45 protein-coding genes and 1 riboswitch (2 of these 46 running past the window's edge) are annotated in these 57,671 nt (G+C 44.9%); of the genes, 24 read left to right on the forward strand and 21 right to left on the reverse strand.

Annotation, left to right across the window (positions count from 1 at the left end; genetic code table 11):
- From tcdA to R7E00_RS08250, 3 genes are all read right to left on the reverse strand, one after another.
- Positions 1–116 carry the beginning of a tRNA cyclic N6-threonylcarbamoyladenosine(37) synthase TcdA gene (gene tcdA, locus R7E00_RS08240; protein WP_005391724.1) on the reverse strand. Its footprint begins 694 nt before the window's first position, so only the first 116 of its 810 coding nucleotides appear in the window; its start codon is at positions 114–116; its stop codon lies off the left edge, out of view.
- Between the two features lie 99 nt (positions 117–215).
- Complete coding sequence (gene mltA, locus R7E00_RS08245; RefSeq protein WP_012841480.1) at positions 216–1,319, reverse strand: murein transglycosylase A; 1,104 nt, start codon at positions 1,317–1,319, stop codon at positions 216–218.
- A 273-nt stretch (positions 1,320–1,592) separates the two neighbouring features.
- On the reverse strand, positions 1,593–2,048 hold the full coding sequence (locus R7E00_RS08250; RefSeq protein WP_005380234.1) for a DUF2850 domain-containing protein: 456 nt from the start codon (positions 2,046–2,048) through the stop codon (positions 1,593–1,595).
- Positions 2,049–2,210: 162 nt separating this feature from the next.
- On the opposite strand from R7E00_RS08250, the gene argA reads away from it, so the two are divergent.
- Entirely contained in the window at positions 2,211–3,548 is a 1,338-nt protein-coding gene (gene argA, locus R7E00_RS08255; protein WP_012841478.1) for an amino-acid N-acetyltransferase, read from the forward strand.
- Positions 3,549–3,965: 417 nt separating this feature from the next.
- Positions 3,966–4,154, forward strand: coding sequence for a hypothetical protein (locus R7E00_RS08260; protein WP_005380230.1), 189 nt, complete (start codon positions 3,966–3,968; stop codon positions 4,152–4,154).
- A gap of 34 nt (positions 4,155–4,188) precedes the next feature.
- Here R7E00_RS08260 and recD read toward each other — a convergent pair whose 3' ends face one another.
- The 3 genes from recD to recC all read right to left on the reverse strand — a co-directional run bounded on the left by recD (position 4,189) and on the right by recC (position 13,829).
- On the reverse strand, positions 4,189–6,336 hold the full coding sequence (gene recD, locus R7E00_RS08265) for an exodeoxyribonuclease V subunit alpha (protein ID WP_262606237.1): 2,148 nt from the start codon (positions 6,334–6,336) through the stop codon (positions 4,189–4,191).
- On the reverse strand, positions 6,336–10,010 hold the full coding sequence (gene recB, locus R7E00_RS08270) for an exodeoxyribonuclease V subunit beta (RefSeq protein WP_262606249.1): 3,675 nt from the start codon (positions 10,008–10,010) through the stop codon (positions 6,336–6,338). Before recB ends, recD begins: the two co-directional genes overlap by 1 nt.
- A gap of 327 nt (positions 10,011–10,337) precedes the next feature.
- Positions 10,338–13,829 carry an exodeoxyribonuclease V subunit gamma gene (gene recC, locus R7E00_RS08275; protein ID WP_262606238.1) on the reverse strand — a complete coding sequence of 1,164 codons (3,492 nt, stop codon included), beginning with the start codon at positions 13,827–13,829 and terminating at the stop codon, positions 10,338–10,340.
- A 252-nt stretch (positions 13,830–14,081) separates the two neighbouring features.
- Here recC and R7E00_RS08280 point away from each other — a divergent pair, with 252 nt between their 5' ends.
- Entirely contained in the window at positions 14,082–15,905 is a 1,824-nt protein-coding gene (locus tag R7E00_RS08280) for a DUF3413 domain-containing protein (protein WP_262606239.1), read from the forward strand.
- 75 nt (positions 15,906–15,980) lie between these two features.
- On the opposite strand, the gene R7E00_RS08285 is transcribed toward R7E00_RS08280, so the two are convergent.
- Positions 15,981–16,955 (reverse strand): TDT family transporter, encoded by a 975-nt coding sequence (locus R7E00_RS08285; RefSeq protein WP_005391714.1) that lies wholly within the window; start codon positions 16,953–16,955, stop codon positions 15,981–15,983.
- 109 nt (positions 16,956–17,064) lie between these two features.
- Here R7E00_RS08285 and R7E00_RS08290 point away from each other — a divergent pair, with 109 nt between their 5' ends.
- The 5 genes from R7E00_RS08290 (at position 17,065) to dapD (ending at position 21,839) form a co-directional block, all read left to right on the forward strand.
- Positions 17,065–17,991: a LysR substrate-binding domain-containing protein gene (locus R7E00_RS08290; RefSeq protein WP_017636009.1), complete on the forward strand. Its 927-nt coding sequence runs from the start codon at positions 17,065–17,067 to the stop codon at positions 17,989–17,991.
- 128 nt (positions 17,992–18,119) lie between these two features.
- The gene (locus R7E00_RS08295; RefSeq protein WP_005380208.1) at positions 18,120–18,419 is read left to right on the forward strand and encodes a YebG family protein; all 300 of its coding nucleotides are present in this window, start codon (positions 18,120–18,122) and stop codon (positions 18,417–18,419) included.
- Between the two features lie 156 nt (positions 18,420–18,575).
- Positions 18,576–18,651, forward strand: a riboswitch (Fluoride riboswitch).
- 132 nt (positions 18,652–18,783) lie between these two features.
- Positions 18,784–19,476 (forward strand): iron-sulfur cluster assembly scaffold protein, encoded by a 693-nt coding sequence (locus R7E00_RS08300; protein WP_005386501.1) that lies wholly within the window; start codon positions 18,784–18,786, stop codon positions 19,474–19,476.
- A 23-nt stretch (positions 19,477–19,499) separates the two neighbouring features.
- Positions 19,500–20,483, forward strand: a complete 984-nt coding sequence (locus R7E00_RS08305) for a GGGtGRT protein (RefSeq protein WP_005391709.1) — start codon at positions 19,500–19,502, stop codon at positions 20,481–20,483.
- Positions 20,484–20,807: 324 nt separating this feature from the next.
- On the forward strand, positions 20,808–21,839 hold the full coding sequence (gene dapD, locus R7E00_RS08310) for a 2,3,4,5-tetrahydropyridine-2,6-dicarboxylate N-succinyltransferase (RefSeq protein WP_005391708.1): 1,032 nt from the start codon (positions 20,808–20,810) through the stop codon (positions 21,837–21,839).
- An 81-nt stretch (positions 21,840–21,920) separates the two neighbouring features.
- Here dapD and glpQ read toward each other — a convergent pair whose 3' ends face one another.
- Together glpQ and glpT are read right to left on the reverse strand one after the other, a co-directional pair.
- Entirely contained in the window at positions 21,921–22,976 is a 1,056-nt protein-coding gene (glpQ, locus tag R7E00_RS08315; protein ID WP_025768218.1) for a glycerophosphodiester phosphodiesterase, read from the reverse strand.
- A gap of 56 nt (positions 22,977–23,032) precedes the next feature.
- Positions 23,033–24,397 carry a glycerol-3-phosphate transporter gene (glpT, locus tag R7E00_RS08320; protein ID WP_005380199.1) on the reverse strand — a complete coding sequence of 455 codons (1,365 nt, stop codon included), beginning with the start codon at positions 24,395–24,397 and terminating at the stop codon, positions 23,033–23,035.
- A gap of 896 nt (positions 24,398–25,293) precedes the next feature.
- Between glpT and R7E00_RS08325 the strand changes: the two genes are divergently transcribed.
- The 5 genes from R7E00_RS08325 (at position 25,294) to R7E00_RS08345 (ending at position 31,643) form a co-directional block, all read left to right on the forward strand.
- Positions 25,294–26,148 carry an MIP/aquaporin family protein gene (locus tag R7E00_RS08325; RefSeq protein WP_005380195.1) on the forward strand — a complete coding sequence of 285 codons (855 nt, stop codon included), beginning with the start codon at positions 25,294–25,296 and terminating at the stop codon, positions 26,146–26,148.
- A 59-nt stretch (positions 26,149–26,207) separates the two neighbouring features.
- Positions 26,208–27,725: a glycerol kinase GlpK gene (glpK, locus tag R7E00_RS08330; RefSeq protein ID WP_005380193.1), complete on the forward strand. Its 1,518-nt coding sequence runs from the start codon at positions 26,208–26,210 to the stop codon at positions 27,723–27,725.
- Positions 27,726–27,884: 159 nt separating this feature from the next.
- A complete protein-coding gene (locus R7E00_RS08335; RefSeq protein ID WP_005380192.1) occupies positions 27,885–28,676 on the forward strand; it encodes a DeoR/GlpR family transcriptional regulator in 792 nt (263 codons plus the stop codon).
- A 177-nt stretch (positions 28,677–28,853) separates the two neighbouring features.
- Complete coding sequence (gene glpD, locus R7E00_RS08340; RefSeq protein ID WP_033905559.1) at positions 28,854–30,413, forward strand: glycerol-3-phosphate dehydrogenase; 1,560 nt, start codon at positions 28,854–28,856, stop codon at positions 30,411–30,413.
- Between the two features lie 276 nt (positions 30,414–30,689).
- Positions 30,690–31,643, forward strand: a complete 954-nt coding sequence (locus R7E00_RS08345; protein ID WP_005391702.1) for a CorA family divalent cation transporter — start codon at positions 30,690–30,692, stop codon at positions 31,641–31,643.
- Between the two features lie 73 nt (positions 31,644–31,716).
- Here R7E00_RS08345 and R7E00_RS08350 read toward each other — a convergent pair whose 3' ends face one another.
- The gene (locus tag R7E00_RS08350; protein ID WP_033905560.1) at positions 31,717–32,901 is read right to left on the reverse strand and encodes an NnrS family protein; all 1,185 of its coding nucleotides are present in this window, start codon (positions 32,899–32,901) and stop codon (positions 31,717–31,719) included.
- 182 nt (positions 32,902–33,083) lie between these two features.
- Here R7E00_RS08350 and R7E00_RS08355 point away from each other — a divergent pair, with 182 nt between their 5' ends.
- A complete protein-coding gene (locus tag R7E00_RS08355) occupies positions 33,084–33,635 on the forward strand; it encodes a gamma-glutamylcyclotransferase family protein (protein ID WP_025768214.1) in 552 nt (183 codons plus the stop codon).
- A 38-nt stretch (positions 33,636–33,673) separates the two neighbouring features.
- On the opposite strand, the gene R7E00_RS08360 is transcribed toward R7E00_RS08355, so the two are convergent.
- Positions 33,674–34,261: an outer membrane beta-barrel protein gene (locus tag R7E00_RS08360; protein WP_017820436.1), complete on the reverse strand. Its 588-nt coding sequence runs from the start codon at positions 34,259–34,261 to the stop codon at positions 33,674–33,676.
- 420 nt (positions 34,262–34,681) lie between these two features.
- Between R7E00_RS08360 and ebgR the strand changes: the two genes are divergently transcribed.
- Positions 34,682–35,668, forward strand: a complete 987-nt coding sequence (gene ebgR / locus R7E00_RS08365; protein ID WP_025768213.1) for a transcriptional regulator EbgR — start codon at positions 34,682–34,684, stop codon at positions 35,666–35,668.
- A gap of 170 nt (positions 35,669–35,838) precedes the next feature.
- Here ebgR and R7E00_RS08370 read toward each other — a convergent pair whose 3' ends face one another.
- Positions 35,839–36,756 (reverse strand): LysR family transcriptional regulator, encoded by a 918-nt coding sequence (locus tag R7E00_RS08370; RefSeq protein ID WP_152560881.1) that lies wholly within the window; start codon positions 36,754–36,756, stop codon positions 35,839–35,841.
- A gap of 112 nt (positions 36,757–36,868) precedes the next feature.
- Between R7E00_RS08370 and chrA the strand changes: the two genes are divergently transcribed.
- A complete protein-coding gene (chrA, locus tag R7E00_RS08375; RefSeq protein WP_017820434.1) occupies positions 36,869–38,008 on the forward strand; it encodes a chromate efflux transporter in 1,140 nt (379 codons plus the stop codon).
- A gap of 123 nt (positions 38,009–38,131) precedes the next feature.
- Here the strand turns inward: chrA and R7E00_RS08380 are convergent, their stop codons facing one another.
- Positions 38,132–38,776, reverse strand: coding sequence for a helix-turn-helix transcriptional regulator (locus R7E00_RS08380; protein ID WP_005380169.1), 645 nt, complete (start codon positions 38,774–38,776; stop codon positions 38,132–38,134).
- A gap of 568 nt (positions 38,777–39,344) precedes the next feature.
- Here R7E00_RS08380 and R7E00_RS08385 point away from each other — a divergent pair.
- The 4 genes from R7E00_RS08385 to R7E00_RS08400 are packed head-to-tail and all read left to right on the forward strand — an operon-like array spanning position 39,345 to position 41,922.
- Complete coding sequence (locus R7E00_RS08385; RefSeq protein WP_005391691.1) at positions 39,345–40,274, forward strand: hypothetical protein; 930 nt, start codon at positions 39,345–39,347, stop codon at positions 40,272–40,274.
- Between the two features lie 20 nt (positions 40,275–40,294).
- A complete protein-coding gene (locus tag R7E00_RS08390) occupies positions 40,295–40,618 on the forward strand; it encodes a hypothetical protein (protein WP_005380167.1) in 324 nt (107 codons plus the stop codon).
- 5 nt (positions 40,619–40,623) lie between these two features.
- The gene (locus R7E00_RS08395) at positions 40,624–41,301 is read left to right on the forward strand and encodes a C39 family peptidase (protein ID WP_033905563.1); all 678 of its coding nucleotides are present in this window, start codon (positions 40,624–40,626) and stop codon (positions 41,299–41,301) included.
- A 54-nt stretch (positions 41,302–41,355) separates the two neighbouring features.
- Positions 41,356–41,922 (forward strand): hypothetical protein, encoded by a 567-nt coding sequence (locus tag R7E00_RS08400; RefSeq protein WP_005380163.1) that lies wholly within the window; start codon positions 41,356–41,358, stop codon positions 41,920–41,922.
- A gap of 224 nt (positions 41,923–42,146) precedes the next feature.
- Here the strand turns inward: R7E00_RS08400 and R7E00_RS08405 are convergent, their stop codons facing one another.
- Positions 42,147–43,142 (reverse strand): transporter, encoded by a 996-nt coding sequence (locus tag R7E00_RS08405; protein WP_005380160.1) that lies wholly within the window; start codon positions 43,140–43,142, stop codon positions 42,147–42,149.
- 477 nt (positions 43,143–43,619) lie between these two features.
- Between R7E00_RS08405 and R7E00_RS08410 the strand changes: the two genes are divergently transcribed.
- The gene (locus R7E00_RS08410) at positions 43,620–45,311 is read left to right on the forward strand and encodes an AMP-binding protein (RefSeq protein ID WP_025768211.1); all 1,692 of its coding nucleotides are present in this window, start codon (positions 43,620–43,622) and stop codon (positions 45,309–45,311) included.
- Between the two features lie 68 nt (positions 45,312–45,379).
- Here the strand turns inward: R7E00_RS08410 and R7E00_RS08415 are convergent, their stop codons facing one another.
- Positions 45,380–45,589: a DUF1127 domain-containing protein gene (locus R7E00_RS08415; RefSeq protein ID WP_005380156.1), complete on the reverse strand. Its 210-nt coding sequence runs from the start codon at positions 45,587–45,589 to the stop codon at positions 45,380–45,382.
- A gap of 97 nt (positions 45,590–45,686) precedes the next feature.
- Here R7E00_RS08415 and R7E00_RS08420 point away from each other — a divergent pair, with 97 nt between their 5' ends.
- Positions 45,687–46,634: a LysR substrate-binding domain-containing protein gene (locus R7E00_RS08420; RefSeq protein ID WP_033905566.1), complete on the forward strand. Its 948-nt coding sequence runs from the start codon at positions 45,687–45,689 to the stop codon at positions 46,632–46,634.
- 118 nt (positions 46,635–46,752) lie between these two features.
- Here the strand turns inward: R7E00_RS08420 and fusA are convergent, their stop codons facing one another.
- Complete coding sequence (gene fusA, locus R7E00_RS08425; protein ID WP_005386444.1) at positions 46,753–48,843, reverse strand: elongation factor G; 2,091 nt, start codon at positions 48,841–48,843, stop codon at positions 46,753–46,755.
- A 215-nt stretch (positions 48,844–49,058) separates the two neighbouring features.
- Complete coding sequence (gene radA / locus R7E00_RS08430; RefSeq protein WP_005386443.1) at positions 49,059–50,438, reverse strand: DNA repair protein RadA; 1,380 nt, start codon at positions 50,436–50,438, stop codon at positions 49,059–49,061.
- Positions 50,439–50,574: 136 nt separating this feature from the next.
- On the opposite strand from radA, the gene R7E00_RS08435 reads away from it, so the two are divergent.
- Positions 50,575–52,923, forward strand: a complete 2,349-nt coding sequence (locus R7E00_RS08435; protein WP_005380143.1) for a PilZ domain-containing protein — start codon at positions 50,575–50,577, stop codon at positions 52,921–52,923.
- Positions 52,924–52,986: 63 nt separating this feature from the next.
- On the opposite strand, the gene serB is transcribed toward R7E00_RS08435, so the two are convergent.
- Positions 52,987–53,967: a phosphoserine phosphatase gene (gene serB / locus R7E00_RS08440; protein WP_005386439.1), complete on the reverse strand. Its 981-nt coding sequence runs from the start codon at positions 53,965–53,967 to the stop codon at positions 52,987–52,989.
- Between the two features lie 91 nt (positions 53,968–54,058).
- On the opposite strand from serB, the gene R7E00_RS08445 reads away from it, so the two are divergent.
- Positions 54,059–54,664, forward strand: a complete 606-nt coding sequence (locus R7E00_RS08445; RefSeq protein WP_005391677.1) for a YtjB family periplasmic protein — start codon at positions 54,059–54,061, stop codon at positions 54,662–54,664.
- A gap of 95 nt (positions 54,665–54,759) precedes the next feature.
- On the opposite strand, the gene deoD is transcribed toward R7E00_RS08445, so the two are convergent.
- From deoD to deoA, 3 genes are all read right to left on the reverse strand, one after another.
- The gene (gene deoD / locus R7E00_RS08450) at positions 54,760–55,479 is read right to left on the reverse strand and encodes a purine-nucleoside phosphorylase (RefSeq protein ID WP_005380140.1); all 720 of its coding nucleotides are present in this window, start codon (positions 55,477–55,479) and stop codon (positions 54,760–54,762) included.
- Positions 55,480–55,622: 143 nt separating this feature from the next.
- On the reverse strand, positions 55,623–56,843 hold the full coding sequence (locus R7E00_RS08455; RefSeq protein ID WP_085569826.1) for a phosphopentomutase: 1,221 nt from the start codon (positions 56,841–56,843) through the stop codon (positions 55,623–55,625).
- 68 nt (positions 56,844–56,911) lie between these two features.
- On the reverse strand, positions 56,912–57,671 hold the 3' portion of the coding sequence (gene deoA / locus R7E00_RS08460; protein ID WP_213907997.1) for a thymidine phosphorylase. 569 nt of this gene lie beyond the right edge of the window; 760 of the gene's 1,329 nt are visible here — the last part of the coding sequence; the start codon falls outside the window, past its right edge; it ends in the stop codon at positions 56,912–56,914.

A 57,671-nucleotide genomic window follows, 5' to 3' on the forward strand; every position in this document is an offset into this window, starting at 1 on the left:
ATAACACAAACGTGTGCAGCGCGAAGAATGTCCACTTCACTGTTGCCATAAAGACGACGAGTGCCGCCAAAGCGTTGATTGTAGCTGTCAGATGCTGGGGTATCGAGTTCACGCATATTGAAGTCCAGATGATCGATAGAAAAACAAAGAGTGCGATTTATACGCACTCTTTGATGAAATGTCTAGATAAGAGGCGGTTCCTCTTTCTTGGATGGCTATTGTAGCTTTTCTGGCGGCAAAGCCCAAGGCGCTTGAGTTGGTGAGTTTTCCAGCCCAAGTTTCCAAACTCGACCAAAATGCTTGTAGTGCCCTGCTTCCGTTCCTGCTCTCGCACCAATGCCATGATACAGATCCAAATGGTTCTGTTTTACAGCACCACCAGTGTCTAAAACGATCAGCATTCGCAGTTGATGCGCACCACTCCACGTACCATCGGCATTCAGCAGTGGCACTTCCGCCAAGATTGGAGTCCCCATTGGTAAGATAGAACGGTCACCCGCGACCGCGGCCATTGGCAACAAAGGAATACCAGCCGATCCCGTTACTGGCGCTTCCGCTTTTGGCGCAAAGAAGACGTAAGAAGGGTTTTGCTCCAACAACTCGCGTACTGTTGCGTCGTCGTTGTCCATTACCCATTCTTTAATCGCTTTGAGAGACATTTTTTCACGCGGCACTTCACCACGTTCAATCAAAATGCGGCCAATACTAACGTAAGCTTTATTATTTTTCCCTGCGTACGCGAAGTACTCCAACGTATCATCATCTTCAAAATGCACATAGCCACTGCCCTGCACTTCCATCATAAACGGGTCAATACGGTTAGGTGCATAACCTAGCACTAAACCTTGGCCATCTAATGCCCCGTTGTAGATCTCCGCGCGAGTCGGACAATCTGATGAGCAGTTTGGCTTGCCATAAACTGGGTACTTAAAAATGTCGTTTGGTGTATGACGCAGTTCCATCACGGGAGAAAAGTATCCGGTAAACAGCACATTACCTTTTTTATCACCACCACCCAATTGCGCGGCTTGAATGCCAAACGCACTCAACGCACTGGTATCTCCGCTCTGTTGCGCCCACTCACTTAATCGTTGATATAGCGGTTGGTACATCTTCGCCATGGATGGTGACTTTATCACCACTTGCTCAGCTTGCTTGTTAAATTCAGTAAAATCGCGTGGTTTGTTAGACTCAACCACATCCACTTGATTGAGGATCTGAGGAAACTCACCATCAAGATATTGCTGAGCACGATCATTTTGTTGAGCACAGCCAAAGAGTAGGCTCAAAGAGATAATAGGAAGGAGTTTTTTTAACACGTGTCTTTTCCGTAAAAGAGAATAGCAAAAGGATGGCAAACAAATGCATACGGTGCAATTGAAAAGCAACGACAAAATGTTTCAACGCTAAGCCAATCCGTTTACTCGTTGTAAATTCATTCAGTTAATGCAACATGATAACAGCGGAAGAATTACGGAATTGTCCGGATTATGTTTGGAAGTAAAATTTACTGATTGAGAGATGAAATTGTGATCATCCATATGGCTCACAGACGCAAGAGAGCTCTGCTTAAAAGACAATAATAAAAACGACTATCTTACCGCTATCCTTGCACGTCCCTCTAAACGGAATACAGGTAGATAATGAGCATTGGCATCCAGCTTCATTTCTGCATGCTGCTTACCCACAAAATTGAAGTGCCGCTCATTTGAACCCACTCGATACGAAAACGAATCCCCATCGAATTCAAAACTGGTCGCCACTGTAGAACCATTTACGGTAACACCGCGCTCACTCAACACAAATTCTTCACGAGCATAAGGCGCAACATCTTGCTCAACCCAGCGACCATAAATTGTCGATTTGGGAATGGGCGGATTAATGGTTCGAGTAATCAAATCACTATACAGCATGCACACGACAACGGTTCCAACTATCGCTATAAGCATGAGAGAACGCTCTAGCCACTTACGAAGCATTGATTTAGATGACGTTTTTGACAGATTTGAAGCAGTGATCGCAGCATTCTTATTAACAGCAGAAGACATGAGGTTCACGTATTGAGGAAAGACGCCACCATTGTAACCTTCCCTCTTAACGGGACCAAGAACCTACCTCAATATGTTTGTGCTTTATTCCAAAATTTCGCCTTGCCACTCAATGAATAAAAAGGCATTATTTTAACATAATTAAACAAAGGAATGGCTGTAGTGAAAATTCGTAGTACTGCTCTCGTAAAAGGATTCCGTCAATCAACACCTTATGTCAATGCTCACCGCGGAAAAACCATGGTGATCATGCTGGGCGGAGAAGCCGTCGCACACAAAAATTTTGGCAATATTATTAATGATATCGCACTCATGCACAGCCTCGGAATCAAAGTCGTGGTGGTGTATGGTGCACGTCCTCAAATTAATCAGCTGCTAGAAAAACAAGACCTCACTACGCCTTACCACAAAAATATCCGCATTACGGATGAATCGGCTTTATCTGTTGTTATGCAAGCTGCCGGACAACTTCAGCTTGCGATTACTGCGCGCCTATCAATGAGCCTCAACAATACTCCGATGGCAGGTACCCAGCTCAATGTCGTTAGCGGAAACTACATCATTGCCCAACCACTCGGCGTTGATGATGGTGTGGACTATTGCCATAGTGGACGTATTCGCCGCATTGACACCGACGCGATTAATCGCACGCTCGACCAAGGCTCTATTGTGCTACTTGGCCCCATTGCGAGCTCTGTGACTGGCGAGTGCTTCAATTTATTATCGGAAGAAGTCGCCACCCAACTAGCGATAAAGCTGGGTGCGGATAAGCTGATTGGTTTTTGCTCCGAACAAGGTGTCATTGATGACAACGGCAATGCTGTCGCCGAGTTACTGCCAATTGAAGCGGAGCATGTCATCAAAACGCTCTCTGAAAATACGTCTCCTGACCTAGATTACAACACTGGAACACTGCGCTTTCTTAAAGGATCTATTGCCGCTTGTCGTGCCGGAGTGCCTCGTAGCCACTTGATCAGCTATAAAGTGGATGGAGCCCTAATTCAGGAGTTGTTCTCTTTCGACGGTATCGGAACCCAAGTCGTTATGGCGAGCGCTGAACAAGTGAGGCAAGCTAATATTGACGATATTGGCGGTATCTTAGACCTCATTCGCCCGTTAGAAGAACAAGGTGTACTGGTTAGGCGCTCTCGAGAACAGCTAGAGCAAGAGATTGGAAAATTTACCATCATCGAAAAAGACGGCTTGATTATTGGCTGTGCTGCCCTTTATCCATACCCAGAAGAGCGCAAAGCTGAGATGGCTTGCGTAGCGATTCACCCTGACTATCGTGATGGGAACCGAGGTTTGTTACTGCTCAACTACATGAAACATCGTTCTAAATCCGAAACCATTGATCAGATTTTTGTCCTCACGACACACAGTCTGCATTGGTTCAGAGAGCAAGGTTTTTACGAAGTCAGTGTCGACTATTTGCCCGGAGCCAAACAAGGGCTATATAACTTCCAGCGTAAGTCAAAAATCTTAGCGCTAGATTTGTAGCTTAACCTTAAATCACGAAGCAAAATTTAACGCTCCGCTATACCAAAACCTCAAGGTGCGGGATTCAGCTCATTAACGCTCAATCCTGCACATCGAGCTTGTTTAGGAACGAGTTTGTTTAGGAGTAAGGCCACACATAAACCCCTACTCCGGACTAGCGAGTCATCATATAAACACCAACTTAGAAATACGCAAACCATTGCTTGATTTTCGTTCCAATTTTACCTTTTAAATATACATTTGGTTGGCTATACTCTGCTCGCTAGTGATTGGTTTTTAACCAATACGAATGGATCTAGGTGATGTAATGTAGCCTTCACCCTAAAATACTGGGCAATTGAAAAACTAGTTAGCTCCGTATTGCACACCAAGGACAGTTGTTAATCTGACTTTAAATAAGCCGAGACGAGCACTGTTATGAGAACAATCATTTGTAATTCGCTTCAAAGCTTCTGGGATATGGCTGACAATCAGTTTTTAGAAGGCCTAGACGTCCACTGTGTTTTCCCCGTAAATGACGCTATCCGAGATTTTATTCTTGCTTATCAACAGCAATACAAAATACGCAGCGTGTCTTTTACCAATGCGTTTGCAAAACATGCATAAAAGAAGACCGAGCCATAAGCTCGGTCTTCTTGTTTTAGTTGGTAAGCCGCTTTACTAACCCACTCGCGCGAGTGGTTTTCACCTTAATGCCTCGCTTCAGAACATTGAGTTCGGCGTAAAGAGCTAAACGCTTTTTCGCGCGGGTAATGCCTGTGTAAATCAACTCACGGGTTAATATCGGGCTAAAGTCTGGTGGCAAAATCATAAGGGTGTAATCAAATTCACTGCCTTGCGATTTATGGATGGTCATGGCGTAAGCCGTTTCATGTTCAGGTACTCGGCTTGGCAAGACCGATTTCACACTGCCGTCAGGTAACTCGAAAAAGACTTTCAAACGCGGTTCTTCTTCAGTGTCATCTCGCATGCAAATACCAATATCACCGTTATACAAACCTAAACCGTGATCATTACGCGTAACCATGACGGGTCTGCCGTGATACCAAATTTCATCCTGAACTTGAATGAACTTGCGCGCCGCGAGCGCTTTCTCGATGCGTTGGTTTAGCCCAGCCACACCGAAGTCACCCTCACGGATCGCGCACAGCAATCGGCATTGGTTGAAGGTATCTAACACCGCTTTGGCTTTGTGCGTTAGCGACTCTGGCTCTCCGGTTTTAGGATCAGTTTCCTGTTGTCCAATGCGTTTGAGGTAACGACCGTATTCCTGCACCAACGTCTGCATCATTTGGTTGTAATGTTGACTACTTAGCGCGAAATGTTCGATATCGGAAAAGTCACGCGCCCAGACGTTATCTACGCTCGCAGCAGAACCTGAGTTAACCGCTTTTGCCAACTGACCAATGCCTGAGCGAGCGTCAAATCGGTAGCTCTTTTGCAGCATACATAAACTATCAGCAATGCTAGATGCACTGGTACCTGTATGGGCTAAAGTATCGAAACCCGTCAGTTTTGCAATGGCTGACGCCTGCTCTTTTCCATAACCCAATGCGTGGAACGAACAGATATCACCCAACACGGCCCCTGCTTCAACTGAAGCAAGTTGGTCTTTATCACCTAGCAAAATCAGCCGCGCATGTTTCGGTAAGGCATCGACCACTTTATACATCATTGGTAAATCAACCATCGACGCTTCGTCGATAACTAAAATATCCAAATGCAGTGGATTTTGCTTGTTGTGACGAAATTCTGCGCTATTAGGAATCGCGCCCAGCAACCTATGTAAGGTACTCGACTCAGTCGGAATTTTGGCTTTAAGCTCCGGAGAAGCTGGCAGTTCTTGCACTGCTTTACCAATGGACTCGGTTAATCGCGCCGCCGCTTTCCCCGTCGGGGCCACCAGCTTGATGGTTAGATTTTTCTCTTGCGTCGCCTGTTCAATCAAAGCAGCAAGCAATTTGGTTACTGTCGTCGTTTTACCCGTACCTGGGCCACCAGAAATCACAGCAAATCGACGGGTTAACGCAACTGCCGCCGCGACTTTTTGCCAGTTCACGCAAGCCGAGAGTGGCACGAGTTCATCCAGTATTTGCAAATCTTGAACCTTGCGCGCATTGCTAAGCACGGAATCAATGGCGTGCCAATCCAACGATTCGCTTGCGACCACATCAAGGTGGTCACACACCAATTGCTGACGCAACACTTGGTTGCTGCTTCCCGCTTCTACTGCTTTGCCTAACGCGTTAAACAGAAAATGGTATTGACGTGCAAACAAATGGTTGAGTAACTCGGATAATCGCGCAAACTCTTGTGGTTGCAAGTTAACTGCGGCGCCCAACTGATTGAGCTTTTCCGCCAGTGTCACTTCATAATGCCAATAGCGATGCAGATACAGACGCTCACCATCGAACATTAAAGGCAAGGCTTCTCCTTGCGCGCCGACCACGCTGGAATTTTGTAATACTTGAATCCAGTCTATGCCTTGCAACTGTGTATTAAGCGCCAATGCCGACTCACCAAACAGCCCTAGCTTACTGGCTAAATCCGTAGATTGCCCTTGTGCATCGAACAGAGACAGACAGATATGTCCTTTGCCAAGCTCACTACTGACAACACCCGCGATAAACGCCAATGCTTGACTGTCCGACTGTTCATCATGCGTTTGAGAATCAATAAAACAGGCGAATTGGTAGTCGAGCTGACGAATAGCACCTTTGTGCGCCAAGCGTTCCAGCACTACCAATAAACTATCTTGGCCAGAATGAAGATTGTGATTTGTCGTCATTAAAGTAGCTCCATCTGCCCGGCTTGAGTTGAGCGCGTTTCAAGTACTTGACCATCAATCAAACGATCCATCTCTTGTAAGAAGTCTAAGGTTGGTTTCGCAGCAAAAATGCCGTGGTCACTCTGCCCATCCATGCCGCGCAAGAACAAGTAATACACGCCACCGAAGTGCTGCTCATATTGATAATTCGCCAATCGGCTGCGTAGGAAACGATGCAGTGCTAACGCATAAATCTGGTACTGCAAATCGTAGCGGTGATCCGCCATCGCCGATTTCAGAGCCTCACCATGGTAGCTCGTCACATCGTCGCCAAGATGATTCGATTTCCAGTCAAGCACGTAGTATTTACCTTGATGTTCAAACACCAAGTCGATAAAACCTTTGAGCATGCCTTGCACGGTTTGGAAACCTAAATCCCCCGCTTTCGCCGACAACGGATCGTGACGTTGAATGACTCGGTTTAACGCCGGTGCAGACAAAACTTCAATCGGCAGCAAAAACTCCATCTCCACCAAACGTTGCGACGGTGCTTTTTGATTCAGCAGCAAAGACTTACCATCCAACGGCGTTGCGAGTACGGTATCAATCAATTGCTGTAAAATGGGCAACCACTCTTCATCGAGCTGTTCGCTTTCCATCAAGCCAAGGATGATTTGTGTATTCTCTTCCGTCGTGGCTGGCTGAGTAAATTCAACTTCCTCAAACAGGCTGTGCAGGAACGTACCCGGACGCGCACCACGAGGGAAGGTAAAAATCGAACGCTCTGGCTCCACCAAATCCGCTTCGTCTTGTTCTTCAGATGAGTCGATATCGAAACCTGTAATCTCAATCGTGGCATCATGCTCGGCGTGATGAGAGCCTTGCTTGACCAAGCCAGAATAACTGGTGATGCGCCAGTTTCTGTCGATAGAGTTTTGCAGCTCTTTCGCGCTAAGATCGTGTATTTCTTCTTGTGGCGCTACGTACTTGTCTTCGAGTTGCTGCGGCGGATCGGCCACAACGACACAATCAAGCTCGTCTTGTTGCTTTGTTAAACCTTGGTGCAAATCGTTGATGCCACCTTCTTGACCATTCTGAATCAAATAGCCAATCGCACTGCGGTGTACGCCAGTTGGCTCTTTGGTCGAACGACCATTGCGCAAAGGCGAGGCTCCAATAAAACACGCATACACAGCACGCGTTAGTGCCACGTATATCAAGCGTAAGTCTTCCGCCAAACGCTCTTTGTCCGCTTGCTTCATGGACGCATCGTTGCCAGTGATATCCAGTACCGTGCGGTCATTGGCTGCATCGTAATATTTGGCTTCACTGGCTTCTCGATAGCTGAACACAAACGGCAGAAATACGAGGTCATACTCCAAGCCTTTTGATTTGTGAATAGTTACGATCTGCACTAAGTTACGTTCCGATTCTAAACGTTGGATTTGGTCATCACTGCCACCCAAACCGTTTTCCGCATCACTGATAGACTGAGCGAGCCAACGCAGCAGACCGTGGTCGCTATCCAGTTCATTACTGGCGTGTTGAAGCAGTTCACCAATGTGCATTAAATCGGTAAGTACTCGCTCACCATTTTCACCCTGTGAACTCGCACCTTCTTCTAGTAATCGCTCGGCAATATGGCGTTTGCTGATCACCGCGCGCAACATCGGCAGCACACCACGTTGAATCCAAAGTTTGCGATATTCTTTGAATTCGTTTACGGCGTTTTCCCACACCACTTCATCGTTATTAAGTGCATCCAAACTTGCTGCGTCGAGGGCAAACAGCTCAGAAGCAAGACTTGCACGCAGCGCACGGTCATTTTCTGGAGTCAGCACCGCTTGCAGCAAACGCTGTAGATCCTGCGCCACTGAACTGGTAAACACACTGTCTCGGTTAGACAGGTACACGCTGGCAATGCCTTGTTCAGCCAGCGCTTGTTTGATCATTCGACCTTCACTACCTGTTCGAACCAACACCGCGATATCGCCCGCTTGAACCGCTTTCTGTTTTTCGCCATTCACCAGACACGCTTGCCCCTGTTGAGCCTGCGTCAAAATGGTTTGGATTTGGCTTGCGGTCGCCTCCGCCATCCGAGTCAAATACTCGCCTTTTGGTAGCGGTTTATCGTCCGCTTCTTGCAACCAATACGTCAGCGCGGGTTGCTTTTGGCCACCGATAGTCCAAATGCGTTTTTCGGCATTGGGACTGTACTTAACGGGTAAGAACGGGATGTCCGAATCATAGATAAATGGACTGTCTGGCAAAGCAAATACTTGGTTTACCGCCTGCACCATATCTGCGCTAGAACGCCAGTTGGTTCCTAACGTGTAGTGGGCACTTACTTGGTTACGCGCTTTGATGTAAGTGAAAATGTCTGCGCCACGAAAGCCATAAATCGCCTGCTTGGGGTCACCGATCATAAACAAACCACATTCTGGGTTGTTCAGATAAATACGGCTGAAAATACTGTATTGAAGCGGGTCGGTATCTTGGAACTCGTCAATCATTGCGACAGGATACAAAGTACGAATACGCGCCGCTAAAAGCTCGCTTTCGTCCGTATCGATAGAAGCAGAAAGTTGCGTCAGCAAATCATCAAAAGAGAGCCACTGTTTTTGATTTTTCGCGTTAGCCAGCATCACACGACAATGTTCAATTGCATGAGCAAGCAGTGGCGCTTTTAAGCTGATTGGGTTAGCAAGAAATGTTTCAATGGCTTCAAATACCGCGTGCTGCGGCGCACTGCCTTTCGGTGTTTTTTCCAACAAGACGTTTTGCGCGAATTTCTCCAGCTTGTCTGGATAATCGTAACCTGTGGTTTCAGTTGCTGCCCAAGCGTTTACCGCCTCCAACCACGTCGGCAGAGACTTTTTGGTATAGCTACGTTTGTTAATATCTGAATCTGAAATTAGCGTTAAGAAGTCATCTTGGCTTTCTCGCCACTGTGCTTTTAATTCATCAATTTTTTTCAGATTTTCAGTATGAAGATCAGCCAAACTGCCTTTCATTGCCGGAACAGAAAGGCTTAACGGCGCACCAGTTAAGTAATTGCTGATGTCAGACAACAACGCAGATGGAGAGCCCCATAGCTGGCGAATTTCTCCAGCCAAGGTAAATGGCAACGGGTAGAAATTGCGGCGCCAGTAATCGGCTACAACTTGCGCTTTTAGGTGACTTTCATCGGTCACAAACTCGTTATTAAATCGGCTGCCAGATTCAAACGCATTTTGCGTTAGCATACGTTGGCAAAAACCGTGAATGGTGTAGACCGCCGCCTCGTCCATCTGACGCTCTGCCTGCAATAAAATTTCTGCGGCTTGCTTGTGATCGTCAAACTCATTAAGCAAAGGTTGGATCACCGGGTCGGAACTCTGTCCACGCGCAAACGCGATTCGCGCGTCATGGATCCTTGCCCTGATACGATCGCGTAATTCCGCAGTTGCCGCTTCGGTAAAGGTTACGACCAGAATTTGGTCGACTGTAAGCGGTACGCGATGTCGAGTTTCCTCGCAGCCGTGACCAAGCAAAAGGCGCAGATATAAACCTGCAATAGTGAAGGTTTTACCTGTACCTGCTGATGCCTCGATTAACCTCGCGCCATGCAGAGGAAACGTCATCGGTTCTAGTGGCGTTGGTTGAGGTTGCTCTGTGCGGTCTAACGTATGTAGAGGACACTCTGCACCTGACATTTGATCCATAACGCTGAATCTCTCCGGATTATTTACTAGGACGTATCACCTAATAAATGTGATCTATAGTTAAAAATTCTATTAATATGTTTAACAAGTTGGATAATTTAGAGCTTTGTGAGATCTTTCTCACGGTTATCCATAAGACGTACCGTTAGTATGCGCCCCACGAGATAAGCCAAACCTTTTTGGCGGCACAACTCAAATGAATTAAACAAAAGTATCATGGTCCCTCTGACCTTGTGGCCGTACAGCGAACGCCCTACAAAAAATAATGATTTTCTGGCGGCCACCCTACTCTTCCTTCTCTTTATCCAACTTTCTTTATCACGCTTTTACATCATCAGCGTCTTGAACCGCTAAGCGCGCACCTTGCAGTACTAATGCTGTCAGCACACGAACTTCTGAGGCCAACTCATCATTCCAAGCAGGCCAAATTCGAGAGATGTACGCATTATTGCCTTCGCCCGGGCTCATGAAGCCATCATTGAATGCGTCAGCCATTTTCTTCAAAGATTTCTCTTCGTCATCGACCCACTGACCACGGCTAAAGCCCGCTTCAACACAAGCCAACGCCGTTTTCGGGAAATAAGGCAAAGGCTTAGTCATGCCTTCGAAAAATAAGCGAACTAATTCAGTCAGTAGCTGTTTGGCATACCGCGCATCGGCAATTTCTGGGTAGATCAAATGCAGCGCGCCTTCTTTACGATCGTAACCAATGATGTGAGTTTTCTTAGCATGACCCGACGCCGACATGGCAAGGTGATCGATCCACGCTGCAAGGTAATCCTGCGATCGAATCTTACCGCTTCGATAGCGAATCAAACCGGATTGGTAGCATTGAGTTAGCCAACCTGTTAGGCGAACGTTTTTCTCTTCGCCTTCATTTCGCTCAAACAAGGAATCAAACGTCAGGTCGATTTCCAAATCGTCTTGAGGCGCACCAGATAAAAACGCCAGTTTATACACCAGCTCTTCCGCCTGAACTCGGTTGGTTTCAAATTCGATATCACCAAACGCCCCCACCGGCAGTTTGCCTTGCGCGCGCTGTTGACTCATAAAGTGTTTAAGCACCTCTGTTTTTTTCTCTGGCTGCATCAATGTCGCTTCAAGCAAGGTTTCTAACAGCTCATCACGCATTTGATAGCTTTCCAAACCACCTAAAACAAAGGGTTCGTCGTCTTCCATCACCGGTAGTGGCGGTTCAAAGATTACTTTTAAACGACGATTGAAAAAATACTGCACTGGTAAACGCCAGAAACGTTGCAACTCGACTAAGTCGAGCTCAAGCGGGAACGTCGCTCCCAACAGATAGTCGTCTAATGCCCGATTAAAATCACGACGGACATAGCCTTGCGATTGACTGCTTTGAGTCAATGCCGCTGGAATCCACTCTTTCGCGTAGCTAGCATGCATGCCTTGGAACGCACTTGGGCTAAACGGCACCATGGCGTGGGTATTCACCAACGCATTTAATAAGTTGTCGCCAGACTCATCAACGGGCAACGCTTCATCACCACTTAAACAATAGTTTTGGTGACAGTATTCCATCAGCTCAGAAACCAGAACCGAAGGCACTCGCTCGGTGTTGTCTTGGATTGAACGGCCAACATAACTGATGTAGAGCGTTTGCTGTGCAGACAACATCGCTTCGAGGAATAGGTAACGGTCATCATCTCGGCGCGAACGGTCGCCCGGTTTGGTTCTTCCTGTCATCAAGTCAAAGCCTTCTGGCGGCATGGAGCGCGGATACACGCCGTCATTCATCCCCAACAGACAAACAATTCTAAACGGAATAGAGCGCATCGGCATCAGGGTACAAAAGTTCACTTGACCAGCAAGGAAGCGCTGGCTGACTCGTGTGCCAGATAATTTGTTTTGAAGGTATTGGCTGATGATCGACGGCGATAACGCATCATCAAATGCGGCATCAGCTAATTGCTCTTTGAGTTGGCTGAGCGTATCGCGAATGGATTTGAGCGCCATTTCGCCTTCTAACTCAACTGAGAAGAAGTCATCCAGCAGTAAAACTAAAGTCTCTCGCCAACCATCAATAGTCTGAACATGAGAAAGTTTGCTTCGATAAGTGCTAATTTGTTGGATAAAGTGTGCCAACTTGCCCGCCAGCTCTGCGCCCATGCCTTGCACTTCGTTGTACGGAGACAAACTGCCTTGCTCGGTTTCAAACAAACCAGCGGATTCTGGCATCGCGTAGCCAAGCAACATGCGTTGAATACCAAATTGCCATGTGTTTTGACGAGTTTCCGGCAGTTCAAATTCGCGTCCGGTATTGGCATCCAACCCCCAGCGAATTCCCGATTCCTCAACCCATTGTTTGGCTTGTAAGAAATCATCTTCGCTGAGTTCAAAACGCTTTAATATCGCTGGAGTTTCCAGAAGTTCGAGTAGTTCTGATGCCAAACAGCGCGTATTGGGTAAGTTCACCAACTGCATAAATGCAGCCAGAATTGGGCTCTCTTGATCGGCGGTTCGGTCAGAAATCGAATATGGAATAAAACGCTCACCCGGCGCGTTACCAAAGACCGCCTGAATCGCAGGGCTGTAAGCGTTGATGTCCGCGACCATCACGATAATATCGCGCGGTTTTAACGTTGGGTCAGCATCGAACATCGCCAACAGTTGATCATGCAGCACTTCAACTTCGCGCATCGGGCTGTGACAAGCGTGTAGGCTCAGTGATTTATCACCCAAGCTAACCACTTGTTTGTGATGACTGTTTTCAATCTGTTGATCATCTTGATGTTCTTCAAGATTGAGAATATCCGCTTGCAATTGATGGAGCAGACTGTCGCGCTCAACATCAACAAAGGCTTCGATTTCATGAGATTCCAGCTGAGACAACAGATACATATTGTCGCGCCCGAGTTTACCCATGGATGCCAACAGACTGTTTCCGACCACATCGGTGTGCAGCTCATCGATCACATTATCTTCCAGTGATCCTTTCAGTTGCTCAGTTTCACCTTGCACTTCCGAGTGATCGTCCTGCCACACAACGTGCTGACGATGTTTCGCCGCCAAACGAGCCAGATATTTGCGATCTCGAACTTCACCCCAGTAATAACGACACGGGTTGGTGAACATCAGATGCACGTCGATGTGTTCACCAATTGCTTTTAGCGCATCCATATAGCGAGGCGGCAACGAAGAAATGCCAAAAACAAACAAACGCTTGGGTAAATGGTCAAAATTGCCGTTAAAACTCTCTAACGTGTCGATAAAGTGCTCATAAAGGTTGGCACGGTGATATGGAGACTGTCCTAATGACACAGTGTGATCATACAACGCTTGCCATAAGATCGGCTGCCACGGATGCTCATCTTCCAGCTCTGGCACACTCTGCCCTGCTTCCCAACTTGCGATCCACTCCGGACGATACACCAAGTAACCATCGAAAATATCGGCAATTTTCTCAGCCAGTTGATACAGCTTAGAGTGATCACTGTCATCTTTGAGGTACTGCGCTAACGGCGAAAACACGTCTTGGTTGAGAAGCCCCGGCAGCAGATGCATCAACTTCCAAGTCATCGCTTCTTTGTTAAACGCACTGCGTTTTGGCACGTCTGGCAACACCTGCGTAAACATTTCCCAAATGAAGGTAGCAGGAAGCGGAAAATCAATGTTCGCGGCAACACCAAACTCTTTGGCCAATTCCATTTTTAGCCACTGGGACATGCCCGGACTTTGAACCAGAATTTGTTCTTTTTCGAACGGGTTTTCCAGCGGACTGATTCGAATCAGTTCGACAAGGAGTGATTTAAGAACGTCAACTTGGTTGGAGTGATAAACAGTAAACAAATTGGGAATACCGAGCGCCGATTGAAACTGTTAGCTAGCTTAGCACAGCCCCATTTAAACCCGCAGTGATCTCGCGTTCGGAAAAAACAAAAGGTTATATATCACTCAAATAGAGTATGAATCTTCTGAATTTTCACATGTCAATCAAGTCTGACACTTCCATACAAAATGTGACATTCGTCGCAACTATTCCATAATAAAAAACACTGTTTTATACTCCCTCTACCCATAATTTATAAACAAACAAAAAGTATGTTTCGCAAACTGTCTTCCAACAGCGCTTGGCTGATTGCTTTTTTTGCTTGCTTTGCAGTGTACCTGTCGATCGCTTGTTATCCTTTTGTGTTGTCTAACAATCAGAATGAACCGCTAACCTTGTTGCAAGGTTACTATTTGGTTTCGACTCAATATGGCTGGCTGGGCTTGATCGCTCTTCCATTTATGTTGTTGAGTTTATTGCTCTCTTTTCTACCGACTCGAATATTCAAAGGCATCGTGATCGCTATCGCGATCTGTCTATTGATTATGTTTAAAGTCGATATTCTCGTTTTTCAGCAATACAAACTTCACATCAACGCTCTATTAATCCGTATGTTTTTCGAAGGTGGTGATGATGTCTTCGATATTTCGTGGATGAGTTGGCTAATCTTCATCAGTGAAATTGCCGTTCTGGTGATCGGGCTCGCTTGTACCGTTTGGGTAAGTAATCAACTGGCACAAAGCCGAGCTAAGTTCGTTTTGATCAGCGTCTGGTTTGCTGTATTGCTTAGCACGCAGATGATTCATGCGTACAAAAACGCACTTTACGACGATGAAGTCAGTCAGTTTTCGAATAACTGGCCACTTTACTACCCGCTGACGGCTCGTAAATTTATTTACAAACACGACCTAGTGGATGAGAACATTGCATCGAAGAACCGCGTAGAGTTAACCAACATTGAACGTAGCTCACTCAACTATCCGCTTGCGCCGATTCAAGTGCAAAGCAAAGAGAAACAGCCCAATGTCTTGTTTATCTTGGTTGACGCGTGGCGCTACAGTGATGCGACGCCGGAAGTCATGCCAAATGTCAGCAAGTTCGCCGAAAAAACGGTGAATTTCACACAACATATGAGCGGCGGCAACTCAACTCAAGCGGGTATTTTCAGCCTGTTTTACAGCTTGCCAGCGACCTACTGGGAAAGCTTTTACGCAAGTCAACGCTCTCCTGTTTTTATGGATACGCTGCAAGCAGAAGGCTACCGCATGGGCATTTTTGGCTCGGCACCGCTCACCAGCCCGCCACTTTCTCGCACGGTATTCAAAAAAGTGTCGGACTTGACCCTGAAACAAACTGGGGAAACAGCTGTCGAGCGCGATCAGCAGATAACAGACAAGTTCATCGAGTTCCAAAAGCAGGATAGCGACAAGCCGTACTTTGGTTTTCTGTTCTACGATGCCGCCCACGGTACGGTGTTTCCTGAACCTGAATTTGCGAAATTCAAACCATACTGGGAACGCGTTGACCACATTTTGCTCAACAACGATTTTGACGCTTCGCTTTACCACAATCGATACAAGAACTCGTTGTACTACATCGACAGCTTGATTGGTGATGTGCTGAAAAATGTCGACTTAGACAACACCATTGTGGTGATTTCATCAGATCATGGTGAAGAGTTTAACGACCATAAGATGAACTATTGGGGCCACACGGGTAACTACAGTGACGTTCAAGTACATGTGCCTCTTTACGTGTACATGCCAAATCGTCAGCCAGAGCAAGTTGATTACCGCACGACCCATTTTGACGTCGTGCCAACCATGATGAATACGCTGTTTGACGTTCAAGGCACAACGAGTTCATACAGCGTTGGTCATAACTTGTTTGATAGCTCTGCCTCTCGCGATTGGTATATTGCAGGCAGCTACTACAACTATGCATTGGTCGGCAAAGAACTGATGCTTGTGGTCAACCCTGGCGGGCACTCTCAGCAACTGAATCGCCAGTTAAAAGTCGAGAAAGAACAGAAAATTCCTGTCGATATCATTCGTCATTCTCTGGATGAGATGTCGCGATTTTACAAAAAAGGCTAGTGTCCAACATCGACGCCGATTGAAATAAAAAAGCCTCTTGGTTGTAAGACCAAGAGGCTTTTTCCTATCTGCTATTTAAGCGTGATGAGCGTGCATCAAGCGTGGCTGAATCAACAAGTTGTTGATGTATTGTAAGGCCACATAAGAGACAACAAATGTTGCCACAATCAACTCAAGACTAGCTAAGCCTCGCACTTGTTGAACATAGTGCGCAGCCAATCCTTGCAACTCCATCCAATTCGCCATTTTAAACAGCGCCGTCGCACCGATCACCATCGGGAAAGTGAACGCCGCATAGCCTGGGCTAAATGGCAGTCTAAGCAATTTAAAGAATGCGAGGTAAATGATGGCTGTCATCAATACCGCGATACCAAATAGCATAGCGATGATCACTGGTGATGGTGTCGCAGTGACCGTTAAGTACCCTGCCAATGATAGACTTGCTGGTGCCGCCATAATTGCCATTGTTGGTTTCGCTGCATCCGGAATTTCATGGGTAAACATGAAACGGTAAATCATCATCGGCAACATGATCGCGTACGCCACCATACCAAACATCAATGCACCTTGTGCCACTGGTGCTAACATCGGGTTGCCAGAGAAAGACACATCCGCAACGATGATACCCACAGGCGGTACAAACCAACTAGGAACCATGTGGTGCAATTCAAAATCTTTGGCGCGATGGTAAACAAAGCTCACCAAGAATACGATGTGCAAAACCACCGCAATCAGCCAAAGCGCATCGCCAGCTAATGGGTAAAAATGGCCGAGAGAGTTCGATACCACCATAGTGCCCATCGCAAATGTCGGAACCACGCTGCCCACAACCGGATGAGCAAGATCTTGTCTCAATAGATGATTATGTAGCAAAAACTTGGTTGCCAATATAGCCAACAATATGCTCGCGATACCCGCACTAATCCACTGTCCGTAGCCATGTAATTCGGCGAAGTTTTCCCAACTCCAGCCCAAGCTTGCAATACCAAGAGCCAAACCCGCCATTGGAGTTGGCGCTCCCATTACTTTTGCTTTTGTTCTTTGAATCATGATGACCTCAACCAGACTCACTCTTGATGAGACGTATAATACGCTTGCACTTCGTTCCGATATATCTAATTATTTAAAACAAACGTTCAGAATTACTTAACGGTGGGGTATGGCAAGTCACATTTCTCTTAAACAACTGAAAGTGTTTACGACGATCACGCAGCACAAAACGCTCACAGCGGCTTCTGATAGTCTCTTTTTATCGAAAGCCGCAGTGAGCATGGCACTCTCAGAATTAGAAAAGCAGATCGGCCATCACTTATTTGATCGTGTTAATAACCGACTGATTTTGAACCAAGAAGGTCAAAAATTACTGCCACTGGCGGATGAATTACTCAACCGAGCCAAGGACATCGAGAGCATTTTCGATGGTGACCAAGCGCTATCGGGCCAACTTCGCATTGGTGCCAGCGACACCATTGGCAACCAAGTCGCGCCCTATTTGCTTAGCGAATTTCGTCAGCAAACGAACCATCGTTCTCAAAGTCTGTTCATTTCTAACTCCGCACAAATCTGCGACATGCTGACCGATTACGAGTTAGACATAGCCCTCATTGAAGGCAAAACACTTCACCCTGAATTGCAGTCTACCCAGTTTAGCGAAGATGAAATGTGCGTGATTTGCGCGCCCAATTCCCCAGCCGCGCACGAAGGGCCAGTAAACTTAACCGAGCTAGAAAACAGTGAATGGATATTGCGAGAGGCAGGCTCTGGTTCACGCGAATTTTTTATGCGCGTTGTCGCGCCGCGCTTGGAACATTGGCATGAAGCTTTTCAGCTCAATACCACCGAAGCGTTGATCAACTCAGTATCGGCAGGGTTAGGCTTGGGCTGTTTGTCACGTTTGTCTGCAGAACCTGCTATTCGTGACGGCCGCGTAAAACTGCTCGACATGCCTTTAGATATGAAACGTCGCTTCTGGTTACTGGTTCATAAAGAGAAATATCAAAGCCCATTGCTCAAAACGTTTATCGAATTTTGCCAAGATTGGGAGCGACCAACAAACCTTCCTTTGGCGGACAAATCCGCAAAGTGAAACCAAGATAGTTTAAATGCTAGTCAGTTAGTTGTACGTGTCTCTCATTCTGAGGCTTGTCGCTAGACTTGATTGGTCAAAAACTGTATAAAAAGCCAGTATCAATACACCAAATTAGGGGACCAACCATGGCTGTAATCGTCAAGTACGTGGTAGAACGCAATGGAGAAGAGAAAATGACTTTTACCTCTAAAGCGGAAGCTGACGCATACGACAAAATGCTGGATATGGCAGACGAGTTATTCTCACTGCTGGGTAAAAGTGAACTTCTAGAAGACGAAGGTAAGCAAGAAGATCTTGCAATGTTCCTTGCGCAAAACAAAGAAGAAGTGCTTTACGCTCTTGGTGCAAAACGTAAACCTGCACCAAAAAAAGCAAAGAAGCTTGAAGCTGTTGAAGAAGATAGCGAGCAAGAAGACGCTGCATAAGCCTCTTATTTGTTTAGAAAAAACGTCGCATTATGCGGCGTTTTTTTATTCCTTCCGTTTATCTCCATATATCTCTGAGAATATAAAGAACCGATTTAATATCCCAAATTGCTCTAAATTTCATGTTGCGGATTAGTGTGACTTAGATCTAGTCTAAATGGGTCCGGTGATGGGGTGCCACCGGAATCGAAAGATTCGAACCGCTGTTAAAGCTAATGACTCCTACAGAAACGAAAACAGGTCAGCCCTGTTGGAAGTGCTTTCGCTTATGTTGTGAAAGCGAGAGTTCTGTAGTGAGCAATTCAACTCTTCTCCAACCCCGCTCCTGTTTTCTCAAAAAATAAAAATACACTGGGAAAACATTATGCAATATTCACACGAAATCCAATCAATGTGCCCGATTCAACGCGGCGATCTTCATGCATCTGCACCGATCCCTGTTGAAGGCGCAATGATCAATCCAAAAGACGTTATCGCGATTTCTGGTCTTAGCCACGGCGTTGGTGCTTGCGCTCCTCAACAAGGCGCAGCAAAACTGACCCTTAACGTCAAAAACGGCATCATCGAAGAAGCTTTGATCGAAACGATCGGCTGTTCAGGCATGACTCAATCAGCAGCGATGGCCGCAGAAATCCTAACAGGCAAAACCATTCTTGAAGCACTGAATACCGACTTGGTATGTGATGCTATTAACGTCGCGATGCGCGAAATCTTCCTTCAATTTGTTTACGGTCGTACGCAATCTGCTTTCTCTGAAGGCGGCTTAGAAATTGGTGCGGCATTGGAAGATCTTGGTCAAACTCAACGCAGCCAAGTGGGTACTAGCTACTCAACCAAAGCAAAAGGCGTGCGTTACATGGAGTTGGCTGAAGGCTATGTAACAAAACTCGCGCTAGACGAAAACAAAGAAGTGATTGGTTACCAATATCTCAACCTCGGCAAGATGATGAAAGCCATCAACGAAGGCGTATCTGCTGCAGAAGCCGCAGACAAAGCGACGGGGACTTACGGTCGTTTTGACGAAGCCGTAACTACCATCAACCCACGCCAACAATAATTGCCACCAAGAGGAAAGAGATTATGAACACTCCAATTACTGAATCTGTACGTCGCACATTAGACGAAATGCAACTTTCTTCTCTGGAAGAGGCTTACCAATACTGTATGGATCGTGGTATCGACCCTAAAGCACTAGTGATGGACACTCAACCTATCGCGTTTGAAAGCGCTGCCGATGCCTACACGCTAGGCACTGCTTTGGCGATTTTCCGCGTAGCAAAAACAGCTGAAGAAGCTGCAAACATCATCGGTGAAGGCCTTCAAGCCTGCACAAAACCAGGCAGCGTCGCAGAACAACGCCGAGTGGGTATCGGTCACGGTGCATTGGCGGCTCGTCTATTGAATGAAGAAAGTGGCTGTTTCGCTTTCCTTGCGGGCCATGAGTCATTCGCAGCGGCAGAAGGCGCTATCAAAATCGCATTGAACGTGAACAAGTCACGAAAAAATCCGTTGAAAGTTATCCTAAATGGCTTGGGTAAAGACGCCGCTTACCTAATCTCACGCATCAATGGTTTCACTTACGTACGCACTCAGTACAACTACCAAACTGGTGAGTTAGTGGAAGTAGAACGTCGCCGTTTCTCCCAAGGTCCACGTGGTGAGATCCTTTGCTACGGTGCAGACGATGTGCGTGAAGGCGTGGCTATCATGCATAAAGAACAAGTGGATGTGAGCATCACTGGTAACTCAACCAACCCGACTCGCTTCCAACACCCTGTAGCAGGCATCTACAAAGCAGAGCGTAACCGTGAAGGCATGCCTTACTTCTCTGTGGCATCAGGTGGTGGTACTGGTCGTACTCTACACCCAGACAACGTGGCGGCAGGTCCTGCCTCTTACGGCATGACAGATACCTTGGGTCGCATGCACGCCGATGCGCAATTCGCGGGTAGCTCTTCAGTACCAGCACACGTAGCGATGATGGGCTTCATCGGTATGGGCAACAATCCAATGGTAGGGGCAACGGTTGCACTTGCAGTAGAGGTCGGTGAGCTAAGCCTCTAAGTCGATTTATCGCTTTACTATCCAAAGTCAGTAAATCCAACAAACCCAGTGTAGGGGGAGTGACTTCGGTCCTCCCCTTATTTTTTTGCGATGCTCCCTTCTCCCACTTCACTGTGTCTCTGCCCAAAATCGGCCTGATAAGGCTTTGCGACACATTTCTCATCAGACAAACATATCTCTAAAAAGACAAAAGGTATCCATCTACGGACTTTCTCCATTTCCCCTCTTTAAACTCCCCAACACTCTCTTTATGATGACCGACAACTTAATTATTTCTTGTCAGTGAACAGACGAGACACAAGACTCAACACATGGAGATCAACTATGGCTTTCTTCTCTCTAGCCTTTGGTACGGCAACTAAAAACCGCGACGGCAAAATCATCGAAGCGTTTTTCCCAAACCCAGTTCTTAACCCAAGCGAAGCGCTTGTTAACGCACTAGCAGCAGTAGCAGGTTATGAGCAAGGCAACCAAGCTATCGAGATCTCTGCAGCACAAAGCGCAGAACTGGCAGCAGCATTTGAAGCAAACGGCGATGCGGCAAACGCTTCTTTCGCAGCAAAAGCAGCAGAATCAGCACAACCACTTGTACTGGTTATCCTTGCAACTGACGAGCAGCCACAAAGCGTTGCTGAAGGTTTCCTAAAACTTCAACTTATCTCTAATCGCCTAGTTCAACCACACGGTACGGTACTAGACGGTATCTTCGGTCTACTACACAACATCGCATGGACTAATGAAGGTCCAATCGACCTACCTGAACTAGCAGAGCGTCAAATCGAAGCTCGCCTAGCGGGTCGTGCACTAAGCGTAGATTGCGTAGACAAGTTCCCTAAAATGGTGGACTACGTGGTACCAACTGGCGTTCGTATCGCTGACACTTCTCGCGTACGTCTTGGCGCACACGTTGGCGAAGGCACAACGGTAATGCACGAAGGCTTCATCAACTTCAACGCGGGTACAACAGGCGTGAGCATGGTTGAAGGTCGTATCTCTGCTGGCGTAGTGGTTGGTAACGGCTCTGACATCGGCGGCGGCGCATCTATCATGGGTACGCTATCTGGCGGCGGTAAAGTTGTGGTTTCTATCGGTGAAAACTCTCTACTAGGCGCGAACGCAGGTCTTGGCTTCCCAATGGGTGACCGTTGTACTATCGAATCAGGTCTGTACGTAACTGCTGGTTCTAAAGTGCGCATGCTAGATTCTGCAGGCCAAGAAGTAGAAGTTGTGAAAGCCCGCGATCTTGCTGGTGTTTCTGACCTACTGTTCCGTCGTAACTCTGTAACAGGTCAAATCGAGTGTCTTGCAAACAAGAGCGCGGTTGAACTGAACAGCGAACTGCATAAAAACAACTAATTCATTCGTGAATTAGCCCTACGAAAAATCCCCCAGCAGGAAACTGTTGGGGGATTTTTTAGCTTACAGCAAAATGCGTGATTACTGATTTAAAAAGCTGACCGCTTTATCTGGGAAATCAGTAAACAAACCATCCACTTTTACTTGGTTGTAGTACACATCCATCATGCCTTCAAAGCTGTCAGTGTACGCTGGAATGCGTCCTGGATCGGCGCGGAACGTGTATGGATGCACTTGCAAGCCAGCGTCTTTTGCAGCCTTCATCAACGGCTTGATGATGATATTGTCTTTGGTTGACTTATCATCCACCAGCATCGGCTTCCAAGGTCCAATTCCTTCCGCGTAACTCGCTACTTTCTTCATTCCGTCGGCTTCGAACATCCAGTCATAACTGTATGGTGTTGCCTTGTCGCCTTTGTACACCATAGTTTCGTTCCAGTCCGTGTAAGCCATAAGCTGAACGAGCTTTAAGTCCATGTCCATTGCAGGCATGAGTTCACTGTTGATGCGTTGAAGTTCATTCGCATCAAAACACTGAAGGTAGACTTTGTCGTCTTGAGAGCCGTAACCGTACTGCTTCAAGACTTTAAGTACTGCTTTAGAAATGTCCTTACCTTCATGACGATGGAACCAAGGCGCTTTAATTTCTGGGTAAATACCGATGTCATAACCCAGCGTTTTGTTTAAGCCTTGGATCAGCTCAATCTCTTCAGCAAACGTCGGCACGGTGAAATCAGATTTCCACATAGGGAATCGGGTTGGATAGCCCGCTACTTTGTTGCCTTTGTCATCGATATTAAAGCCTTCAGTTACTCGCAAGGATTTGATTTCCGCCAGAGTGAAATCAATCGCGTAATAACGACCATCTTTACGTGCACGATCAGGAAAACGCTCCGCAACATCCGTTACGCGATCGAGATAATGGTCATGCAACACGACCAACTGGTCATCTTTCGTCATTACCACATCTTGCTCTATGTAGTCAGGTTTCATTGCGTAAGCAAGTGCTTTGGCTTCTAACGTGTGCTCAGGCAAGTAGCCCGATGCGCCACGGTGCGCAATGACAAGCGGCTTCGCAATCGCACCAGCAGAGAGGCTAAGTGCTAAAAAAGTAAGACATACTGACTTTGTTTTCATTGTTATTTCCTTGATAAAGCGAAGAGGAAGTATTCCACTGCCTCTTTAAATAAATATTACGCTAGCGCTTCCTTCTCGCGCTCTTTTTGCTCGTGGTGCGCACGTTCACCTAAGAAGGCGTACATCAAACACACGATAGAAGTAATACAAGAACCCACTAAGATGATAAAGCCACCATCCCAGCCAAAGTGGTCTACGGTGTAGCCCAAAATCGCGTTTGCGGCAACTGCCCCACCCAAGTATCCAAACAAACCAGTAAGACCAGCGGCAGTACCTGCGGCTTTCTTCGGAGCGAGTTCAAGTGCGTACAAACCGATCAGCATAACCGGACCATAGATTAGGAAGCCAATTGCAATAAGCGCCATCATATCTACTGTTGGGTTGCCCGCAGGGTTAAACCAATAAACCATCACTGCAACTGTCACTAGCACCATAAACAAGATACCAGCAGGTGCACGACGACCTTTGAACAATTTGTCAGAGATCCAACCACACAATAGTGTTCCTGGAATACCAGCCCATTCGTATAAGAAATAAGCCCATGACGATTTATCTACCGAGAAATCCTTCGCTTCTTTTAGGTAAACAGGTGCCCAGTCCAGTACGCCGTAACGAATTAGGTAAACAAATGCGTTTGCAATTGCAATCGACCAAAGAAGTTTGTTGTTGAAGACGTATTTGAAGAAGATTTCCTTCGCTGTCATTTCTTGTTCATGGGACTTGTCATAGTCATCTGGGTAATCGTCTTTGTACTCTTCAATCGGAGGCAGACCACAAGACTGAGGGGTATCGCGAACCGTCATCCAAACAAACACAGCAACCAACGTGGCGAAAAATGCAGGAACATAAAATGCAGTGCGCCAATCATCATTAAATGCCCACAGGCCAAGAATAAATAGTGGACCAATCAAGCCGCCACCCACGTTGTGCGCCACGTTCCAAACCGAAACGATCTCACCACGCTCTTTACGTGACCACCAGTGCACCATGGTTCGGCCACAAGCAGGCCACCCCATCCCTTGGAACCAACCGTTTAAGAAAAGCAAAATGAACATCGCAGTGACGCTACCAGTCGCCCATGGCATAAAGCCAAAGCAAAACATCACTAATGCAGACATCAATAGGCCGCCACTAAGGAAATAGCGAGGGTTGGAGCGGTCTGAAACGCTGCCCATTAGAAACTTAGAGAGACCATATGCAATGGAAACAGCTGCCAAGGCGACACCTAAGTCTCCGCGGCTAAAGCCTTGCTCGATAAGATAAGGCATCGCCAAACTGAAGTTTTTACGAACTAGATAGTAACCGGCGTAGCCAACAAAGATACCGATAAAGAGTTGCCAACGGAGGCGAGAGTAGGTGCTATCGATGCTGCCAGGGGACAGACGATCAATGTGCGCCTTAGGTTTGAATATTCCAAACATAGGAACCTCATTATTTTGTATGCGATGGTAAAAACACAAAAGGAGCGAACGAAACAAAATAAATCTTCGTTCGAAAGTTCATGAATTGTATGGAGTTAGGATTTTATTTCTGTGACAAATGTTGCACATGGATTAAATATAAGTAAATACAGTAAATTATATGAGCATTAATTAGATCATCGTTCAACTTTACTCAAGATTCGTTAATATGAAACTGATGTTCAAACCTCTCACTTGAGCATTCCAATTCGAAACCTTTGAAACAAAGGCTCGAATTAGAACATAAACTAACCGTAAAAAGGGCGATTTACGCCTGCCCTACTCGCTCCGAACCAACTAATAACTAAAAAGCTGAAAAACGATCACGTTTAGCATCAAACGAAATAAAAAAAACAATTTTTATTTGAATACAAGCCGAAGCAATGATTCACAAACACAAGACATTAACAGCGTTTATTCTCTTATCAACTCATCCTATTGGTACCAATGGGATGACGATTTTTTCTAAAAGTCCAAACATGACTGCGTATTTTTTATATCACTGCTAGCCCTTGATACATTTGACATCCTCCTACTCCTTTAGGGTTAACTGCTACACAAGTTCTGTGTAATAAATCTCCAAGCACGTAGCAGCTTCACAAAACTCCTCTTACCAGTTGTGCATTCTTTTTCACATCGGTAATTTGAGCGCTCTCAACACTGGCCTCGTGACAAATAAATTATTTTCGTTGTGTTCTTTTCCGGTTAAAAGATGCGCCATTTAACAAAAACGAAGACTTTGATTAACAAATTTATGCTCAAACGCTCATTTTTAACGCTCGTTTGTTTTCGCAAACGTTTATATATGCACAATAGTACCGTGCTAGACAGGCAAAAATGATCAAAGGACTTTTAACATGACAACGAACAAACACCCCTCTCTGCTCGGAGAATGTTTGGCCGAGTTTATCGGTACAGGACTACTTATTTTCTTCGGCGTAGGCTGTGTTGCAGCCTTAGTTCTAACAGGCGCATCATTTGGACAATGGGAAATCAGTATTGTATGGGGCTTCGGTGTCGCCATCGCTATTTACTGTACGGCTGGCGTCTCTGGTGCACACATCAACCCTGCCGTTACCATCGCACTTGCTATGTTCCATGGTTTTGATAAGGCGAAAGTGGTGCCATACATTATCGCTCAAATGCTTGGGGCATTCTGTTCTGCTGCATTGGTATACAGCTTATACAGCAACCTTTTCACCGACTACGAAATCGCTCATAACTTCGTTCGCAGCAGCCAAGATGCACTAGCAACTGCTGGTATCTTCTCAACCTATCCGCATGCCTCCCTCTCTTTCTTTGGTGCTTTTGCTGTGGAATTCGTTATCACTGCTGTGCTGATGTTTGCGATTCTGGCTCTGGGCGATGAAAATAACGGCGCAGCACGTGGCGCAATGAACCCTCTATTGATCGGTATTTTGATTGCCGTCATCGGTGGTTCACTTGGCCCACTAACAGGCTTTGCGATGAACCCTGCTCGTGACTTTGGACCGAAGCTGTTCGCTTACTTCGCAGGTTGGGATTACGCTCTGACAGGTGCTAAAGACATTCCTTACTTTATCGTGCCTTTACTTGCTCCGATTGCAGGTGCGTGTTTTGGTGGTTGGTTGTATCCAAAAGCGATTGCCGCTTACCTTCCACAACAAGGCCACGGTTGTACGATTCCAAACCAATGTGAGACGGAAGAAGAAACAGAAGAAGCTAGAGCTTAAAACTGACGTAACTCGAACATTTACTAAAATATAAATAACGAAACAAAAGGATTCTTACCATGACTGAGCAAAAATACATTGTTGCCCTGGACCAAGGTACAACAAGCTCTCGCGCAGTGATTCTTGATCACGATGCGAACATCGTAAGCGTCGCGCAACGCGAATTTACTCAGATTTATCCAGAAGCTGGTTGGGTTGAACATGATCCAATGGAGATCTGGGCAACACAAAGCTCTACTTTAGTAGAAGCTCTAGCTAAGTCTGGCATCCGTAGCGACCAATTAGCGGCTATCGGTATTACTAACCAGCGTGAAACGACCATCGTCTGGAACAAAGAAACAGGTAAACCCGTTTACAATGCGATCGTATGGCAATGTCGCCGTACTGCTGATATCTGTGAAGATTTAAAAGCACGCGGTCTCGAAAACTATGTACGTGACAACACTGGTTTGGTGCTTGACCCTTACTTCTCAGGTACCAAAGTTAAATGGATTCTGGACAATGTTGAAGGCGCACGAGAAGACGCAGAAGCAGGCAAGCTGTTGTTTGGTACTGTCGATACTTGGTTAGTTTGGAAGATGACTCAAGGTCGCGTTCACGTAACCGACTACACTAACGCATCGCGTACCATGCTGTTTAACATCAACGATCTATGTTGGGATCAAAAAATGTTAGATGAGCTTGGCATCCCAGCATCTATGATGCCAGAAGTGAAGCGCTCATCGGAAATTTACGGTAAAACCAACATCGGTGGTAAAGGCGGTACTCGTATTCCTATTTCTGGAATCGCAGGTGACCAACAAGCGGCGCTTTACGGCCAAATGTGTGTTGAAGCGGGTCAAGCGAAAAACACTTACGGTACGGGTTGTTTCTTGCTAATGAATACTGGCCAAGAAAAAGTCACTTCGACACATGGCCTTCTAACTACTTTGGCTTGTGGTCCTGCAGGCGAACCAGCTTATGCACTTGAAGGCGCCGTATTCATGGGTGGAGCTTCTATCCAATGGCTACGCGATGAATTGAAAATCCTAAACGGTGCAGAAGACTCTGAATACTTCGCGACAAAAGTGGATACATCAAACGGCGTTTATGTCGTGCCTGCATTTACTGGTTTAGGCGCTCCATACTGGGATGCCTACGCACGTGGCACGATTGTCGGCCTTACTCGCGGTGTGAATTCAAACCATATCATCCGTGCAACATTGGAAGGCATCGCTTATCAAACTCGTGACGTACTGGATGCGATGCAAGCTGACTCAGGCATTAAGCTTGCGAACCTTCGCGTCGATGGTGGTGCAGTAGCGAACAACTTCCTAATGCAATTCCAATCCGATGTATTGAACACAGAAGTACACCGCCCTCAAGTAACTGAGGTTACCGCTCTTGGTGCAGCCTACCTTGCCGGCCTTGCAGTTGGTTACTGGGATAGCATTGATGAGTTGCAGAATAAAGCGGTACTTGATCGCACCTTTGAGCCACACGATGATGAAGAAAAACGCAATCGTCGTTACAAGGGCTGGAAACGTGCAGTGAAATGTGCACAAACCTGGTCTGAACTTCACGACGAAGAAGATTAATCTCATCTCCATAAGAAAAAAAGAGCGCCATTTGTGCGCTCTTTTTGCGCTTTATCCCCGATTCCTGAACTCGCTTACTTCTCACAACGAGCAAATTCGAGCACAATAGAGCTTCGAATTTGAAGCATTGGCCGTTACCAATGCACAAGGGAGTGGTAAGTGAAGCAAATACCTCGACACCAGCAGATTGTTGAGCTGGTGAAAAAACAAGGCTATGTCAGCACGGATGAGTTAGTAGAAAGATTCAATGTCAGCCCACAAACCATCCGACGCGATCTCAATGAACTCGCCGATGACAACAAAATTCGTCGTTATCACGGTGGAGCCACTATTCCTCTCAGTTCTGAAAACACATCTTACAACACGCGTAAAGCGCTCAACTTCAATGAAAAAGATGTCATTGCAGACGAGGTAGTCAAACACATTCCAGATGGTGCCACACTATTCATCGATATCGGCACCACACCAGAAGCAGTTGCGCGAGCGCTCAATAAAAACCATAAACAGTTGCGTGTTGTCACCAACAACATCAATGTTGCGACCATTCTTTTCCCTAACCCTGAAATCAAAGTCATCTTAGCGGGTGGAGAAGTCCGCAGCAGAGACGGCGGTATTGTTGGCGAGGCTACCCTCGATTTCGTTAAACAGTTCCGTCTCGACTTTGGCATTCTCGGCATTAGCGGTATCGACTTCGATGGCTCGCTATTAGACTTTGATTACCACGAAGTCCGGGTCAAACAAGCGATCATTGACAATAGCCGTAGTGTATTTCTTGCCGTAGACCACACCAAGTTCGGGCGCAATGCTATGGTGAAACTAGGCAATATTGCACAGCTCAACATGATCTTTACCAATAAGCAGCCACCAGAAGAAATCTTGTCAATTTTGAAGGAAGCTTCTATCCCACTTGAAGTGGTTGAAGCTAACGAATCAAACTCCGAAAACGAGTAACGTCAATCGTATAACTCCCCCTCAAATGACCTCTGTCTTAATTAGACAGAGGTTTTTTTTGTGTCTAAATCACACAAAACGCTCACAAACGAAAATAATAGATGATCACAAACGAAACCTGAGCTAGGATTACATTATGTTCTAAAATGCTCGTTCGCTCACCAAGAGGTCAAATTTATGAGTATACAAAATAATGCTTCCACTACTAGCTCATCCACTACCTTAGACTTGATCGTAATCGGTGGCGGCATTAACGGAGCTGGTATTGCAGCAGACGCAGCTGGCCGAGGTTTGAGTGTTGGCTTATACGAAGCAAATGACTTCGCATCTGCGACTTCTTCAGCAAGTTCTAAACTGATACACGGCGGTTTACGCTACCTTGAACACTACGAGTTTCGTTTAGTTTCGGAAGCGCTCGCAGAGCGTGAGGTTATTCTTCGTAAAGCACCACACGTCGCACTACCAATGCGTTTCCGTTTACCGCATCGCCCATTCCTACGCCCAGCTTGGATGATTCGTTGTGGCCTTTTCCTTTACGATAACTTGGGTAAACGTACGACGCTGCAAGGCAGTAAAACCGTCAACCTTGCGAAATCTGGCTTGCTAAAACCAGAAATGAAAACGGGTTTCGAATACTCTGACTGTTGGGTTGATGATGCACGTTTAGTATTACTGAACGTTCTTGCGGCTCGCGAAAACCATGCTGAAGTGCGTAACTACTGCCGCGTGGAAAAAGCACACCGTGAAGGTGGTATCTGGCATGTTACTATTCACGATGTGATGACAGACCAACGTTTCGAACGTAAAGCGAAAGCGTTAGTCAATGCTGCGGGGCCTTGGGTAAAACAGTTCTTTGATGATGGATTAGAGCAAGCCTCTCCTCGTAACATTCGCTTAATCAAAGGCTCGCACATCGTTGTTCCTCGTATCCACAACGAACCGCAAGCCTACATTCTTCAAAACAAAGACAATCGCATCGTATTTATGATTCCTTACTTAGATAAGTTCTCAATCATTGGTACAACAGATGTGGAATACAAAGGTGACCCACGTGAAGTGTCGATCTCAGATGACGAAGTCGATTACCTCATTGATATCGTAAACCAACACTTTGTCCACCAGTTGACTCGCGAAGATGTAGTTTGGACATACAGCGGTGTTCGTCCTTTATGTGACGATGAATCTGACTCTCCGCAAGCAATCACACGAGACTACACGCTAGAGCTCGATGCGGAATACGACCATGCACCTCTGCTTTCTGTTTTTGGTGGTAAGTTAACGACCTACCGTAAGTTAGGTGAAGCAGCAATGAAGAAACTTGCTCCGTTCCTACCTGAAATGGGTAAAGACTGGACGGCCAACCAAACCCTTCCTGGTGGTAACTTCAGCTGTAGTCGTGAACAATTAGCGAAACAAATTCATGCTAAATACACTTGGGCGCCAGAAGCATTGATTCTTCGTTATGTCACTCAGTTTGGTACCCAAACGTGGAACTTAATGGAAGGTACAACAAGTGAAGCTGACTTAGGACAAACGTTCTCGACACAAGCCGGTGGTGTTTACCAACGTGAGATCGATTACTTAATGAACCATGAAATGGCAATGACCGATGAAGACATTTTATGGCGCCGTACTAAGCTTGGTCTTTACATGAACGAGGAAGAAAAACAGGCCTTAACGGACTATTTGAAGAAAAAGCTACAACAGAAAGTGGTTAATCTTTCTCAAGTTGGCTAACAGCTCCCCTCCCTCCCCCCACAATAAAGCCTGCTTAGTTGCAGGCTTTTTGTTTTGTTGTTTAAGCACAACACCTTGGTGCGCTCCACTCGATTGCAAATAAGAACAACTATTCATAGACATTTGGCGTTAAATACAATCATACTCATTTGAAAAATAATGCATCAATGACTTCAGAGTACCGTACTCAGAGCATTGCCTCTGTATGGCAATGCAATTCTCGCGAAAGAAGTATCTTGAGGTTATTTTGGTATCGGCTCAAACAAGGAAAAGAAAATGGGTTTTATGATTGAACATTGGGACTTCTCAACCCCAGAAGCAACTCAACAATCCACCACGGCAGAGCAAATTCAAGCTAAGCATTGGTACCATTGCGAACGGCTGCATCCTGATATTCGTGGTTGGCTGGAGCAAAACCAAGTACCTCGAGCTACGGTTGATCATCTATTAGCCGACGAAAGCCGACCATCTTTCCATCCTTTAGATGACGAGAACTTCATGTTGATTTTACGAGGCGTCAATATGAACGGCAATGCATCACCAGAAGATATGCTTAGTATTCGAATTCTCTACTTTCAAGGCGCACTCATTTCAACTCGTAAAATTCCATCACGCGCGATCATGGAGATTCGCCAAGCATTAGCGGAACACAAAGGCCCAAAAAGTCTTGCTAGTTTACTTCATCAGATCATTGAAGGATTAAACAGTAAAATAGACATTTACCTTGATACAATTGAAGAAACACTAAACCAGTTCGACGTGAATGATGAATCGACGTACAAACATATGGCGACTCAAAAAGCACTGATTTCTATCAAGCGTTTTATTCGCCCTCAGCAGTACGCTATCCGTGATCTTGTGGAGTCAGAATCAGAATTGATTGCTTTGAGACCTCATCAATATCGCTTCGCACACAATAATATTACGCGCATAAATGAAACACTTGAGTTTTATCTTGGAGAAGTGGCGCTTTTCCAAGAAGAGATCAAACATCATCGTGATGAGAAAACCAATAAAAACAGTTACCTGTTTACTTTGGTAGCAACGATTTTTCTACCAACCAGCTTCTTAACAGGTTTACTCGGTATCAATGTTGGTGGAATGCCAGGCGTGGAATCCACCATGGCATTCACCTGGTTCTGCATCGCCTTAATTGTCATTTTTGGTCTAGAGTGGTGGCTATTTAAACGCTTGGGGCTCACGAATAAAGCGGACGACGAAGACGAATAAACACTAAACCTATAAAGAACAAAAACCAAAAGAGGAGCACGCGGCTCCTCTTTTCTCTACTCACATTAGAATCTTATCCGGGGTGACCATCCACACGAGGGGTCACAAGCATCACACCAAAGCGCCACACAAACAGCCCAAACGCAACAATCCATAATCCGCCGCTGATATCAATCCACAGCATCATGTTCGCTGGGTCAAAGATCACGGCGAAACTGCGAACCAAAGCTGCCGCGGTAATCGCTGTAAACGCAAGGCTCATGTTTGGCCCTTTGTAGATCATGCGACCAGTATGTCCCATCGTCACCCGTGCAATCATCGCTAAAATCAAACCGCCTAACGCACCTATCGCAAACAGGTGAATGAGGTTATGGCTGGCAAATGCATCTCCCCAGACGCCTCGCAAAATTAAGCTTAGTGGTAAACACAAATACGCAGCATGCAGCGACCACACTAAAGGCTCGCTCAGGGTTAACCAAGGTTTCCAGCGAACAAAACGCACCAACTGAGCAACACCTGCAAATAGCATCAAAGGACTACCTAGTTCTGCAAACGTCACAGGGAAAAAGCTCAGCACAAATAGCATTACCAATGGCAAGTTCGCGAACCACTCTAACCAAGCCAATGGTTGCGCTTTTTCGAAATTAAATCGACGCGCAGTAAAAAATGGAATCACACGTCCGCCCATCACTGACAACAGCAAGGTAAACCACCACAGCATTGCTTGCCACACCGCTGAAGAGCTAAAGGGCGGCATACCTTTTATCGTTGCGTAGCTTGCAAAGTTCGCAAAGATGGCTAAAAGAAACAGTGGAACGAAAAACAAATTACGCCAACCTTTGGCTCGATACACACGAATGCCCACCTCATAGGCGACAAACAGTAAAAATACCGCTTCGATACTGCTGGTTAACCATAACGGTGCTGGTGTCCAAAGCAATATGCGGGGCACTAACCACAAGCCAAATAAAGCCAGAAGCATGTAATGCTTGGTACCATTAATGCCAGTCCAGTTTTGTACCGCGGTCAGTACAAAGCCAACTACAATGGCCATCGAAAAACCGAACAACATTTCATGTACGTGCCACCACAATGCAGGCACGGCTAATGCGTTTGGCTGTCCGCCTTGGAACATCCACACCCACAACGCAATCGCAACAATGGCGTAAATCGACCCAAACAGAAAAAACGGCCGAAAGCCTAATCGCAGCCATGCGGGGATTTTTTCTTCTACTTTTTTATCGGTGATATTCAGCATTATCTTGCCCTCAAGCGTCTCTCGATGCTGGTTAACTCAACTACATATTGATGCTACCATAAACATGTATAAAAAATACATGTTTATAATTAAGATTATACTTAAGAGGTAAAGTTGTGCTTCAGATGCGGGTTAGGTATAAACATGAGAGGCACAACTATCAGTTAAGGGATGCAACGACAATGTACATATTTGGCTATGGCAGTTTGATTAATTCTGCGTCGCGTAAGTTAACCGGACAAACGGGAGAAGCCATTCCCGTCATAGCACATGGGTTGGTTCGCTACTGGGGGAAGATTGACGACAGCTACAGCCTCTCTCCATTAGTGGTGAACCAAGGCGATGGACAGGTTAATGGCGTTTTACTCGAAGTAAATGAAGAAGCGCTCGCAGAATTCGACCGCCGTGAGCGAGGTTATCATCGTATTCAACTTCAGCCAGATCAAATCGAAACAGATGCGAGTTTTAACCAAGAACATGACATTTGGGTTTACGTAAAAGACGAGCCACTACCACCATGCGAAAAGAGCCCAATCATGCAAAGTTATGTTGATACCGTACTGGCAGGTTGCTTGGAAGTTTCCCACGCGTTTGCAGAGCATTTTGTGCGTCACACCATTGGCTGGCAACACGCGAAAGAAAATGACCGCCACCAACCCAAATATGGCAACCTTGCAGGCGTACAAGATCACCATTATGAGTTGATTGATAATCTAATAAAAAAAGGAGCCTAACGGCTCCTTTTTAGTATCTATGTTTTGCTTACGCGAGCTTAAAACTTGTAATCAACACCAACGTACAGGCTGTCAAAATCAAAATCTTCGCTGCCACCGTTTTCGGCATCAATACTTACCGAAGAAGCACGGTAGCCACCAGATACAACCAAACCTGAAGCGAACTCATAACCAGCCTCAACACCGTAGTTAAAGCCTACATCACGACCATCATCGGTAACAGTGCTAGATGATTTCACTTCATAAGAAACACTCATTACACCAAGGCCAGCAATCGCACCAACATAGAAGCCTGTACCTGCAAATTGGTATTTAGGCTTCGCATTGAAATTGAACGCAGAAGCATCAACACTAAATTTAACCGGCCACCCCATGTAAGAAAATGTTTCTTCAAAGTCGCCAAAGTATATGTACTCACCTTCAAAAGCTAGTTTGAAGTTTTCTGAATATTGAAGCTCTTTACCTACAGCAAGGCTAAGACCTGTCGCAGAAAGATCTTTTGACAAGCTTTTAACTTTAAGATCTGAATTTACCAAATCAGCACCAACATACCAGTTACCTTTTGCTTGAACTGATGCTGAAGCAACCACTGCACCTAAAGCCAATAATGGCAATACTTTTTTCATTATAATTTCCTAATTTTTCATACTGTTAGACAGCTTTTAAAAGCGCGGAGATTATAAATAGAGTTGAATACTTTCCTATTGATTTGTTTATAAAATGAGACACAAAACATAAACATGAACAATAAAACGTTTGCTTGATTAAACTCTAAACAGCTCGAGTCCTATTAAGTACTAGAGTTACCACAAGTAGCAAGTTTCCAAACCAGTCGCGTTTTTCAGTATTTTTACAGCAATATAATCCTTACGTTTACGGCTTTATTTATTACTCAATAGAGTCTATTTCATGAAAACAATTTGGCTTGATATGATGATTTAAAGTGTTTAGGACTGTCTTACTAAAGGTTTGTGCATATCTAAGTAGCTGTTTAAAATAGTCAGATTATTGAGCTCACACTTGGGCAGTGCCAACGGGAAATTTACATGGCAAAGCTAAAAGATATCGCCATTGAAGCAGGCGTCTCACTTGCAACCGTATCGCGGGTTTTGAACAACGACCCAACGTTGAGCGTTAAAGAAGAAACCAAATACCGCATTTTGGAAATTGCAGAAAAACTGGAGTACCGCACCAGTAGCTCGAAGAAAGGCATCAAAGAAGCTAAGCAAAAACATCACTTTTTAGCCTTATATAACTACAAACAAGAAACAGAGGTGAATGACCCTTACTACTTATCAATTCGTCATGGGATTGAAACGCAATGCGACAAATTAGGTATTACGCTAACCAATTGCTATAACAGTGAAATTGATGTTGAAACGAAAAAGATAACAGGTGTCCTTTTAGTCGGAAATGTCGACCAAAAGGTAGTAGATAAATTACCTAAACGTCTAGCCGATAGCATTTGCTACATAAACTTTTCAGATCCAACCTGCCCTTATGATTGCGTTGATGTCGACCTTATTCGAATCAGTAGGCAAGTAGTTGATTTCTTTGTACAACGAGGCCACCGCCGCATCGGTTATATTGGCGGTCAAGACAAGCACGACGCAGCTGACACTCGTGAAAATGTGTTTTTGGACTATGGCTATCTAAAAGGCGTGGTCGCAGAACATGATATACACTATTGTGCCTGCTCTAGTTTGTCCGGTTATAACTTAGCGAAAGAGATGCTAGCCAAAGGTGACTTCCCGAAAGCAGTATTCATTGATTCAGACTCCATCGCGATTGGCATAGTACGTGCAATCCATGAATTTGGCTTAAAGATACCAGAGGATATTACACTGATTAGTATGAATGATATTCCTACTGCTCGCTTTACCTTTCCGCCGTTGTCTACAATTCGTATTCACTCTGAGTTGATGGGAACTCAGGGAGTGAACTTACTAGTGGAAAAATACCGAGATGGACGCTTACTCCCTCTTCATGTATACGTTCAAACAGAGCTTAAACTACGTGGTACAACTCAATGATACCTTTTCCATTAATCTCTTTTATGAATTAAATCTGGAACATCCCCCCCTAACCCAAGATATTCATTTTGCACAATCAGTACTGTTTCGGCGTAACGCCGATAACTCAGCGGGTAGTAAGAAGTTCAACAACAAATCACTCTAAGCACCATGAGTGCCCCAAATGTTTATCATTTAGAGGTGATGGTCGAAGAAACCAACTCGCGTAGCCAAATGCCTTTGTCTTCATTGTTTCGGCTGGAATGCCACAGCATGGCAATATCAAAATCCGCAACGGCGATCGGCGGCTTAACAGTAATGAGATCGTCCGAAAAGCCCTCCGCCAACGCCATTTTTTCTGGCACGATGGCAATGAGATCGCGCTTTTTCAATAGATGCCGAATAGTGAGAAAGTTGCGCGACGCCACGGTGACTTTGCGGCTCAAGCCATGTTCTGCGAGCTTTTGGTCTACTTGTGTCTTTAAGCTCCCATCGGGACTTACCAGAGCTTGCTCGATGTTCGCGAACGCTTCCAGAGACAGCTGTGTTTCCCCTTTCAACACCTGTTTATCACACATGCACACGTGTTTTTCGGTGTACAAGTACAAGCTCTCAAAGTTGTCATCCAACACCGGCATGCTGCCAATAATGACATCGAGCTTTTCGTGCTCAGCTAATGCCACGTAGTTGCTACGATTGACGTTAATAAAACTGATCTGCGCCTCTGGGGCGCGCTGGCGTATTTCGTCATAAAGCCGAGGAGCAAAGATAAACTCGGCATAATCCGTTAACCCGATGCGACATACACCCGCGTAATTTTCAGGTTGGAAGGCAGACTTAGTGAGCAAGTCTTTGGCGATAGAATCCAACAAGTGATGCACAGTTGGCGCGATGTGGTGAGCGTGCTCGGTGGGCTCCATCTTGTGCCCTTTTCGCTCAAAAAGCGGGTCGTCAAACAACAACCTTAAACGAGACAAACTATGACTCATCGCCGACTGGCTAACGTAACTTTTCTCTGCCGCGACGCTAACGCTTCGATAGCGATACAAGTAGGAAAACGTCACCAATAAGTTCAAGTCAATGTTGCGCCACTGAATGTCCTCTTTCACTCCAACATCCTCATCCCATTTCATTCATAGATGAAATTAAAATCATCAATTTGAGTCATTTTAGAGCATTCGATAAATTAGCAACAATGCTTTTTAGATAAACAGGCTCGACATGTTCACCATATTCAAAACTTTTTTCTGGCTGGGTTGGTTCAGCTTCGGCGGCCCGGCGGCTCATATTGGTTATTTTCGCCAAACCTTTGTTGAGAAACTGAAATGGCTTGATGACAGCGAGTACGCGCAAATTGTCGCGCTCAGTCAGTTTTTGCCGGGACCGGGCTCAAGCCAAGTTGGCTTTGCTTTAGGCTATAAACGTGGCGGTTTAGGTGGCGCATGCGCAGCATTTGTCGGATTCACGCTTCCTTCGGTGATCATCATGTTGGCGCTGGCGATGGTGAGCAGCCAAATCACCGACACCGCAGTGTTCCAAAACATCGTTCACGGCCTAAAACTGCTCGCAGTCGTCGTCGTGGCGGATGCGACTTGGGGCATGTACAAAAACTTCTGCCAAAGTAAACTGACCGCGGGTTTGTGCGTCGCGACTGCGATTGCGTTGCTGGTGGCACCAAGCATCATGACGCAAATGTTCGTGTTGATCGCAGCAGGTTTTGTCGGTACGCGATATCTGAAGAAAGACTCCGCGTCATCAGCCGAGCCGTTTAAACCGTCTATCGCGCCATTGGCTCTATTTGCGGTGCTTTTACTCGGCTTACCATTAGTGGCTCATACGTTACCTTTGCTTGGGCTGTTTAGTGATTTTTTCCAAGCTGGTAGTTTAGTGTTTGGTGGCGGTCATGTGGTGCTGCCGCTTCTGCAAAACATTGTTGGCGACCAGCTCAGCCAAGATGCATTTTTAACAGGCTACGCCGCTGCACAAGCTGTACCAGGGCCAATGTTCACCTTTGCGACTTTTATCGGTTATGAGCTTTCGGATACGCCAATTTTAGGCGCTCTGATCGCAACGCTTGGCGTATTCCTCCCAGGGTTTCTTTTACTGCTTGGCGTTCTTAAAAACTGGCAAGCACTGGCAGGCAAACCGCTGGTCTCCGGCGCCATCAACGGTGTAAATGCCTCGGTAGTAGGGTTACTACTCGCGGCACTTTACCAGCCAGTATTTAGCAGCGCAGTTGTTGCTCCCATCGACATGGCGTTAGTGATTGCGGGTTTCTATCTACACAAAAAGCTCAACCTTTCGGTACTATGGATGATCGTGTTTTTTGTGGCAGCAGGCCTTGTCACGGGCATGATGTAGCCTGCTGATACGCCAACTATTGAATCTAGATAAACCACGGGCACTCAAATACGAGTGCCCTTGCTTAGATTAGATAGTGAAAACGGAACAGACCCCGATAAAAAGAGCATCACAAATTGTGACTTAACTTCTCTCGGTTAAGCCATTGTTCATTCTTACCAACTTAACCGCATCATGACGAGAATGGACATCGAGTTTTTTGTACAACTTGTATATATGGCTTTTCACTGTACTTTCAGATAAAAAAAGTCTTGAAGCAATTTGTTGATTTGAAATGCCGTACACAAGTAGCTCTAGAATCTGTTTTTCTCTGCATGTTAACTCATCATGCTGCTGTTCTTCGGACAAATTTGCATGCCGATAATTGAGGACTAACTTCTCTAGGTACATTCTTGGTAGCCACAACCCACCTTTCAGTACGTATTCCGCGCCATCACATATATGTGTCACTGATGCACTTCGGAGCAAAATTCCTTTTAACAACTTCCAATGCAGTAAGTCCGTTTGTACTTTTTCACAAGGGACGTTGTGAAGCATAAAGGACCACCCAAATAGATCAAAATCTGGTAACTTTCCTTGTACTTCAAGCTGACGCATAAAATCGTAATCAATAAACATCAAATCGATACTGAGTGAGTGACTTCTGAACACCACTTCATCTGGTTGCATTATCTTTACATCGACATCATGAATGGAAGACAGCTGTTTTTTTATTAAGTTACTTTGTAAATTACTCTCAGCTAGCAGTATCAAGTGCTTCTTTTCCATAGTCCCACCACATTAACTTACCTGTTTCACCAACCCCCGTTAGAAAATTAATTGGGGATAGCAAAGAGAATTTATCTTCATTTTAAGTAGAAAATATAGCACTTCAGAATGATATCGCATTGCTTTTCAGCACCGAAAAAGACTTAAAAAGTATGAACATGTTATATTTTTATCCATACTTTTCAACCTGTGTTAGCATAAGGATATGATTTATAATATTAAATAATAAAGATAATAATTGGATAAAATACCATTTATAAAAAATGGATGACTGCTCCGCTCAGTGCAATAGAACGAATTACTTCTTTATATTGGCTTCATTTCATACTTGATGAGTACTTAAAGTAAATACAAAAAATAACATTATGATTATGTTATTTTTTTCTTTAACACCTTAAAGAGACGCACCTAAATACTCCCTTCCAGCCTGAATCATTCTCAATAATGAGAACAGCTTTCACTGATCCTTTCTTATAATTTCATCGCTTCCCACAACATTTGAAGGAAGCAGCAAGAAGTTAAGTGCAGTCATTTTTAATCAGGAATAACAGGAAATGGAGTAATCGTTATGACTCTAAACAAAACAGGGCTTGCTTTAGCAATGTCAGCAATTTTATTTAGTGGCTCTCTAATCGCGAATGAGATCGATGATGGAGACGACAACATGCAATGGACTGACAGCGCTAATACCGATATCGGTTTATCTGGCAGCTTCAATGATAACAGTGACAATAGCGCATCTCTCGGTGTTGGTGATAGCTTCAACGACAACAGCGATAATAGTGCGTCACTAGGTATTGGTCATAGCTTCAACGACAACAGCGACACTGACAACAGTGCAACTCTTGGTGTTGATGACAGCTTTAATAACAACAGCGACAACTCAAACTCGAGCACTAACACAGCTCAAAGCCACAACGACAATAGTACGTCTAACGCTAACGACAACAGTACCAGTGCTGATCTTGATGTGAGCCTAAATAGTGATAGTAGTGATTCAAGTACTAACACAAATAGAAGCCACAACGACAACAGCGACTCTAGTACTACTGTAAGACGTAGCAACAACGACAACAGTGACTCTAGTATCAACAGTAGCTTTAACGATAACAGCGATAATCGTAATCAAAGCGACAACCGTAACCAGAGTGATAACCGTAGCTACGCTGATTCAAGCACAACAAACTCGAACAGCTTTAACGACAATAGTAACTATCAAAGTGACTCGAGCTCAACAAATGTTGATAGCTTCAATCAAGTCCATATGGATACAGATATGGTTGTTGCGAGCTCAAGCCTAATGGGTGGTGTTACAGGTGCATCAGTTATTTATGCAACTAACGCGGATGATACTCGAGTTCGAGTTGAAAACATGAACACCCTTGGTGGTCTTGGTGGTGCGGCTGGTATTACTACCGTTGGTCAGAATGCTGGTTCAAATTCACTTGTACAACAATCTGTTACAACTAATGCAAGTGTGTTTACTGGGGGTGAGTAACCGACTAGTAGGAGAAAGCGATGCGTTTGGCAATCTGTACTTTGAGTATGATAGTTGCCTGCACTGCACTCGCTGATGACATTGCATTATCTGGCGGAGAAGTTAGCTTGGATATCATGAATGAATCAAGAGGTGGACAAAATGTTGAACTCGACTTGGTTTATGCAGAATCAGATATCAATGGTATTTCGTCAGATAATGTCGCGTCAAACACCGTGAGTGGTAACAATATACTATCAAGTGGAGCGTTCGCAGACAGTTCGGGTATATCCAACGTAATTCAGAACAGCGGAAACAACGTTTTAATCCAGAACTCTACCGTCGTTAACCTGACACTCAAGTAAACAATATGAAAGTATTAAATAACGTAATTTGGCTGATGCTCGTTTATTCAGCATCAGCCATTTCATTAGAACTGCTACCTTACCGAGCACATTACTCTGTTCCTGTTAAAAGCTACAAAGAAATAGTGTTCGGTGATGTTTTTCGCCAACAGTATGACTTCAGCTGTGGCTCTGCCGCCCTGGCTTCTCTTCTCACTTTTCATTATGCAACAGAGTCATCTGAACAAGATATCTTCAAAAGCATGTTTGAAAAAGGTGATAAAGAAAAAATCAAAGAGAAAGGTTTTTCTTTGTTGGATATGAAGTTTTACTTGGATTCCATAGGGTTACGTTCTGACGGCTTTCAAGTAGGATTGGAGAAAATTAAAGAAGTCGGCGTCCCTGGGATTACTCTCGTTAATTTCGATGGGTATATGCATTTTGTTGTCATCAGAGGTATAAACAATCACTCAGTTATTCTAGGAGACCCTTCTAGAGGAACCATGATAATGAAACTGGATGAGTTTGAAAAATATTACCAAGGAATTGTGTTACTGGTCCGTAACGAAGCGGAAATGGGAAGGTCTAGCTTTATAACCAATGATAATTTCACCGTATATCAAAGATCACCATTAAAAACAGGAGTGTCTAGAGATTCCTTAGGGGTATTTAGCATTACTCTCCCAGTTTCCGGTGAAAATTAATATAACATTGTTTTAAATAACTTTAAGAACTAAACAACCTGAAAGGCCTGCATTATGAACTACAATAAATTTTTGTTAGTGCTTTGTATGCTAATACCTCATTTTAATGTGAATGCTAAAGATGTTGGCCTGCAAGAACTTACTCCTCTTTCAAATTTATCTTTAGAAGAATATCGAGGTGGCTTCCAAATTACGGACGAGTATATTATTAATATTGGATTAAGCATTACTACGACTATAAATGGCGATGATATTTTGAACACAAACATTGCCAACTTAGTAATTGAAAATGGTAATTTAAAAAACATTAGCGCAAATAGTGAAAATCAAAGTGGAGATATTTTCAACCAGGGTATTGTTAACATCATACAATTTGGTGAAGGAAATATTATTGGAGATGATTCTATAGATTCACCCAAAATGCCTTCGTCTCAAAATCCTAATATAATAAGTTCAGACTTTATAAATTCAAGTATTATCAATATTATTCAAAACACGAAAGATAACAGTATTATTGGACTTAGCACGCTCGTAGACATTGATGCTCAAGTAAATGGGGTAATACGGGAAATCAAAGCAAACCAACAATTAGAAGACGCCTTATTGAACCACCTTCAATGAGCATTTCCATTTTTATCTGAAAAATTGTCACGTTAAGCTTCTTTGATATTAGAAACGACTGATATCTATGATTACATACCAAAAGAAAGGTAGATATATCAATAGGCCACCATCATTTTAAGAATATATACCTACTTTATCCAATATAATCCAATCAATTTATAATGCGAACACTAGGCGCTAACGATAAATTAGGCCCAAGACTCAAGGGCCTAATATCCATTTTACAAATTAAAAGGTACTCGTACTGTTAATTGAAAGTCGGGAGTATCTTCTGTAAGACCAGCTTGAGCACTAACATTGATAGATGAGCGTTCACTAAAGGCATAGTTTATACCAAAAGTTAATGCATCTAATTGAAGCAACTTAGCATCATCTGCCGATCTGCCATTTACTTTGCTTTTTAAAATAGTTTTATGGCTAAGTCCTAAAGAGAATGAAAGATCAGGATTCACCGCAAACCCCATTCCTCCTGAAAGAGAAATAGTGTCTCCAAGTTCAACATCAGCTTTTGTGTCGCCAACTGTAACAGTATCCTCTAAGTTATAAATATAACTTAGACTAGCGAACAAGACCGCAGGATCAACAGGGTGAATAAGAGATAAATTAGGCTCAAAACTCCAAAAACCCGAACCTGTAGGGACATCACTAAATGAGTTGCTTCCATCTTCAATAGAAACATCATAAGGCGATCGTCCTGTATCCGACTTTACTCTAAGGCCACCTACCCAGTATGGCGCAGACTCAAAGTTAAACTGGTGCCTCAATGCGAACTCTACATCACCAAGCCCTCCGCCATCCACCGTTGTGTTTACTACTTCACTGTTTGAACCATCTTGAATGGGGCGCGTAGAAACTTGGTCATTACGATACACATACGGCACTCTAACTTCTAACTCTGTGGCGTTTGTTAAACCGTACCGAGCAGTTAATCCAACGGTTACTGTAGTCCTATCCGAATCACTCACTTCAATTCGCCCAACAATCAGAGTTGGTAAGACTGTATACCCAACAACAGATACTTTGTTTGAAGAGTTTTGTGTATAGCTTAAAGACGAATCAAATGACCATTTACCTTTAGGTGTGAGAACGCCTGGGCGCTCAATAACATCACCAACCGTTTGGGCGCGCTGAGGAATATCATCTCCTTCAGCACCATATGCATTCCCCGCAATGAATAAACTACAAAGATAGGTACCCAGTAAAGTCTTCCGTAACATCACATCTTTCCTTTTGCTGATGATCGTACCCAAGTAATCTCAGGCAATAGCTTGAGGTGAAGCTCCTAACTTTCCAAAGTAAGATTAGTATAGCTACTTCAAAACCACGACATACCTTTAAGTTTGGCGCTTTGAAGAAATTAGGAGACATTTATACTTATCTTCAACACTAAGCCACTAGTTAATAAATAATTAGGATAGATTCTATGTTTTCGCAATATTATTAATAAAATAAATTGCTTACCTGTGCTCTTAGTATGAAGTCGATATGACATAACAGCTGAAAAGCCTGTTCTCTTTTGCGTAGCATCAATCACATTGCTTTTTTAGATCGAGTCGCTCCGACTTCAACCATAACTAACGCTATCTTCCCCACATATTTCATCAAAATGCATTCCCGTGTCGCGATTTAACATGCTAAAGTTAACAATGCGTTAACAATTATAAATACAATGAGAAGACATGGAGTCACTTAAAATGAATCAGCCGAATCTAAATAGCGCTGCTGGTTGCGCTCTCCCACCACCAAATGAAATGATCCTCAAATGGGCTCAAGAGCGTCCAAATGAGGTCTACCTAAAACAAATTATTAACCGACAATTTGTTGAGTACACATTCTCTGATGTTGCAGATCAAGCCTTAAAACTTGTCAGCGCACTACGCTCACTTGGTGTAAAGCCTGGCGACAAAGTCGCATTAGTATCTAAAAACTGTGCAGAATGGTTTATTTGCGATCTTGCTATGATGCTTGGTGACTATGTCAGTGTGCCAATCTTTCCTACCGCCGGTGCAGACACCATCGAATACTGTGTGACTCATAGTGAAAGTAAAGCGATCATTGGCGGAAAACTCGATGATCCCAAAGCAACTCAGCAAGTCATTGATGCTATGCCTGAACTCATTAGCATCGCTCTACCTTATGACACGGCACCAAAGTGTAAGCACGAATACCAAGCGCTCATTGCTGATGCAGTGCCAAGTAAAGAGCGTCCGCAGCATTACGATGACAAGCTAATGTCGTTGGTGTATACCTCAGGCACATCAGGGTTACCGAAAGGCGCGATGCTAACTTACGGCGCATTCAGTTGGTCTGTTCAGCAACTGATCAATCATATTGGTATCCAAGAAAACGACCGATTGTTCTCTTATTTACCGCTCGCTCATATTACAGAGCGTGTTTATATCTTCGGTTCATCGATTATGGGTGGCGTGCCAACAGCATTTCCAGAGTCACTGGACACTTTTATCGAAGATGTGAAGATGCACCGACCAACTCTGTTTATCTCCGTCCCACGGTTATGGACGCTATTCCAGCAACGTATTCAAGACAAACTTCCACAGAAGAAGCTCAATATTCTGTTGAAAATCCCATTCGTCAATTCTTTGATCAAGAAAAAGCTAGCAGATGGTCTAGGTTTAGATCAGGCTCGAGTATTAGGCTGTGGCTCTGCACCTGTCTCGCCAGCGCTGTTGGAATGGTACCACTCAGTGGGCCTTGATATCACAGAGGCTTGGGGGATGACGGAATCATTTGCCTACAGCACGCTCAACTACCCATTTAGAGCTGACAAAATCGGTAGTGTCGGTAATGCAGGACCAGGCATTGAGTTAAAAATCGCAGCTGATGATGAAATCATGGTGCGTGGCAAAGGGCTATTTTCTGGCTACTACAAAAATGACATTGCCACCCAAGAGTCTTTTGATTCAGAGGGCTGGCTACACACAGGCGATATCGGCGCTATCGACTCAGATGGTTATCTAACGATTCAAGGTCGTAAAAAAGATAACTTCAAAACCGCCAAAGGTAAATTTGTCTCTCCGGTTCCTATCGAGAAAAAGCTTTTCGAGTACAGTCGCGTAGAGATGATGTGTCTCATCGGTTTAGGGCTACCCGCTCCGATTCTTTTGGTTGTGCCACATGACTTCCCTAACTTTGATCGAGAGCGATACGCACGTACCACACGTAAAGTTATTGCCAGGATGAATCAAGAACTCGCCTCTCATGAGCAAATCAAAGGTGTGTTAATGATTAAAGAACCTTGGAGTATAGAAAATGGCGTACTGACGCCAACGCTTAAAATTAAACGTCATGTGCTCGAACAAAAGTATCATGAGATAGGCCACAATTGGCCAAAAGATGAATTGGTCGTGTGGGAAGAAGACTTGTAATTTTGCTTGCACTCCTCAACACCATTGGGGAGTGCAACTTAACTTTGAGCTTGAATCAAACTCATAAACTACTCTCTCCAGAATGGCTTACTCACTTCACAACTAATCTCCCTTTCACCTAATCCAATATCGTCCCAAAGGTGCTTTGGTAACTCTCTCAAGTGACGACGTGTCTTATAGTTCCTTCTCCAAGCCGCCAGTTTAGAATAAATTAACTGTAACCCGCTCTGATGGGCAGTAGGTATAGTACGCTCACAAGTGTGTGTCATGTTTTCCATTTCAAAGATTCCTATACAATGTTGACCACTTAATAATCAGCGACTACGCTGATATCCTCAAACGATAGAATCTGCCATAGAGTTAAGGAAAACTAATGTGAAAGATCGAATGCCTCCCTTACAGGGCTTGTATTACTTTTTCGTTGCAGCAAAGGAAGGAAGCTTTAAAACGGCAGCAAAAGAACTGTTTGTTACGCCAGCGGCCATTAGTCAGCAAATTCGTCATTTAGAAGAGTTCTTAGGCACGGACCTATTTGTTCGTCAGCACAGAAAAATCGTGCTCACACCAGAGGGAGAGCTACTGTTTAGTCAGGCAGAAAGAGGGTTTGCTCATTTGCAGCAAGGGGTAAGATTAGTCAATCAAGATCCAAACCCGAACCACCTTTCGATATCAACACTCCCCTCTTTCGCTCATCATTGGTTAGTCCCGAAAATTACGGCTTTTCGCCAGCGTCACCCTGATATCGCCTTGCTATTAGAACCAACCAATGATTTGGTGTCTTTTCAAGATAGCCAGATAGATTTATGTGTTCGTTACGGTTTAGGAAAATATCCCAATTTAGAATCACAATGGCTGATGGACGAAGCTTTTTATCCTGCTTGTCATCCGGTGTATCAGAAAGAGCACGGGATCTATAACATCGAGGATTTAAGCAAAGCTGAGCTGATTGAAGATGTTTGGCCTGATCTTGATTGGAATATGTGGTTAGCAGCCTTGGGTCACAGCGCAGCAAAGCCTACCTTAAAATACAGTGGATCACATCTCGTGCTTGAGGCTGCACTATCACTTCAAGGCGTCGCATTGGTAAAACACAGTTTAGCTCATCAATATTTTCGTTCTGGCAAATTGGTCCGAATTGGAGATATCGCTATCAAGCCCAACTTTGCGTATTACTTGTGTGCGCCAAAAGGCTACTTAAAAAGACCTAAAGCTCAATTGTTTGCGCAATGGTTGAAGGAAGAAATAGAAATATTTGAAAAGTCAGTGGTACCAGACTTTAAGACCATTGACCTAAAAGGCAACAGTACTAGAACGGCATCATAACAATCGTCAAAACAAACGCTAAATAGGAATAAAACAAACACGCTCTGCGTATAAGACTGCTAAATACAAAAAGCCCCGCACTAAGCGGGGCTTTCAAGTTATAGAGTTAACTTAAGAATTACTTCTTAGCGTTACGCTCTTTAACGTCAGCAATTACTTGCTCTGCAACGTTTGTTGGACATGGTGCGTAGTGTGAGAACTCCATAGAGAACTGACCACGACCAGAAGTCATAGTACGTAGAGTACCGATGTAACCAAACATTTCTGATAGAGGTACATCACCCTTGATACGTACGCCTGTAGACGCTGCTTGTTGGTCTTTGATCATACCACGACGACGGTTAAGGTCACCGATTACGTCACCAACGTGATCTTCTGGAGTGAACACGTCAACTTTCATGATTGGCTCAAGAAGTTGCGCGCCAGCTTTAGGCATAGACTGACGGAATGCACCTTTCGCTGCGATTTCGTAAGCGATAGCTGAAGAGTCAACTGCGTGGAAACCACCGTCGAATAGTTCAACTTCAACGTCTAGAGTAGGGAAGCCAGCTAGAACACCGTGCTCCATCATTGACGCAAAGCCTTTCTCAACTGCAGGCCAGAATTCTTTAGGTACGTTACCACCAACAACTGTTGATTTGAACGTGAAGCCAGAGTTTGGCTCACCTGGTTTGATGCGGTAATCGATCTTACCGAACTGACCAGAACCACCAGACTGTTTCTTGTGCGTGTAGCTATCTTCGATTGCTTGAGTGATAGTTTCACGGTAAGCAACCTGTGGAGCACCAACTTCTAGCTCAACGCCGTAAGTACGCTTAAGGATATCTACCTTGATGTCTAGGTGAAGTTCACCCATACCTTTCAGGATAGTTTCGCCTGAATCTTCATCAGTCTCAACTTGGAATGATGGATCTTCTGCAACCATTTTACCGATCGCGATACCCATCTTCTCAGAACCGCCTTTATCTTTAGGCTTAACTGCGATAGAGATTACTGGATCTGGGAAGATCATTGGCTCAAGAGTACATTCGTGCTTAGGATCACATAGAGTGTGACCAGTTTGAACGTTCTTCATACCAACTACAGCGATGATGTCACCAGCTTGTGCTGAATCGATCTCGTTACGCTCGTCCGCGTGCATCTCAACCATACGGCCGATACGCTCTGTTTTACCAGTTGCAGAGTTAAGGATTGTATCACCTTTCTTCATCTTACCAGAGTAGATGCGGATAAAGGTTAGAGCACCGAAGCGGTCATCCATAATCTTAAATGCAAGAGCACGTAGTGGCTCGTCTGCAGATACAGTCGCAACTTCACCAGTTGGCTCACCAGTCTCTGAATCAGTTAGAGGCTGTGGATCAACTTCTGTTGGAGATGGTAGGTAATCAATTACCGCGTCAAGAATAAGTTGGATACCTTTGTTCTTGTACGCTGAACCACAGTAAGTTGGGAAGAATGCTAGATCACGAGTACCTTTACGGATACAACGTTTGATGTCTTCTAGAGATGGCTCTTCGCCTTCTTCTAGGTAAGCCATCATTAGATCTTCGTCTTGCTCTAGAGCAGTTTCGATTAGCATTTCACGGTATTCAGCAGCTTTTTCTACCATGTCTGCTGGAATATCTTGAACTTCGTAGTTCTCTGGTTGGCCAGACTCATCCCATACGTAAGCTTGTTGGCTTAGTACGTCTACAACACCTACGAAATCTTCTTCGATACCGATAGGTAGAGTCATAACTAGAGGTGTAGCACCTAGTACGTTCTGTACTTGATCTACAACTTTGTAGAAATCTGCGCCCATACGGTCTAGTTTGTTAACGAAGATCAGACGTGATACGTGTGATTCGTCAGCGTAACGCCAGTTAGTTTCTGACTGAGGCTCAACACCACCAGAACCACAGAATACACCGATACCACCGTCAAGTACTTTTAGAGAACGGTAAACTTCGATAGTGAAATCAACGTGTCCAGGAGTATCGATGATGTTTAGACGGTGATCGTTCCAGAAACAAGTTGTTGCTGCAGACTGGATTGTGATACCACGCTCAGCTTCCTGCTCCATGAAGTCAGTAGTAGTTGAACCGTCGTGAGTGTCACCGATCTTATGGATCTTACCAGTTAGCTTTAGGATACGCTCTGTAGAGGTAGTTTTACCCGCGTCTACGTGAGCAAAAATACCAATGTTTCTGTATTTTGATAAATCAGTCATTGTCTTACTCTGTTAATAAGGTATAAAGTGCGCGCAGAGTATATCACATTCTGTCAATACTGATACCCTTGCGTGCGGATGGAAGAAAAAAAATTTTAACGTGAAATTTCCGTCCCCAAAGCATAGTCAAACACAGCAATTTATGTACTTTATTCGCATTTTATTGAGGACGGATAGAACAGTTTGTGATTGCACAAATACCATTCTTATGAGCATTACAGCTCGTCAAAAGCCTCTATCGCTTCCGACAATTTCTTAACGCCGTGAATTTGCATGCCAGGGATGCCACCTTTCGGCATGTTGGCTGCTGGCACGATGGCTTTCTTGAAACCATGTTTGAACGCTTCATTCAAACGCTCTTGCCCACTTGGCACTGGACGGATTTCGCCCGCAAGCCCTACCTCACCAAAAATCACCACATCTTTAGGGAGTGGACGGTCACGAAAACTCGATAAAAGCGCCATAACTAAAGCAAGATCAGCGCTTGTCTCCGTCACCTTAACACCGCCAACCACATTAACAAAGACATCTTGGTCTGCCATTTGTAAGCCACCATGCTTATGCAACACAGCGAGCAAAAGTGATAGGCGGTTCTGCTCCAAGCCGACCGCAACACGACGAGGGTTGGCTAACTGCGAGTAATCCACCAGCGCTTGAATCTCTACTAGTAGAGGGCGCGTGCCTTCCCAAACCACCATGACTGAAGAGCCTGATGTTTCTTCTTCACCACGAGAAAGGAAGATCGCTGATGGGTTACTCACTTCCTTCAATCCTTGGCCTGTCATTGCAAATACACCAAGCTCATTCACAGCACCAAAACGGTTTTTATGACTACGCAAAGTGCGGAATCGGCTATCCGTTCCACCATCGAGTAGTACCGAACAGTCGATAATGTGTTCAAGAACTTTGGGGCCCGCAAGGGTACCATCTTTTGTTACGTGACCAACAATAAATACCGCAACATTATTCTGTTTTGCGTATCGTGTCAGAGCCGTCGCAGATTCACGTACCTGAGCAACACTGCCAGGCGACGATTGAACATCAGAAACGTGCATCACCTGAATCGAGTCTATTACCATTATACGAGGCTGCTCTTTTTCGGCGATTTGGCAAATTTTGTCGACGTTCGTTTCCGATAGCATTTTTAAATGATCTTTCGGCAAGCCCAATCGGGAAGCACGCATTGCCACCTGCTGTAACGACTCTTCACCGGTTACGTAAAGCGTTGGCATTTGCGCAGATAAACTACACATGGTTTGCAACAGAAGGGTTGATTTACCTGCACCAGGGTTACCACCAATCAAAATTGCGGCACCTGGCACAACACCACCACCCAACACGCGGTCAAGCTCTTTAAACCCACTGGTGAAGCGAGGTACTTCTTGCAGATCAATTTCGGATAGCGTTTGAACCGTAGCTTCTGTTGCGGAACCAGCGTAGCCGCTTAAGCGTTCATTGCGAGCAACGGTTGGCGATGCAGCGATACGTACTTCTGTTATCGTATTCCATGCACCACATGCGTTACACTGCCCCTGCCAACGGGGAAAGTCCGCGCCACAATCATTACAAACATACGCTCGTTTTGCTTTCGCCATGATGCCTCAATTTTTTCTACAAATGTGACTAAGCACAGCCAAGTCAGACCTGAACTGAAATGAACTATTGATATACTTAAGTATTACTTCGCTTAGCCGATACAATTTAAAGTAACGACATACTCTAACAGAAATAATGCAGCAATCTGAAATTCTCTCGCTCGCAGAACGACTCATTCCCGTTTACGGTACGAATGACTTTGACTTTGTCCTTGGCCAACTGACCGAGGAAGAGCCGCCTTCGGCCAAAATTTTGGTTAAAATGGAACTTAACCGCTTAATGGCTCCATGCAAAAAAAGCATTGATTTGCGAGGTCGCGTTCAAGGCGAATGTCGCGAGTATATTTTGGATGGTATTCCACATTGGTTGGATGATGTTGCTTTCAACGCTTACCATAAAAACATCAAAAAGTTTGGCTGCTACACGGAAGGAATGTGGGAAGCATTGGTCAACACGCGAAATAACTTTCGCGTAATGAGCAAGCGCCTTACTCAGCAAAAAACGCAATCGTTAACGGATCCTAAAAGCCCGTTCTTAGCAGAACCCGTTCACCTAGGCTACGATTTAAAGCGCCAAGAAAAACGCTTGAAAGTCCAATCTCAAGTTGAAATTTGCCGTTCTAAAGGACAGCTTCTTCATGGATTAAGCATTGATTTATCTAGCTCTGGCGCAAAGTTCAAAGTCCCTAGCGCATTTAAATATAACCTTGGGGAAATTATTCAGGTCACGTTTACTGAATTTGCCAGCAAATCTAACGTTGCAGGTATAGAGAAACCGCTTGCATACCGCATACTCGCGGTTGATGACTGTTACGAAAATGACTCAGTTCGATACCTCAGAACCATACGCTTAACTGACACCAATGTCGTCACCCGAGTGATAGATGAAGCGCTCAACAGTGCTGCTAAAAGGGCTCGTCACGACAATCAAGACAAGATTATTCGAGCTCGAACTCGCGGTTATGAGCACATCGCACTAAAGCACACCAGCAGCTTGCCTCTATTCTTTGATGGTAGTGACCTAAAATTAGCAATGTTAACGCCAAACAATCAAAAGCTTTGGCAATACTGGCACGATGAGAGAAACCAGCAAATGTTTGGTTCCTTATTCAACGAGCAACGCATCGCGTCACTCATTAAGCCTGGTGTGAAAGGAACAACCAATGTCCTTTATTCATTTACTCACGAGCACGAGAATCGAACCTATTTCTATTCGATGTTTCGCCCTGAAGCAACTCGCGAACAGCGCCAGCTATTTTGGCATTTAGGTGGCAAACGAGAGAGTTGGCGCGCCTTTAGAATTTCAATCTTTGAACTATCTGAGCAAGAACAGGAAGACCTAGCAGCTTTCTCTCCAGAGTTAGCAGAAACGTCTCAATCACTGACTCATATTGGTATTTTGCAAGAAATTGCTGACGAAAAATCAGGGCAGGATTACCTGCTAACTGAAAAGCCGCGCTTACCCGCTAATACGTTAAACGCGTTTCGTCATCCGAGAAGAGTTATCGGCAATCCAAAGGGCATTTATTTTGATGCAAAGTCTCGTCGAAAAGAGCCTCGTTATCGTTTTAAAACACCTTTAGAGTTGTACTCAGGACAAACTAAAACAGGCGGCTGTACTGTTGACCTTTCCAAACGAGGACTCGGAATTAGGCTAAGTGAGCCTACGATGTTACGTTCTGGGCAAGAGGTAAGAATCAACTTTCGAGAATTACAACTCTACGATAAAAAATTGCCGTTAATGTCGGTGCCATACCGAGTAATTCGTGTAAGCCCAGACGGTTGTAGCGTGCAGCTAGTTATTGATGAAAGCAGCCAAACCATGAAGGTAATCGCTTTTTTCAACAGCATTATCGAGCACAATCAAGACAAGCTAATCCCGCAAAAAGAGACGCTACCAAGTAATGCTCTACTTGAAAGGCTGCACTGCATGTTGCTCTCGCGTACGCTGAGCACGCCCATTTTTATCAGTAAGAGTACGTCATCTTCAATCAAAACCCCCGTTATCGGGGTGAACTTGCCGCTACCTAAACACATTGAGCTTTTTGCCCGTCTTGGGCATGACCAACTGTTGTCACTTGAACCTATCTTTAAAGGCCGGACAAGCACATTAATCGCAGAGCCAATAAAACGTGTAGAAGGTGCTCAAGCCAGACATCAGGATATCTACATAAGCGCCGCAAAAGTAGGCAATAAAATTACAGGCATTGAGTCAAAGCTTCATCAAGAGTTCAACAGCGTAAAAGAGCGGATTCAATTTATAAAGAAAGCGCGAATGATGGGTGACTTTTACGTGATTCGCCTTTCTACTGCGCCAATTTTCGATCCGATGACATCATTACTGCAACAAGATTTAAGTGACTTAACCCAATTTGGTGTACATCAAGCAAGCAAGTTAGAAAAAGAGTTGACGGCGCTCGTTGGTTACAGTGAATTTGAAGACATTACTGAAGAGGTTGTAATTAGATTGGAGTTAACCGAGTAAATTCAAAGTCATACCAAATTGAAAAAAAACACCGCCTTTCTGGCGGTGTTTTTGAATGGATGGTTAAGGTTTAGCTTTCCAGCTAACCTTTTGCTGCTTCACCAATGCGCCAGATAAAATACAGAGCACACCGCCTAACCCAGCAAAGCGAATCGCAGATTGCGCTTGAGCTTCCACTTTTGGTTTTGCGTGATACGCAATCCCTAATCCTGCCACCGACATCATCACAAGATCATTAGCGCCATCACCGACAGCGACCGTGTTGTGCTGCTCAATTTCATATTCATCCGCCAATTCCACTAGAATGTCTGACTTCATCTGCGCCGTTACCACATCGCCAAGTACGTTACCCGTGAGTTTGCCGTCAATAATTTCTAATTGATTGGAACGAGCAAAATCTAGGTCGACTTTATCTTTGATGTAATCAGAGAAGTAAGTAAAACCACCGGAGGCAATCGCTGTTTTCCAGCCCAAGGCTTTCAACGTCGCAATTAGCGCTTCAAAGTCCGGCATGAATGGTAACTGGGAACGAACTTGTTCAAGAATTGATTCATCGGCACCTTTGAGCTTACCAACTCGCTGACGTAAACTTTGCTCAAAATCCAGCTCACCTTGCATGGCACGTTCAGTGACTTCAGCGACCTCATCCCCTACTCCTGCCAGTTTCGCGATTTCATCAATACACTCTATCTGGATCGCCGTTGAATCCATATCAAATACAATCAACCCTTGGGTTGATAGATCGGGCACTTCATTAAGCGAGGCGTAATCTAGGTTGAGACTTTGTAAGATCGTTTCATGTTGAGGAGTCAACTCTCCGGCCATCAGGGCTACTTCATATTGGCCAACTTTCCACGTTTCTAGTATTGGGTTGTAAAAGCCGGTGAAGAAATCAATGTCTTCGAAGTGACTTGGCGAAAGGTACTCAGCAAATACGATCCAGTTTGCTTTTGCTTTATCTAATTGGGAGGCAAATCGAGTCTCGGGTAATCGTTTTAAAAGTGTCGTATGTTTTCTGATAGGCAAGCTTTTTGACGCGTCCATGTATATAATCCCTTATGACTTTGCTAAAACGTTACCTCAACAAACTAAAAAGGCAAGTCTTTGTTTTATTTTAAATGGATGAGTAAAGAGCATGAGTGAATCTTTGTTCTCAGTAAGGAATGCCCTAAGAATTCTGGCACTAATCCTACTGTGTGTGATGTTGTTTATCACAATAAAAAACAGTGTTGTGATCAGTAAGGGTAATGAGAAAATTCAAGCACAACAGCTTGAAACGCTCACCAAAGTTTTGATTTCACAGGCGTCTCTTTCTGCCAGTGAGATGATTTTAACTAAAGATCAAGAACGATTACTTCAGCTAACAAACCAGCTAGCACAAGACCGTTTAGTGTTTGATGCAACAATCTACGATGCACAGGGTGTACGTTTAGCGTCTAGTGAAGAGGCATTATCGGTACGCGAAGTTCTTGGCCTGGATACGCCTTTGGCAACAGCTTCCATTGGTCGCCAGCAGTTGGTTGAACCAGTTTTTGCAGATGGTGCGCTTATCGGTTTTGTTCGCGTGACCTTTGAGACGGGCCGGGTGACGGCTATTTCTGACCACCACTATCGCAAGAGCGATCGTTATATGTACATGATGGTCTTAATGAGCTTTGTCTGTGGTATGTTGTTCATCTTGATTTTACGTCGACAACCGATACGTCGTAAAAAAGCGCCAAACCTGCTGCTAACCAAGTAACTAGGTAGCGCTAACAACTCATATAAAAACAGCCCGCAATGTGTGGGCTGTTTTTTTAGCTCTTGAGAGCGAAAAATAGAATGACTCTTCGTCGCTTACTCTTCGTCACCAAGCAATACTGAATCTAGTGCGATTAGCATCATGTCGTTGAATGTCGTTTGACGCTCGTCAGATGTAGTCTGTTCGCCAGTCTTGATATGATCAGAAACCGTACAGATTGTCAGAGCTTTTGCACCGTATTCTGCCGCAACACCGTAAATACCAGCCGCTTCCATTTCAACACCAACAATGCCGTACTTGTCCATTACATCGAACATTTCTGGATCTGGCGTGTAGAAAAGCTCTGCTGAGAATAGGTTACCAACTTTAACGTCAATACCGCGAGCTTTTGCAGCGTCTTCTGCCGCACGAACCATGTTGTAGTCTGCGATTGCCGCGAAGTCATGACCTTTAAAGCGGATACGGTTCACTTTAGAGTCAGTACATGCACCCATGCCGATCACAACATCACGCACTTTGATGTCTTCATTCACTGCGCCACAGCTGCCAACACGGATGATTTTCTTCACGCCGAAGTCTTTGATTAGTTCAGTCGCGTAAATCGAGCATGATGGGATACCCATACCGTGGCCCATTACCGAGATCTTACGGCCTTTGTATGTACCTGTGTAACCAAACATATTACGAACGTCACACACTTGAACGACATCTTCAAGGAAAGTCTCTGCGATGTATTTTGCACGTAGTGGATCACCAGGCATCAGTACGACGTCTGCAAATGCACCCATTTCAGCATTGATATGTGGAGTTGCCATTTTCTTTTCCTTAACCTTTCTCTAGCGCTCCGCGCTTAAGGCGATATAAGCCAGAGTATTCTCATTTCCGACAAGCAGCATTTACATACTGCAAACATAAAACTAGGAGCTATCAAGCTCCTAGTTTTCAAAAACCTAACTAATTATAGGAAGTTCTTACCGTAATCCATTGGAGAAGTACCGAAGTAACTTGCCAATGTTTGACCGATATCTGCGAATGTTTCGCGGCGGCCAAGAGAACCAGCTGGTACTTTTTGACCATAAACCAATACTGGGATGTGCTCACGAGTATGGTCAGTACCTGGCCATGTTGGGTCACAGCCGTGGTCTGCCGTTAGGATAAGCACATCGTCTTCTTCCATAATCTCTAGCACTTCGTTGATACGATCATCGAAGTACTCAAGTGCCGCTGCGTAACCCGCTACGTCACGACGGTGACCGTAAGCTGAGTCGAAGTCTACAAAGTTAGTGAATACGATCGTGTTGTCGCCCGCTTCTTTGATTTGCTCTAGCGTTGCTTCGAACAATGCAGGGATACCTGTCGCTTTCACTTTCTTAGTGATGCCGCAGTTTGCGTAGATATCAGCAATCTTACCAATAGAAACCACGTTGCCTTGCTTCTCATCAACGAGCTTCTGAAGAACCGTTGCTGATGGTGGCTCTACAGAAAGATCACGACGGTTACCTGTACGCTCAAATTGACCTTTACCAGCACCAACGAATGGCCGCGCGATAACACGACCAATGTTGTAATCTTCTAGCTCTTCACGTGCGATTTGGCAAAGCTCTAGTAGACGGTCTAGACCGAAAGTCTCTTCGTGACATGCGATTTGGAATACAGAGTCAGCAGACGTGTAGAAGATTGGTTTGCCAGTCTTCATGTGCTCTTCACCAAGATCGTCAAGAACTTGAGTACCAGACGCGTGACAGTTACCTAGGAAACCGTCAAGACCTGCACGCTCAAGAATGCGGTCAGTCAATTCTTTCGGGAAGCTGTTTGCTTTGTCAGTGAAGTAACCCCAGTCAAACAGAACAGGAACACCTGCGATTTCCCAGTGACCAGACGGCGTGTCTTTACCTGAAGAAAGCTCTGCTGCATGACCGTATGCACCAATGATTTCAGCGTCTGCGTCTAGTCCAGGTGCGAAGCGACCTGTCGATTCTTTATGCGCCATTGCCAAACCAAGTTTCGATAGATTTGGAAGGCGAAGTGCACCTTGGCGATTGTCGTTATCTGCTAAGCCTTTTTCACATTGGTCAGCGATGTGACCTAGTGTGTCTGAACCTACATCACCAAATTCTTTAGCGTCGGCAGTTGCACCGATACCGAATGAGTCTAGTACTAAAATAAATGCTCTTTTCATTGCTCGTTCCTTAGGCCCACTCGGCTTTTTATTATGGTTGAGTAGGCCTTGTGTAATTACTTGTTCTATTAGATATCTTCTGCACGAATTTGGCGGTAAACCTCTGGAGTTGGTGTGTATTCACCACCTACTTTGATTGCACTGCGCAGTGCTTTTGCCGCTTCTTCCCATTGCTCTTCAGTGCGAGCGTGGATGACCGCAAGAGGTTTATCACTGTCTGCGACCTCACCTAGGCGGATGAACTCGTCGAAACCAACTGCGTAGTCGATTTCATCAGTAGCAACACGACGACCACCACCCATAGCAACCACAGCCATGCCGATAGAACGTGTATCCATTGCAGAGACAATGCCCGTTTCTGTTGCGTAAACTGGCTTAATGATTGCTGCTTTTTCTAAGTAGTTGTCGTAGTTTTCTACGAAGTCCGCAGGGCCGCCTAAACCGGCAACCATCTTGCCGAAGCACTCAGCCGCTTTGCCGTTATCCAGCACTTCCATCAGTTTTGCGCGTGCGTCTTCTGTGTTCTCAGCAAGCTTGCCAAGTACTAACATTTCAGCACATGAAGCCATGGTCACTTCAAGTAGACGAGGATTACGGTATTCACCCGTTAAGAAACGAACCGCTTCACGAACTTCCACTGCGTTACCCGCTGAAGACGCCAATACTTGGTTCATGTCCGTAAGAATTGCCGTAGTTTTAGTGCCAGCACCGTTTGCTACCGCAACGATTGATTTTGCTAGCTCTTCAGACGCTTCGTAAGTTGGCATAAATGCACCTGAACCCACTTTTACGTCCATCACTAGCGATTCCAGACCCGCCGCCAGTTTC

The organism is Vibrio sp. Vb1755, from assembly GCF_033338635.1.
GTDB lineage: Bacteria > Pseudomonadota > Gammaproteobacteria > Enterobacterales > Vibrionaceae > Vibrio > Vibrio alginolyticus.

What these genes read in the sequence shown, in the direction of transcription:
- glpQ (WP_025768218.1), bottom strand. Translation starts at nt 22,976, where the DNA reads ATGAAAACAAAGTCAGTATGTCTTACTTTTTTAGCACTTAGCCTCTCT.
- R7E00_RS08260 (WP_005380230.1), top strand. Translation starts at nt 3,966, where the DNA reads ATGAGAACAATCATTTGTAATTCGCTTCAAAGCTTCTGGGATATGGCT.
- R7E00_RS08400 (WP_005380163.1), top strand. Translation starts at nt 41,356, where the DNA reads ATGAACTACAATAAATTTTTGTTAGTGCTTTGTATGCTAATACCTCAT.
- glpD (WP_033905559.1), top strand. Translation starts at nt 28,854, where the DNA reads ATGAGTATACAAAATAATGCTTCCACTACTAGCTCATCCACTACCTTA.
- R7E00_RS08395 (WP_033905563.1), top strand. Translation starts at nt 40,624, where the DNA reads ATGAAAGTATTAAATAACGTAATTTGGCTGATGCTCGTTTATTCAGCA.
- chrA (WP_017820434.1), top strand. Translation starts at nt 36,869, where the DNA reads ATGTTCACCATATTCAAAACTTTTTTCTGGCTGGGTTGGTTCAGCTTC.
- ebgR (WP_025768213.1), top strand. Translation starts at nt 34,682, where the DNA reads ATGGCAAAGCTAAAAGATATCGCCATTGAAGCAGGCGTCTCACTTGCA.
- R7E00_RS08380 (WP_005380169.1), bottom strand. Translation starts at nt 38,776, where the DNA reads ATGGAAAAGAAGCACTTGATACTGCTAGCTGAGAGTAATTTACAAAGT.
- R7E00_RS08410 (WP_025768211.1), top strand. Translation starts at nt 43,620, where the DNA reads ATGAATCAGCCGAATCTAAATAGCGCTGCTGGTTGCGCTCTCCCACCA.
- R7E00_RS08445 (WP_005391677.1), top strand. Translation starts at nt 54,059, where the DNA reads ATGAGTGAATCTTTGTTCTCAGTAAGGAATGCCCTAAGAATTCTGGCA.
- R7E00_RS08360 (WP_017820436.1), bottom strand. Translation starts at nt 34,261, where the DNA reads ATGAAAAAAGTATTGCCATTATTGGCTTTAGGTGCAGTGGTTGCTTCA.
- R7E00_RS08355 (WP_025768214.1), top strand. Translation starts at nt 33,084, where the DNA reads ATGTACATATTTGGCTATGGCAGTTTGATTAATTCTGCGTCGCGTAAG.
- R7E00_RS08385 (WP_005391691.1), top strand. Translation starts at nt 39,345, where the DNA reads ATGACTCTAAACAAAACAGGGCTTGCTTTAGCAATGTCAGCAATTTTA.
- R7E00_RS08250 (WP_005380234.1), bottom strand. Translation starts at nt 2,048, where the DNA reads ATGTCTTCTGCTGTTAATAAGAATGCTGCGATCACTGCTTCAAATCTG.
- R7E00_RS08325 (WP_005380195.1), top strand. Translation starts at nt 25,294, where the DNA reads ATGACAACGAACAAACACCCCTCTCTGCTCGGAGAATGTTTGGCCGAG.
- glpT (WP_005380199.1), bottom strand. Translation starts at nt 24,397, where the DNA reads ATGTTTGGAATATTCAAACCTAAGGCGCACATTGATCGTCTGTCCCCT.
- R7E00_RS08345 (WP_005391702.1), top strand. Translation starts at nt 30,690, where the DNA reads ATGGGTTTTATGATTGAACATTGGGACTTCTCAACCCCAGAAGCAACT.
- R7E00_RS08295 (WP_005380208.1), top strand. Translation starts at nt 18,120, where the DNA reads ATGGCTGTAATCGTCAAGTACGTGGTAGAACGCAATGGAGAAGAGAAA.
- serB (WP_005386439.1), bottom strand. Translation starts at nt 53,967, where the DNA reads ATGGACGCGTCAAAAAGCTTGCCTATCAGAAAACATACGACACTTTTA.
- R7E00_RS08390 (WP_005380167.1), top strand. Translation starts at nt 40,295, where the DNA reads ATGCGTTTGGCAATCTGTACTTTGAGTATGATAGTTGCCTGCACTGCA.
- R7E00_RS08300 (WP_005386501.1), top strand. Translation starts at nt 18,784, where the DNA reads ATGCAATATTCACACGAAATCCAATCAATGTGCCCGATTCAACGCGGC.
- R7E00_RS08350 (WP_033905560.1), bottom strand. Translation starts at nt 32,901, where the DNA reads ATGCTGAATATCACCGATAAAAAAGTAGAAGAAAAAATCCCCGCATGG.
- recB (WP_262606249.1), bottom strand. Translation starts at nt 10,010, where the DNA reads ATGTCAGGTGCAGAGTGTCCTCTACATACGTTAGACCGCACAGAGCAA.
- R7E00_RS08305 (WP_005391709.1), top strand. Translation starts at nt 19,500, where the DNA reads ATGAACACTCCAATTACTGAATCTGTACGTCGCACATTAGACGAAATG.
- deoD (WP_005380140.1), bottom strand. Translation starts at nt 55,479, where the DNA reads ATGGCAACTCCACATATCAATGCTGAAATGGGTGCATTTGCAGACGTC.
- R7E00_RS08435 (WP_005380143.1), top strand. Translation starts at nt 50,575, where the DNA reads ATGCAGCAATCTGAAATTCTCTCGCTCGCAGAACGACTCATTCCCGTT.
- R7E00_RS08285 (WP_005391714.1), bottom strand. Translation starts at nt 16,955, where the DNA reads ATGATTCAAAGAACAAAAGCAAAAGTAATGGGAGCGCCAACTCCAATG.
- R7E00_RS08280 (WP_262606239.1), top strand. Translation starts at nt 14,082, where the DNA reads ATGTTTCGCAAACTGTCTTCCAACAGCGCTTGGCTGATTGCTTTTTTT.
- fusA (WP_005386444.1), bottom strand. Translation starts at nt 48,843, where the DNA reads ATGACTGATTTATCAAAATACAGAAACATTGGTATTTTTGCTCACGTA.
- R7E00_RS08405 (WP_005380160.1), bottom strand. Translation starts at nt 43,142, where the DNA reads ATGTTACGGAAGACTTTACTGGGTACCTATCTTTGTAGTTTATTCATT.
- dapD (WP_005391708.1), top strand. Translation starts at nt 20,808, where the DNA reads ATGGCTTTCTTCTCTCTAGCCTTTGGTACGGCAACTAAAAACCGCGAC.
- R7E00_RS08415 (WP_005380156.1), bottom strand. Translation starts at nt 45,589, where the DNA reads ATGGAAAACATGACACACACTTGTGAGCGTACTATACCTACTGCCCAT.
- R7E00_RS08455 (WP_085569826.1), bottom strand. Translation starts at nt 56,843, where the DNA reads ATGAAAAGAGCATTTATTTTAGTACTAGACTCATTCGGTATCGGTGCA.
- recD (WP_262606237.1), bottom strand. Translation starts at nt 6,336, where the DNA reads ATGACGACAAATCACAATCTTCATTCTGGCCAAGATAGTTTATTGGTA.
- glpK (WP_005380193.1), top strand. Translation starts at nt 26,208, where the DNA reads ATGACTGAGCAAAAATACATTGTTGCCCTGGACCAAGGTACAACAAGC.
- R7E00_RS08290 (WP_017636009.1), top strand. Translation starts at nt 17,065, where the DNA reads ATGGCAAGTCACATTTCTCTTAAACAACTGAAAGTGTTTACGACGATC.
- radA (WP_005386443.1), bottom strand. Translation starts at nt 50,438, where the DNA reads ATGGCGAAAGCAAAACGAGCGTATGTTTGTAATGATTGTGGCGCGGAC.